This window comes from Mucilaginibacter aurantiaciroseus (genome assembly GCF_024055595.1).
Lineage (GTDB): Bacteria > Bacteroidota > Bacteroidia > Sphingobacteriales > Sphingobacteriaceae > Mucilaginibacter > Mucilaginibacter aurantiaciroseus.
The window spans coordinates 864,012-921,682 of record NZ_JAMXOF010000001.1 but is presented as its reverse complement, the minus strand read 5'-3'; the positions used below and the strand labels follow the sequence as shown (position 1 = coordinate 921,682).

Sequence of the window (57,671 nt, the reverse complement as noted above, 5' to 3'; positions counted from 1 at the left end):
CGTTGCGTGCCACCGGGAAAGCATTTTTGTTCCAGATAACCTGCTAAAGACGGGATAACCGGCACCTTATTAAATTCAATAATAGCTGATAAACCGCTACCCTCGCACATTTCTGAGAGGTGGCCCAGTAAACCAAAGCCGGTTACATCCGTCATTGCTTTTACATCATCCATCTGCCCGAATACTTCGCCCAGTTTGTTTAATGTGGTCATGCTACTTAGTGCAATAGCTGCATCTTCCGGCAACAATACGCCTCGTTTTTGAGCAGTTGACAAGATGCCAACCCCTAAAGCTTTGGTAAGATATAATTTGCAACCAGGGGTTGCAGTCGAGTTTTGCTTCAATTGCGTGATATTGACTATACCGTTTACCGACAGGCCGAATACCGGCTCGGGGCAATCAATGCTATGACCACCTGCTAATGTGATACCGGCTTCGGCGCAAACAGCGCGAGAACCTTCCAATACTTTTTGAGCAACTTCCGGCGGAAGTTTATCAATTGGCCATCCTAAAATAGCAATGGCTAAAACAGGTTTACCACCCATAGCATAAACGTCGCTGATGGCATTAGCAGAAGCAATCCGTCCGAAATCATACGCGTCATCCACAATCGGCATAAAAAAGTCGGTAGTGGAAATCAGGGCGGTGCCATTGCCGAGATCCAATACCGCGGCATCGTCCCTTTTATCATTACCAACCAATAAATTTGGATCGGCAACGGGGGCAATATTACTATGCAGTATCTTGTCTAAAATGGCAGGGCTGATCTTACAGCCACAACCCGCACCGTGGGAATATTGAGTTAGTTTAATTGTTGTTGTATCCATTATATAGCTGGCGTATTGATTGTAAAATTTAAAATATGGTTGGCTTGCGTAGCGATGTCTGCATCGGCAAGATCAAGCGATACGACTTTGGATGCGTCTCGTTTGCTTAGACCGTTGCGGTAAGTTTTATCATAATATACTAACACTATCTTCACAAAATCTTTCATGCGGCCTTCCATGATCGCTTCGATGGCAAATTTAGTTTGCTCCGGGCCAAGCCGTTTGCGGATGCGTTCGGTAGACTCCATCAGGAAATCTTTATCTAAGCAACCGTATTCGGCGGCCAACGCGTTAACGCGTTGTTGCAGGCCTACCTTAATATCGATAATTGCCGCTTCCCGCATTTGATGCCAAAACGGATTGGGGATAGAGCGTTTACCAATGGTCAGGCTTTCGTCCTCTACCCAAACCTTTTTTTGCAGGTCTAATGCTTTTAACTGGCCGGCCAGGTTATTTTCAAACTGTTCCTGGGTAGGCTGTATCATTTTATTCATACTGCCATAAGAGGAGCCCTGATGCTGTGCCAGTTCTTCGAGGTCTATTACCTGTTCACCTACCAATCTTAATTGACGTAACAATTTGGTTTTGCCCGAACCGGTCATTCCTCCCAGTATCTGCAATTGATATTGCTCCTCGAATTGCAGGTGCACCCAAATACGGTATTTTTTATAGCCGCCTTGGATAAGATAAACCTCGAAACCGTAGAGATCAAGTACCCATGCCATTGCGCCGCTGCGCATACCGCCGCGCCAGCAATGTACCCCTATCTTTTTATCGGGTGCAATGATCAAAGCTTCCTTAATAAATCCAGACCACTTTGAACCCGTTAAATCAAAACCTAAAAGGATCGCTTCCTCCCGGCCAACCTGCTTATAGGTCGTACCCACTTTTACTCTTTCTTCGTTGCTAAACAAAGGTTGATTAAATGCGCCTGGAATGTGTCCATGCTCAAATTCGGCTGGTGTGCGTACATCAATCAGCGGAACAGAAACATCCATCCGTAGAAAATCGCTTAGCGCTATTGGTTTAATCATCGGGACAAATATACAGTAGTAATTAAACTATATGGTGGCGAGGCATGTAGATAATGATACAAGCACCGATAAGTGCGATGCCCGCGCCGATCATATCCCAGCGATCAGGTTTAAACCCATCCACTTTCCAGGCCCACAGAAGTGCCAGTACAATAAATACCCCGCCGTAGGTTGCATATACACGGCCAAAATTGGCTGTCTGCCAGGTGGCAGCAATGCCGTATAAAGCTAAAATGACCGCACCTGCCAGTCCGTACCAATAGGGTTTATCTTCTTTAAGCCATTGCCAGATGAGGTATCCGCCACCGATCTCGCAGATGCCGGCCAAAATAAATAGAAGTAAAGATTTAATAACGTTCATGGTAATGGGGATAAAAACCAAATATACTTATTCCTGCTATGCTGTTAGATGAAAATCCGATATGCCTGCGGATCATTGACGACCGTTTTGGTAAATCAGCAAGCGAAGGCCATTGAACACCACAACCAATGTAGAATCTTAGTGACCTATCACCGCCGGGCCGATACCTTTTATTTTCAAGCTTCTCTCCCACTAAGGCGTTTAAAAATTTTCGCGGAAAATACCCATAACTTAATGTTGCACATCTCGCAATGCTTTAATAGCCGTTTTCTTGTTCGATGAGAGAATATCCTTTTTTTCTTTGCTCATCGGTACTTACACGGACATATAAATAGGCTGATACTATAATATGAAATATCTTATACAAAATCAGCTAATTAGATAACTTTATGTGATAAAATATCAGCTTACAATGAAGCCATTTTCTTCAAATCTTCAAGAAAAGAGTTCGAAAATTGTGTACTAAGGGTCACTTAAGGAAACATCATATCATGGATGTTTCCTTTTTTTGTGCCTATAAAAAAAGGATAGCCAGACCGTTTGGCCGAAACAAAAAAGAGTTTGAAATCATTTACGTTCAAATGCTTGAAATCTGAAAAAAAAATCCCCTGATCAAATTGAATTTTCTGATTTATAAATAATTTTCTTGCTTTAGAAACAAAAGGTTATTGTTATTCAATTTACTTAAGCAACAGTATTCGCTCACTTAAATGTTCATCGCGTTGAATGTTTACATTTATATCCTCTAAAATAAGATATAATAATTTTTCAACGTCAAAACAATGCTTTATTTGATTCAATTTATACTCATAATCACCGTTGAGTACATTTGCTTTAAATCTTGTTTTGCAACCCGTTCCATAATGATAATACGGGTATCATTTTGTTTTTACTTTGGAAAAGCTTCCGCTTAATTTTCTACTGCATACGGGCAAACCAAATATTTGGGTAAAATGAACATTTCGTTTATTTCATCTACCTTACTTGCTATTTTTTCCTTTTGTATTGATAATGTTTTGAACTTCGTAAAATAATGTCTGAGAAATTAATGCTTCATGAATGCCTTTTATTAACTATATTTCTTTAGGCTCATTTCAAATCAACGAAATATAGCTGCAATAAACCGGGTTCCGAAGAAGCTTTTAAAAACGCGATCTGGAGCATTTTAATCCTTTGGCGTTGGCCATTTTTCTTACTTGATTAATAGGATAGTCATTTTTCTCAAGTTACTGAAATGACCGTTTGATTAGCTCGGCTTCGGGTAGATGCTGAGATCTATACTTCTTACCGTCCGGTGCTGTTAGATTATTGTACCCTAAAGATGCTTTGTTCGGATATCGCCCCGTCTGTTTTATTCTACGAATTCCATTCGATGTATTTAGTGCTCTTCTTCCATTTTCTACTTCGGTTATAGCGAGATAAACAGCAAGCATCACGGAACTCTCAGGGATGTCAAAATCAATTGGTTGATCAATAGCCGTTGCGGTTGTCTTATATTTTCTCAATAAGCCTATCATTTCATAAGCATATTTAATATTGAGGCTAAACCGGTTGAATTCTACAGCCTCGCCGAGATTGTTTGACCGTAACGACAAGCCAAGCGATTACTTTGTAAAAATCAACTGTGGCAGCGCCCCCTATTTGTTTTTCGATCTCGTTTTCGCCGTTTATAAAACGTTGAAATAACGACATTTGAATATAAAACCTATTAAAAAACAATTGAAAACGTGTGCAAATTATTAACGAATGAATATTTCATATCCCAATCGTATACATTGCATATATTTTTAACAATAGTTAAACCGAGGCCGGCACCTTCTGAAGTACTCCCTTTTTGGAAGCGGTCAAAAATTGAATTGCTATTGAGCGGAACGGTTAAACCCAAATTTTGGATTGTAAGCTTATCATTCGTTAGGTAAATATTAATGCTACCCTTACTTTGATTATGCCGTATAGCATTGCTCAGCAGGTTGTTGAGTAGAATATCCATCAGGTGTTTACTAACCATAACTTCTTTACTGCCTAACTCGGCATAAATCCTTATTTCCTTAGATGCAGATAACTCCTGAAACTGCCTGATCTTATCATTTATCAGCTGGTTGAGGTCCAGATTATCGTTATCTGCTATCAAATTGTTTTCTATCTTAACCAATAACAACAACGACTGGTTTAGCCGCGATAATTTCCCGGCTGCTCCATAAATATCCTGGATTTGGTCGAAATGTTCTTTTTTTAAGGTTTCATCCTGTATCAATGTATCCAACTTGGATGTGATAACGGCAAGTGGTGTAAGCATCTCGTGTGATGCATTTTCGGTAAATTGTTTAAGATTTTGGAAATCAGTTTTTACACGGGATGACATTTCTGCAATAGCATTATCCAGATCCGCAAACTCATCAACTTTGTTGTTTGTTAATATAAATGAGCTGCTTTCTGATATATTAAATGCTTTCATATGTGCCAGCAGGCCAAAAAAGGGTTTCCACAGATCGTTGAGTATATACCTGTTAGTTAACGATAATATGGTTAGCAACGCAAGTATTAATACAAGGGTAATAGCTGTAATTATCTGTTTAAGATAAACTGTGCTTTCGCTGGATTTAATTATCCTGATTCTGTAATTATCGCCTTTAAACTTTATACCACCTTCAAACGCCCGGCCACTTTTATCGCCACTTTTGCGTGGATTTACATAGGTAGTATCAAAATACCGGGGGCTGCTGTTTAGGGCATTTGTTTTTATGAATTCTACCTGGTTCTCGTCAATATCAAACTGTTTAGGCAACAGCTGATTTTGATGCACATACGTAATCACTTCAGAAACTTCTTCACCCAGTTCTTCATCCAAACGGTTATTTATGATCTTATCGATAGCGAAGAAATAGATAACCGCACCAATTAAAAGTACCGACAAGGTGACAACGATGTTTACCTTGTTATAGTGTGCAGCCAGTTTCATCTATCCGTAAATTTATAACCAATGCCGTAAATAGATTTCAGATAATCGTTAGTGGTGACATCAAGGATCTTTTTTCGCAGGTTTTTAATGTGCGAGTAAATAAAATCAAAATTGTCATGCATATCCATTTCATCACCCCACAAATGTTCGGCAAGGGCGGTTTTGGCAATTACTTTTCCTTTATTGGCTATAAAATATAATAGCATATCATACTCTTTACGGGTTAAAATTATCTCAACATCGTTTATAAAAACCGTACGGCCAATAAGGTTTATCACTATCTCGTTAAAAATAAGGTTATTGTTGCTACTGGTAGCTTTACGGCGAAAAACCGCCACTATCCGGGCTTTTAACTCCGCCAGGTGAAAGGGTTTAACCAAGTAGTCATCTGCACCTATATTGAGGCCTTTTATACGATCATCTAACGAATTGCGCGCCGATATGATGATGACGGCCTCACCCCTCATTTCATTTTTCAAATAGTTTAACAGTTCAAATCCTTCCCCATCGGGCAGGCCAATATCAAGTAATACAAAATCGTAATTGTATGAAGCCAGCTTAGCCACTGCATCTGCAAGTGTAGCACTGCTTTCGCAAATGTTATTATCCTCGCTTAAGTAGGTTAGCATGTTCTCCCTAAGCCCTTGCTCATCTTCAACAATAAGTATTTTCACGTTTTTAAGTTACAACTATATGTGCAATGAAATGGGGTGTTTAATTGCTATTTACTCAAACAATCTGAATAAAATCTGTATTAACTCCATCAAGATGCACCTATGCCTGCGCTAATTCAGTTTTTCTTCAGATTTACAGTATATCTTTAGGGCTATCACTATTTTTAATTCCTATGGCTTTAATAGAACCAACCCGTCACGACGTACAACATCCTTCCGCATTAAAGCGATATTCGTTTCCACTACGCCTTTGGCACTGGGTAAACCTGATCGTGATCAGCGGTTCGTTAATTACTGTATTAATTAATTCGACCATTACAGATGACCGTGCCACATCAAAGTTGATGAAAGATGAAATTCAAAAAACAGGCACAACTCTAACAGATAATCAAACTCAAACTGCCGCACACGCCTTAAGCGATAGCGTATGGGGGGTACACATCTATTTTGGCTATGCACTGGCAGCGCTGCTCGCCTTTAGGCTGATATTGGAGTTTTTTCAGCTGGCCGATCAAAAGTTTATCCGCAAACTAAAAAGCGCCTACCGGCAATTTAATACCATCAAAAAAAACAGGGAGGTGGCCAGGCACGAGCTTACTGTTAAAGCCATTTACGCAATATTTTACGCGTTACTTTTAGTAATGGCTATTACCGGATTATTCCTTGCTTTCGAAGATGCCCTGTCAGCTTATAAATCCATCAGGCATTCTGTTAAAGAGGTTCATGGTTTTTGCATGTACCTTATACTGGCATTTATTTTGGTACACCTAATTGGCGTTTTATTGGCAGAACGTAAGAACGAAAAAGGCATTGTATCTGATATGATAAACGGCGGCAACACCAATAATTGATCTGTTAAATGAATTATCCGTCACAAATACATCGATCATCAAAATCACGTCTATCTGAAAAGCAATTAGAATATAACCGGATTAATGACGTGGTAGTTGAATTTATAAATACCCAATCTGAAACTAAAGATGCGGAATTTTTGTGGTTAGAAGTAATTAAAAAAGGCTATAAAATGAGTATAACCTCGTTTTATAGCCGCCTTAAAAAACTGGTTGAAGCAGGATTGATCGTAAAAGTGCATGTTGCTAACAACAAGTTTGTTTACAAACCAACCCGGTACTAATTACTTAAACTTTAAAGCCAGTGTTACAATATTAGAGTTTAAGCCTGTAGAGCGCATATAGTGCCCGGCCCTTAACTCTAACGATGTAAAGTGTGCGTTGCCAAACACTCCCTTTGGCGGAGATAGCCTAATATTGGCGCCAACAAAATTACTGTGTAAACTGGTAATTTCAATAAACTGTATGCTCCAATACAACCGTTTCTATTAAAATTTAAATGCTAAATCTGTATTTAATATGAATTTTGGAGGTAAGTAATTTATTTAATCATTTTTAACAAATTAGCTGTTATTTACCATTTATAAGCTTTGCCATAGCAAAGGCAGCCCCTGCTGCCAGCGCGCCTATAATTACTACTTTAAATGCACCGCTTATAGCAGGTTGCCCAGTTAACTTGCTTTTAAAATAGCCAAAAATAAATAGGCTTATCAATGTAACTATGCAGGAATAGTATAATGCTGTTTGAGAACTATTAACCAAAATATAGGGCGAAAGAGGAATTATACCACCTACTATATAGGATGAGCCAATAGTAATTGCGCTTTTGGTAGCGCGGTTGGCGTGGGGTTCTTCCAACCCTAATTCATAACGCATCATAAAATCAACCCACTTATCTTTATCCTTTGCCATTTCATCGGCAATTTGTTGTTGCAATATTTCTGACAGACCGAAACCGGCAAAAACCTCTTTTACCTCAGCTTTTTCTTGCTCGGGCAACCGGTCAACTTCATCATATTCCCGCTTTAATTCAGAATTATAATGATCAACTTCGGTACGGCCTGCCAAAAAGCCTCCCAAGCCCATCGCGATAGACCCGGCTACAATTTCTGCAATACCTGCCGTAACCACTATAGTCGACGAACTTATGGCGCCACTCAAACCTGCAGCAAGCGCGAAGGGTACTGTTAAACCATCGGACATACCTATTACAATATCCCTGATGGTTTCTGAACCGGTAACGTGATGTTCTTTATGCATTTCTATTATAATTTTTTGGGAAATCAGACGCTTAACAAATACTTATAAATTTAGACCTTAAATCTGATTTTATTCTGAATTAGGTTGTGGCTGCAAAATATGCAATGCAGATATTTATCAATAACTGTTGTCAGAGGGCCCTTCAGAACACAAAAGCCTCAAGTGGAAAATCTTTTGGCTTTTGGCTTTTGGCTTTTGGCTTTTGGCTTTTAAGGCAAACTCAGCTAAGTAAGTATTTAATACTTCAGGTAAATATTTAGATTACCGCTTAAAGCTGCCAAATAATTTACGGTTTTTTTTATTGGAGACTCATTTATCTTTACTTTTAAATTTATAAATAACAGCTACGATATAAATAAAACAGTTTGGCGCAAACATGATCGCTAAAATATCGTACTTCAAACTAATAATAGCTTAAGCTTAAAAAATGCAATCAAAAAAAGTATTGATATCCGGCGCAAGTATAGCCGGCCCCACATTAGCTTTTTGGCTAAATAAGTATGGCTTTGATGTAACTATTGTTGAACGGTCGGCCGAACTTCGGTTAGGCGGCCAAAATATTGATGTAAGAGATGCGGCAATTAAAGTGGCAGAAAAAATGGGCGTCGCAAATGAAATACTGGCTGCCAATACCGGAGAGTTAGGTATCCAGTTTATCGATGACAAAAATAATGTCCGCGCCTCTTTCCCGGCCAGCGGTGCAGACAGCTTTACCGGCGAGATGGAGATCATCAGAGGTGATTTGGTTAACATTTTATATAACCATACCAAAAATGATGTGCAGTACCTTTTTGGTAAATACATAACCGCGTTGAATGAAACGAGTGATGAGGTAACCGTTATTTACAGCGACGGACTACAAGCAAAATTTGACTTGGTTATCGCCGCTGATGGGGTACGCTCTAAAACAAGAGAATTGATGTTCGGTAACGAAGCCGATTTGAAATATATAGGTATATACAATGTTTACTTAACCATACCTAAAACACAAACGGATACAAATTGGGCCAGATGGTACAATGCCGCGGGATCAAGGGTAATAATGTTGCGTCCCGACAACGAGGGAACAACACGGGCTTCTTTCAGCTTTTTATCTCCGGAAAAAAATTATCAAAAGCTGTCGCGTGCAGAGCAGAAAAAATTTTTAACTAAAAAACTATCAGATGCAGGCTGGGAAGCGCCGAGGTTAAGCCGGGGCATAGCAGATAGTGATGATTTTTATTTTGACGCTGTAAGCCAGGTTATTGCACCAAGATGGTCAAAAGGCAGGTTGGCCATGATAGGCGATGCTGCTTATTGTCCTACACCCATCAGTGGGATGGGTACATCGCTTGCTATAATAGGTGCTTATATATTGGCAGGCGAGTTATCGCAAAATACAGATCATTCAAAGGCGTTTGAAGCGTTCGAAACGAAACTCAGGCCGTATGTAAAGTTAGTGCAGAATCTGCCACCCGGTGCGCCATGGATAGTCCATCCAAAATCTAAATGGGGAGTTAAGGTATTAAACACTATAGCCGGGATAATAGCAAGTAACTTTTTTCAGCGTTTTGTGAAAACATTCAAAGGAAACCAGGAAAAAAAAGATGAGTTTACCCTGCCAAATTATAGTAAAAGTTAATTAAGATTGGAAACTGTATGCTAAGGTTCACAAGAAATTAAAAAAGTCCCTATACTATTGTTTAGGGACTTTTTTAATCATGTTCTATGATTTACTGAAACATTTCCGGATAAACCGTACCATCGGTTGCAGGCAGGGTTACACCTGTTAACTTGCAGATGAATGGGGCAATATCCACCATGTTCATCACCGGTATAACTGTTCCTTTTTTAAGGCCGGGGCCGAAGGCTACAAAACCTGTTTGGATCTGTTTGTGATCCGGGTAAAAGCCGTGGGTGCCTTTCACCTTGTTAAACTTTTGGGTTAAGGTTTCGGTGCCATTACCTATGGTAGTACCATTTAAGCCGCTAAGTGCAAGCTGCACGTTAGGGTCGGCGCCAACTTTATCAAGGCCGGCTTTATTTATTACCTGGTAGTATTGTTTAATAGAATCCGGCTGTTGTGCTAAAATAGCGGTCACTTTGCTTAATGTAGCCTTATCGTTCTTATCTTTCAATTGCAGGAATGTTGAACCACCCGATGAATGGAACTGCGCTTTCCAGTTACCTGTTTTCACATCGATAATTAAACCGGCTTGCTTCAACAGTACATTTGGGTTAAAGCTGCGATATATATTCTCGAAACCGTGATCACCCAGGATGATTATTAGCGTGCTATCTGCAATTTTAGCGCGGTTAACAGCTTCTACTAAAGTTTTGATAGCCCTGTCTGCCCCTGCTACCGATGCTTTTACCATGTAGTGGTCGCGGCCGTTTTCGTGTTCATAATGGTCAGTACAGGCAAGATGAAGTGCTGTGAAGTTTGGCTTATATTTTTTAATGATATAACCTGCAATACGGGCCGCATTTTCATCTTGTATCAGCTCATCGTTGTTCGCGTTAAAGTCGTTTGCTTCCAATAAACCTGTTGCATTATCCTGTACCTCTTTCCATAAGATTAAAGGTTGGGTACCAGCAGCTGTGTATTCCCTTGCATCGCTTATGTTTTTATAGTTCCAGTATTCCGGGATCCTGTAATCTATCGGAGCGTTGACTGTAACCGGCCAGCGTACGCAAGCTGTAGTTTTACCCGCCTTGTGCATAGCATCCCAAAGGGTTGGCGATTTTATCAAACTATAATCCCAGTACCATTTACCTGTTGCTCCTTCGGCCTCAAACGGTGTATTGTAGTAAATACCGTGTTTTGCCGGGGTAACCCCCGTTATCATGGTGGTATGATTCGGGTAAGTTACCGACGGGAACACAGGGTTTAACCCTTGTGCTGCAACGCCGTTCTTCATTAATTCCCTTACAGTAGGCATAGCGTAATTAATGCTATCCAGGTAAAACTCGGGCCTAAAGCCATCTACCGTTACCAGTATCACGTATTTGGCCGCAGGGGCTTGTGCTTTGGCACTTTGTTTAAGGCCCAATATTGCGACAAGCGCTATTAGTGTACAGTATATGTTTATTTTCATATTTGTGAAATTAAAATCCGTAACGTAACCCTAACTGGAACTGATAAGGATTACCGCTTAAGTTTGATACACCGGCATTGGTATTAACGCTATATACATACTGTTGCTTAGCGGTATCAAAGCTTTTAATGTTGTAAATAGAAGTTGCACCAAGGTTATGGTTCACACCCCAGTTTCTGTTAAGTAAATTTGTTACGTTAAACAAATCCACTGATAACTCAACGTATTGTTTCTTAGCAATCGCCAGCTTCTTGATCAGCCTTAGATCAACCACACCATAGAAAGGGTTAATACCACCGTTACGCTCGGCAACTTTACCAAAACTGTTACGGATGTATTCTTTCATACCTTTTTCAACTTTAGGGTTGTTCAATACCGCATTGATACCATCTTTTAAGTACTGCGGTGTTGATGAAGCGTTAGGATCATAGATGTAAGCAAGATCATTACTTGCTACAAAGTCGCCGTTAACGTTTCCGTTAACAAATAATGAGTAACGTGTACCGCTTAAGCCCGAGAACCTAACACCAGCGCTAATACCGTAGAATGTTGGTGAGCTACCGTAAGCTACAATTTTGCTCCTGAACTGGTTACCAGAATAGCTCATGCCACCAAGGTTACGTGGATCATCTTTTACGTATTGTACCAGCGTAGCGGTGTTAGCTACGTTACCATTGTAAGAAGTATTATCTTTAGTTTGGTTCCAGGTGTACGATACCGAAATTTCCCCTTGTTTATAATACTTATAATCGGCATCAAAAACAAATGCCATTTGGTTTACTTTACCAACGCTTTCCAGTTCTAACACACGGCCAACCTGAGTGGTTTTTCTGCCTTGTGTCCAGTCAACTGTACCGTTTGTGGCGTTGATGGTACTTGCAGGCACATATACACCTCTATTGTCCTCAGCCGCAAGGCGGAAGAATGGTTGGTCTACCATGTTTTTATCAAGGTAGGTGTAGTTGTTACGGCCTAAGCTTAAATATCCGCTTGCGGTAATCCTAAAGTTTTGAGCGAAAAAGTGCGAGTACGATACGTTCGCTTTGTACACAACCGGTACTTTGGCATCTTTACCATTCATGTTAATAGTTGCCAGTTTTGCTATTGCAGGGTTGTTTAGCAGATCTAAACCCGGTGCCGTTGACGGATTGTTTCGGTACCCCGGGAAGTTTGGCGTTGGTACTAAAGCCGCGTTGGTAATATCTACACCTACAATGTGCGAACCATCAAACAACATGTTGTTGATCATAGAATACGGGTTTAACGCCGAACCTAAAATACCACCACCTAAACGGATAATGTCTTTACCATCCTGGCCTACATCCCATGTGGCCTGTACCCTTGGCTGCACCTGGAAGGTTGCCAGTTTGTTAGATGTATTTAAACCAAGCGTATTGTAAACAACCTGGTTAAAGTTTGCCTGGTCCAGGTAAGTGGTGTAATCTGCACGGATACCCGCTGTAAGGTCAAAACCCGGAAACAAGGTGGTTTGTACCTGTGCGTATAAGTTTGGCGCAAGTATGTTGAATTTTATATTCCTGTCTGATGATGTGTAGATATCTCTTGCATAACGATACGGGGTAAGATTATTGAAATTTGTTAAACCGGTAAAGTAAAAACGGCCGTTTATTTCGCTACCATAAATGGAGTTTTGGTTGGTGAAAGTTAAGCCACCACCAAAGGTGAAGTTGTATTTTCCTTTAGTCCAGTAAACGTTATCTGTTAGCTGGGCAACGTTATTATTGAAATAATCGCCTCCGTAACGCTGGCCGCCTAACTGTATAGCAGTTGTGTAGGTAGAACCATCAGCCGCAACAGACGGGATATTTTGCACAATAGCACGCGGGATATTATCTTCAGGCAACTGGCTGTTCGCAAACATTTTATTGTATTCCCAGTAATGCTGAATTTTCAACTCGTTTGTTAAATTAGGGCTCAGGATACTACGTAACGATGCCATTACGCTGTTGTTTAAACTTTTACGTGTGCTGTACACCTCGTAAATATTAATAGCGGTATTATCACCATCAGACTGGTTGTCCAGATCGTAAATAAAGTTATCACGTATGGTGAACAAGTTCTTAGAGTTTATCTGCCAGTCGATACGGGCGAAACCTGCGTGTGTATTCTTAAATTTATCAAACTGGCCAAACTGAGGCGAGCTTGCCACACCATATTTATTTCTGGCGATGGTTAAATAGTTATCTAAAGTAGCCTGGGTTACATTATAACGTTTTTCGTCATCTGCCGATTGGATGCTGGCAATGTATAACGGCCTTGAATCTGCCTGATGATCCCAAGCGATAAAAAACTGCGCTTTATCTTTTACGATAGGCCCACCTAACGAGAAACCGTATTGGTAGGTAGAAAAAGTTTGGTTACGTTTTAAACCATTTAAGCCATACTTGCTTGATAACCAGTTGGCACGTGCATATGTAAATGCACTTCCGGAAAGCACGTTGGTACCAGATTTGGTTACCGAACTTATAGTACCGCCACCTGCATTACCATAAGTAACATCATACTGGTTGGTAACCACCTGGAACTCCCTAACTGCCTCTAACGAGATAGAGTAAGCTCCTGTTGGCTGGCCACCGGAGATTGTACTCCTTGCTGCCATACCATCAATGGTATAGTTAGTTGCCGATGCCAGCTGGCCGCTTAAGCTACTACCCGCGCTCAATGGCGACAGATCTGCCAGAGAGGTAAAGTTACGGCCGTTAACCGGTAACTTCGCAATATCATTAGCGGTTACAGCAGTGGCAGAACCAATGTTCTCAATTTTATTACGGGTTGATGGTGCTTTGATCTCAACAGCGTTAAGCTCCTGTACTTTTTGCTCCATCGCAAACGAAACCTGCAGCAGGTCGCCCTGGTTTAATGAATAACCAGTTTGCTTTTGCGTAGCCAGGCCCATTGCTTCTACAGTAATACTGTAAGGCGAACCTAATGGAAGCTCTTTCAGTAAAAATGTTCCTTTTGAATTAGATGTAGCTTTAATTGTAAAGCCGGTAGATTCGTTTTTAACGGTAATGGTTGCATTTGGCAACAATGCACCACTTGCATCAGATACTTTACCGGATATACCGGCCAAATTGGTTTGTGCCATAGCCGCTGTTGCAAACAGCAAACTAAAAAGGCAAGCAAGCCATACTTTTTTGAGGAATTGTTTTTTCATGCTTAATCGTTTATGAGTTTTAATTAAGCGCAAAAGTGTAGGAGTAATATTAACGGCGGGTTTGCTCAATGTTAAACTTACATAGTTATTAGTTTAAGTTCAGGTTAAGGCCTTAACAACCATGATAACTATTTATAACGAAACCTTTTTATTGTCGCAACAATTTACTAAATATTTAGTTTAAACATCTCAAACCTTAAACATGAAAAAAGCAATTCTATTAGTATCCCTCATGGCAAATTATTCTTTGGCGGGGGCCCTTACGCCGGTTATCTGATGTCGGAAAATGTTAAAAGTACATCCACAGTAGGGCGTAAAACAGCCCGGGAAAAACATTAATTATACCATTGGCGATAATTTTGATGATCTTAAACGGATGGATTATGGTATTAATGCAATGGCTGGCTTTGCCTTTAACAGTGGCTTTCAGTTAAGTGCGGGTTATGGATTTACGAATGTTTTACCAGAACAAAACGATGTTAAAATTAAAAAACGGATATTTTATATAACTTTTGGGTATTCGTTATAGGCTAAAGCCTCAAACATATGTTTATAAACCAAAAGCCTTTCAAGTTCAGTTGAAAGGCTTTTGGTTTATAAATATTGTAATTCGCATATTAAAAATCTTAAATAATAAATTTATATATCTCATTATTAGATATATAAAAATAAATACCTACTTATGGGTATTGTGGGCACAGGTATCAAAAAATACTTTTGAGTTCAAACAAAACTATATGATGAAAGCACTACCTAAAAAAATTATCGCGGCTGCATTTCTTTTCATGATGGTATGCAGTGCATCATGCAAAAAAGCAGGAGAACTATCTGATGCTATAGACGATGCGGTTGATGACGCCATTACCGAACTGTTATCGGTAAACGCAATAACCGAAGACCTTGACAGGACCAGTAACCTCGAAAACTATGTAGACCAGGTGGTGTTAAACAATAAGTTGATGAGTACCTCGAGTATCCAGATAGATCTGCCGCAATCAATCCCCTATTCTTTCCGCCGCAAAAAATTCACCTTATCAGGTTCGGCATGGACGCCCACTACAATTAATTATAGCGGCACTATATCAAAGTCATTTTTCACCAATAAAAACTCTTCTAACACGCTAAAAATATCCATTCAGGCAAATGAGCCTGTTGTGCGCGTAAATGGCACTATTGCGACAAGCAGTTCAGGGTCGGGCACAGGAACCGGGACCGGTAGCGGTACCGGAACAGGCACTTCATCAACTTTGGTTGATAAGGACGTTTCGGGCAAGGCTTATAAAACTGCAGGTTTCTCTTTCACGCTACCGTCCGGCTACAAAAGCATGAAGATCCGCACGACTGAAAAAAATAACAATTACCGTAACCTGGCCGACCTGTTTGTTCGCAAAGGTTCGGCACCTTTTGTTGAAGGCCCTGTGCCGCCAACCTACCAACCCAAATACGCATGGACAGCCGACTATCACGAGATAGGTGTAAACCGCAATGACCGTTCGGTTACCATCATTAACCCGTCATCCGGCACGTGGTATGTGGCGCTTTACGGCTATAATTCAGATTTCGATTCGCAGGTTATCATAACCGTGACAAAATAAAATCTAACTTTATTGCAATCAAAAAGCCTTTCAGTTTGACGCTGAAAAGCTTTTTCAACTATTAGTTATTGGGAATTACAACAATAGCCCCTTCAAATCCGCAGGAGAATAATTGATAGACTTTAGTGTTTTATTATCCGCCGTGCGGAACACTAAAAATTTCTCTTCTTCCTCCTTGTAATGTGCTTCGCTTCCGTCTTTCTTCAAGTAATGTGCAATGGTTTCATTTGCTTCTTCGATGGTATTGCAGGCTTTGCTCATGTTTGAGCGGTGCACCTCATCAAACAGGGATTTAAATTTATCACCAAGGCCAAACTCCAGTATGGCACCTGCCAGTACGTATTGAATATCGCAAAGAGCATCGGCAATTTCAACCAGGTTGTTGTCGGCAATGGCTTCCTGTAGTTCCCTTACCTCTTCGGCCAAAAGGGCAACGCGCAGGTCGCAGCGGGCTTGTGATGGTATAGTTGGCTCATCAAGAACCGGGTGTTTAAACGTTTTATGAAATTCGGCAACCTGGTTTAACGGCGATGCTTCCTGCATGTTATAATAGCTTTATAAGTGTTAATGATTAAGCCAAAGCTACTAATTTTTGATGCTTTTTACAGTGGAACCTTTTTAATAATCTACTAATGAAAAACCTCTCCCAATGTTAAGTTTATATATAACGCAGCTGTTATCGCTATAAAAACGTATTTTTGCAGTGGTTTACACATTGTTCATACTTAACCTCCCCGGCGCATGGATATCAATCATAATAAAGACCTCGGTACAAAACAAAAAGCGCTTGCCATAAACCTCGACCCTGCTATTTACGGTTCCTTTGCCGAAATTGGTGCAGGCCAGGATGTAGCAGCTAACTTTTTTAAGGCCGGTGCATCATCAGGCACCATCGCCAAAACCATGTCGGCTTATGATATGACCTTTTCTGATGCCATATACGGCACGCAACAGGTAAAGCGTTATGTAACAGAGCAAAGGCTTTTAGCCATGCTAGAGAAAGAGTATGATTTATTAATAGAACGCCTTGTAGAACAGCGCGGTCATAATACCACTTTTTTCGCCTTTTCTGACACATTTTCGGCCCTCAATTACTTTAAAACGAACGACGGCCACGGCTGGATGGGCGTGCGTTTCCAGCTAGAACCAAATGGCAAATATCAGGACGTACTATTGCACGTAAAACTCTTGGATAACAATAACAACCTACAGCAGCAGGCCGTGGGTGTATTGGGCGTTAACCTCATTTATGCTTGTTTTAACTATTATAAACAACCCCTTAGCTTTTTGCTCTCGTTGATGGATGACCTGTCGAAAGACCGCATCCAGGTAGATATGATCCATTTTGAGGGTCCTGAATTTACCAAGGTAGATAACCGTTTAATGAGCCTTTATTTGGTAAAATACGGATTCTCGGATGCAGCACTATTTGGCCCGAATGGTAAGAACAGGCAACCGAGTGAAGTGCTTTATAAAAAGCATATTGTGGTGGTTCGCGGGCGTTTCAGGCCGGTTATTAACGTGCATATAGATATGCTAAAAACCGGTGTAGAGCAGTTTTTAGATGAGCCGGATGTAGACAAGGATAGTGTTGTGGTAATCACCGAGCTTACCCTGCAATCCCTAAAGGAACGCGACGCTGATGAGAATGCCGACATTGATGAGAAAGATTTTCTTGACCGGGTGGATATCCTTTGCTCGCTTGGGCAAAATGTGTTGATCTCCAACTTCCACGAATATTATAAGCTGGTAGCTTATCTATCGAAAATTACCAAGCTAAAAATGGGTGTGGTATTGGGATATCCTAACTTGGAGTACATTTTTACGGAGGAACATTACCAGAACCTGCCAGGGGGTATTTTAGAGTCGTTCGCCACGCTGTTTAGCCGTAAGGTAAAGGTGTTTATATATCCTACCCTGCGCGATGGGCAGATCTGGAACAGCGAGAAATTTACCCTGCCCCCGCACCTAATAGACCTTTACCAATACCTGATAGCGAATAATAAGATAGAGGATATTAAAAACTATAACAAAAGCAACCTTAACCTGCAAACCGATAAAGTTTTACAATTGATAAAAGAGGGTGCCGATGGCTGGGAGCAATTTGTACCCGCCGAGGTTGCCGCGATAATTAAGGAAAGATGCTTATTTGGTTATGCCTGCGAAGTTAAAAGTGATAACACCGCTACCCCAAAAGCCGAATTATAGTCATAAAAAAAAACGGATGTTTCTCACCAAACAAGCGATCATCCCTTAACAACGAATTTATTGTGCAGTAAACTTAAAGCTGTGGATGACGACCTCGAAAGGTTTATCATCTGTTGGCGCCTGGCCTTTAAACAGCCAAAGATTTAAAAGCACCGGCATAGCCACACTGCTTATAGATACCGACGGGCTCTTGAACTCTTTACTCAAAAATAGATGATCCCTTGGCTCGTCGTTCAAATGGCCGTATAGGGTTTTAAATGTAACGCTATTAGCCGTACGGATGAACCTATGGGTTGTATAAGTACCATTGGGCGATGTAAACTCTGAGCTATAGCTGGTATGCCTTGGCGGGTCGCCGGCTTTTGGGTAAACCGTATAATTTAAGTTTGGATAAGCGCTATTACCCCAACGTGCAAACTCAATGTCTATCTCATCACGCGCATCGGTACCTGAGTAATTAAACAGACCCAGTACCAGGTTTTTATCAAACTTATCTACATCGGCATCAATTTGCCATTGGTAAGTGCCCATGCCAAAACCTTCGATACTGGCAACTTCGGCGCATTCCCAACGGCCATTAGTGGCATTCTTACTTATTTTTAAGTGTAACCATCCACTGCCATCAATCCATACGTTGTTGCCGCTCCAGTAATTTGGGCCGGGGCCGGTTGATTCTGTAGGTTCTTTTACATTCCAGGTATAGCCACTCCATTTAATTGTTTGGCCCTGTGCATTTGCATTATTATACACGGCGGTTGCCAATAAGGCAACCGCTAAAACAAATATTCTTTTCATTGTCGCTGCTATTTTATCCCGTTAAATAAGGCCAACATTAGCGAGTTGGCATCTTGCGTATCATAATCGCCTGCCCATACATAACCACCTTTAAAGCCATTATTTTTTATATAACCAGCCTTTAAGGTAACTAACTGCACACCGCTGTAGTAAACACCTTTTCCAGACTTATCGGTAAACTCTTTACCAAACGCGGTTGGGTCGGCAGCTAGGATAGCTTTGTAGGTCATGTAATCATATGACCCCCAGCTTTCGTTGTTACCCGCTCCGTTTAATGCGTTGTAACGTAACCCAAATGCAGGCACACCCAAAACCAGTTTGCTTGCAGGTAAGTGGAAGTTTGTCCATTTTTCAGCCCCCTCTTTCATAAAGGCCAGGCTTGACGACTGGCCAACCTGTGCATCGGGTCCTATGTGGATGTTATCCTCAAAAGTGTGCAGGTTAACCCATGTTGCAGCAGAAAGATCGGGATACTCCCAATGCTGGTAATTGGTGGTTACTGTAACAGTAATAATAGCCTTTGCCGGTAAAGCTGCCTTAAGCTGGGTAAGGAATGGGCCTATAGCATGGATATTATCCGGCGCGTTGCCCGAATTAATATCTGTCATCATGATATCCACACCGTCCATTTGTTTAGCGGCTACATAAGCCTTAACCAGGCCAACCAATTTGGTACGTTTTGCAGCGTCGCGGATGGCGGTACCAAAATCGTTGGTTTCGTAAATTGCCCAGCCATCAATGCCTGACAGCCTGCCGCTGATGCCCATAATAACCGGTACGCCTGCAATGTGCGCCCTTGCTACAATTTCCCTTGCTTTCTGGCCCGCTTCGCCCGGTGAAGTATCCAAGTCGCCTTCAGGAGATACTAACCCAATTTTGTAAGCAACGTGGGTAACGTTGTTGAAATTTACGTTGGCAGCGGTTGCATCCTGTGTAAGGTAGGTCATCGCAATTTTGGTGTATGGCTTAAATGTATAGGTTGATGGATTAACCAATACCTTGGTACTCCTAACACTCGAATCACCGTTGTAAGATACCTTTAGTTTGATCACAAACTCTCCGCCCCTTGCAGGGGCGAATGCAAATTTTTTATCTTTTGATACTTCCTTGCCATCAACCATCCAGCTTACATCAGCTTTGCCGGCAGGTGTAATTTCGATACCGTTGAATTTAGCGGTATCGCCTTCGTTGATGATCTGCGCGCCCGAAAAATCCCTCAAGATATCGAAGATCCTTGGCTGAAGCGGGTTGCCGGCTTCCTGTTCTTTGGCGATGTCTTTTTTACACCCGGTGCTTAATGCAACCATCATCACCAGCAGGAATAATATTTTTTTATAGACCTTTTTCATTTTCTTTTATGATTTAATATGTTGTATATCTTATTTTTTTGCTGACTTTATCTCGGCGTCAATAGTATTTAATAACAAGTTTGTACCAGCATCGTCCTGTAGCAGCTGCCATATCATAACACCACCTGCCTTTTGCAAAGCCAATGTGGTTTTACTTTTAATGGTTGGCATGCCATTGTAGTAAATGGTACCACCGGCAGATACGGTTACCTCGTCCTTACTTTCTGCTCCGGGATATTTTTTGATGATGTCTGAGAAAGCCATATCCTCGGGCACACCGTTACCGAAACCATAACCATAGAATGGTAAACCAAGACTTAACTTTTCTTTGGCTATGCCGCGGGTACCGCCCCAATAGTTAAGGTCATCAACCGCCATTGAGTACGGCGAATGCTGACCGGGTTTTTCGGGTTTCCATGGCCCTGTTTTATCGTACGACATAATGTTGATAAAGTTGAACTGTGCCAGTGCCTTGTTGGTGTACTGCGTTGCATAAACTGTTGCAATAGCCGTTGTAAGCAACTTGCCCTTAGGCGTCAATAGTGCCTTTAACTCTACCACAAAGGTTTCGTAATTGGCATCCACAAAGTGTCCTTCCAGGTCAACATCAATACCGTCCAGGTTGTACTGGTCGGTTAGTGATGCTAAGCTGCCTACCAGTTTTGCGCGACTATTTTTATCGGCTATCAGCGTAGTGTAATACTCCGGCGCAAGTCCGCCACCAATTGATGCCAAAATTTTTACGTTTTTTGCATGCGCGGCAGTAACCAGTTCTTTCAACCCGCTAAGCGTGCTAAAAGTGCCGTTTGTATCGGGGTTTATAAATGCGATATTCAAATGGGTTATCTTACTAAAATCAAATCGCATAGCCCGGCCATCAACCACATTATATTCGCGCAGGTAACCCACCACCCTAAACGAGGCGGCTGCCACCGGCGTTTTATCGCCATCCGTCTTCACCTCAGATCGCGCACTTTTTTTACAGCTACACATAAATACAACCAATAAAATAACACACCAAATATTACTTTTTATTATCTTCATCATCAATCTTTTATACTATTGTTTATCCCACCAAACGCGTGCGGTCCAGTCGTCAAGCCCGCCGGTTAGTTTGGCAATGGCTTTGTTAATGTTTGTAGCGTTCTGTTCAGTTTCGGTAAGCGGGTATTCAAACCTGCGTGGCGTGGTTGTAGTGGTTGATTCACCGGTAATTGCAGGTGCTAAAACCGGGAAGCCTGTGCGGCGCCAGTTTGAGTAAGCTTCGGGGCCGTTTAATAGTAAAGCGATCCAAAGTTGTGTATCAATCGCTTTTAACTCATTGCCCGGTGCAAGGGGGTTATCTGTTCTAAAGTTTTGGATCTGGGTGTAGGTAATTACCGGTCCGCCTTTAAACAGGGCCAATTGCTTCATGGCTGCAGCCACACCATTTTCGTAATGTGTTTTAGCACTTGCACCTAAATTCAGGTTCCAGCGTTGGTTTGCTTCAGCCAATAAAAGTTCGGTTTCGGCATAGGTAATGTGGAAATATGGTGCATCATTAGTGATCATCCAATTAGCTAATTGCACTTTTTGGCCATTATTTGGCACCTGCACAATGCGGCCACCACCAAGGTCAACATTCACAGCGCCCATAAAATCATCGTAGTTATATTTACCGGGGCCAACTCCTATAATACCAACACCAGCGGTTCTTAAAGCATCGCTTACGTCGAGCCTTTCCGAAGGTTTATCCGGGTTAACCCAATAATTACGTGCTATAGGCTTTAAACGCGGGTCGTTGGCATCACTCATCGCTTTTAACAAAGTTGAACAAATACGTGGGCGGCCCTCATCCGGGTATTGGTTAATAGCAACCGAGATCCCGTTACCGCGGATATCCGAATAGCTGTTTTGCACATCGGTGTGGTGGGTTATGCAATTATCATCGGCACTAATAAATACACCTGCTGCGTAAGCTGCCTGTACTTCCGCTTTTGCTTTGTCGGGGTCAACCTTGCTCAACCTCATGGCTAAACGCAGGTGTAACGAGTTTGCGAATTTTTTCCAGGCAACTATGTTACCCTGGTAATAAATATCTGCGGCTACGTTATCTTTTGATGCATCCAATTGTGCCGATGCTTCTTTCAGTTCTTTAAAGAAATCGTTGTAAATATCCTGCTGTGTATCAAACTCGGGTCGAATAATGCCGGAAATATAGGCCTTACCGGCCTGTTTGTAAGGGATGTCGCCATAAAGGTCTGTCATACGGGCAAAAATGTACACCTTCATAATACGGCACATGGCGTTCAGGTTGCTTTTAAGCGGGTCTTTTGCAGAACGCTCGGCAGCATCAACAATGTTCAACACATCGTTAGGGTAGCCAAGTTCCCAAAGCTCGGACATGTATTGTCGGTTCTTTACATATTCGAAACCGTAGCGGTTGTAATAAGCACCGCCAATTTGCTGCACCAATGGCATGGTCATGATGATGCTGCTACGTTCGTTAATGGTTAACTCGCCAGAGAAACGCAGTTGTGTTAACACCAACTGATTAATCGGGTCAAGATTGCTCGACTTGGTGGGGTCGGTATTTAAGCTGCCAAAATCTTCGAACTTTTTACAGGATATCGATAGCGTGGTAACCGCTAAAAGCACAATGGCTATTTTGTTTATATATCTTTTCATATCTATATGATTGTCAATAGTCTATATCTCTTGTTAGAATTTCACGTTTAAGTTAAAGCCCCAGCTTTTCCTTGATGGTAACGAGCCATACTCAAGGCCCTGGCCGTTACCATTGTTGTAGTTAGAATCCGGGTCAACATTGGGTACATTTTTATGTATGATGAACGGGTTACGACTAACCAGCGCTACCGACATATTTTTGATTCCCCATTTTGATGAAACTGCACTTGGGATATTATAGCTTACCGTGATCTCTCGCATTTTGATATAGCTTGCATCGTAAATAAACGGCGTAGCTACACCATTACCATCGCTGTAATAATTGGCCCAGTATATTGATGGATCAACAGCCTTGGTGTTTTTAGCATAAATAGGTTTACCTGCTCCATCAACGCCGGTTTGTACCACACCTTGTGGTACGTAGCCCCTAACATTACCGGCTGCTGTCCATTGCTCAATGCTCATACCGGCGGTTTGGCGTGCTTCTTCAGATGCTATCCACTCGGCCCTGCCCGGTAAGGTTACCAAACTTGCGCCGCGTATAACGTTGAACAAGTTAGTCATCGAGAACAGGCTTGCACCATGTTTAATATCCACTACGAAGCTTAAACCAAAGTTTTTATAAGAGAACTGACTGCTTAAACCGCCCGTCCAGCTCCAGGTACCTTTACCAAGCACCTCTCTGTCAACCGTTTGCATTGGCGCAAGGGTAACCGGATCGAGTATGGCATTGCCCTGAACGTTTTTTTGGCCGCCGTAACCTAATATAGCCCCATATGGGGTATTTGGCCTTGCAACAACAGATGTACCTAACCAGCGTGCGTCAGAAAGCGTAAGGTATGGGATACCCTCGGCAAGAGATTCTACATTGTTGATGTTGCGCGCAAAATTCACGTTAAAGTCCCAGCTAAAATCTTTGGTTACAATAGGCCTTGCGTTTAAGGTAACCTCAATTCCCTTATTAGCAATAACACCTGCATTTACCAGGCTTTGCGTAAAACCCGAGCTTAACGGGATATTAACGATATTGATCTGGTCCCTTGATTTTGAGGTGTAATAAGTAACATCCAAACCAATCCTGTCATTAAAAAACTTCAGGTCGGTACCCACTTCAAAAGAACGTGTACGGGTCGGTTTAAGGTCGTTACCAGGCGGTTTAATGGTTGTACCGATACCACCTATAGCCTGCCCGTTAAAGTTTTGAGGGTTAAGGGCATAAACTAAATTTAGCATATATGGATCAGTGCTGCTTGCAACCTCGGCACCCGATACCCGGATCTTGCCAAATGACAGTACTGATTTAGGAATATTGAATGCATCGGTAAATACAAAACTTGCTGATGCTGACGGATAGGTGTAAGCATTTTTACCGGCCGGCAGTGTTGATACTGCATCCCGGCGAACGGTTGCATCCAAGTATAAATAACCTTTGTATCCGGCTGTGAACAAACCATATACAGACCTGGTTTCCATTGCTCTTGGCGAGAGCTGGATGATGGTTTTATCAGAGAAGCTATTAGAACTTATTGCATCTGTTGCCACCATATTTATATAGTTACCTGTGTAGCCAGGTGCCGCACTACGTGACAAACTTGTACCCAACCTTGCAGATAAGTTTAAAGATCTGGTCACTTGTTTCTGAGCGGTTAGTAATATATCAGCCTCGGTAGTTTGTACCTTTTGGTTGGTAGTTTCTAACCTGCCGGTTAACGAGCCGGGGGTTGAACGCGGGCTGAATTTCTCGTAGTCGAAATAGGTGAAATCTGTAGAGGCGCGGCCCTGCAAATTCAACCAACTGGTAAAAACGTAGTTGGCCTGCAAACCACCTATCATGCGGTTCTTTTTGGTGCGGTTACTCATCTCGTTAATTACCCAGTATGGGTCCAGCCTGTATTGGCCTCCGCCCCACTCTACGTAATTACCTTCCACATCTTTATAGCCTGTTTTAAAGTAAGCCTGGTCAACGTTATTAGCCAGTCCAATAAAGTTGTTACCAATGTTACCCGGATCATCAGCCAATGACGGGCGGTTTTTAACATTCTCGTTCATGTACATTACCCTGGCTTCTACCGTAAGGTTTTTGCCGAATTTGGAGCTACCTGTAAAGTTGAATGTGTTACGGCGCATGTTGCTGCCCGGTACAATATCGTTGTTACGAAGATCTGAGATGGACAAGCGGAAGTTTCCTTTATCGCTTGAGTTTGATAACGCGATAGTATTGGTAAAAGTTGAACCCGTACGAAAGAAATCCTGGATATTATCCTTCACCAAAGCATAAGGGCGGTATATACCGTCGAACCCAATTACCTGTAAGTTTGGATCTAAACGTGGGCCAAAGTTATTGAACAGGGTGTTTTTTGCCTGTGCGGCATCTATCACCAATTGCTCTGAACTGCCCTGCCCGTAAATGAACTGGTTTCCATCTAAAGTGGTTAGTTGTTTTTCAAAAGAAGAGGTGCTGTTAAATTCGATACCCAATTCTTTACGAGTACCTCCACGTTTAGTAGTTATTAAAATAACACCGTTACCTGCGCGGCTACCGTAAAGTGCCGAAGCAGAAGGGCCTTTCAGCACGCTTATCTTATCTACATCATCTGGATTAATGGCAGATATGGCATCGCCAAAATCCTGGCCACCCGAATATTTGCCACCGCCCACCTGGCCGTAGTTAGAGTTATCTATCGGCACACCATCTACCACATATAATGGCTGGTTATTGCCAGTAATAGTTGTGTTACCACGAATAATAACCCTTGATGAACCTGCAGGGCCACCTGCTGTGCTGTTGATAACCAAACCGGCAACTTTACCCGCAAGCGAGTTCATCACATTGGTTTCGCGGGCTTTTTTCAGGTCGTTACCGTCTACCTCGGCAAAGGCATAACCCAAAGCGCGTTGTTCGCGTTTGATACCAAGGGCAGTTACAACTACCGTTTTTAATTCGGTGCTGCTAAGGCTTAGGTTAATGGTTACAAACTTTACGTTTTCGCTGGCTATAACAGATGATGTCTCAAAACCAAGCATTCTAAAGGTTATTACATCGCCGGCGTTAGCTTCTACAGCAAATTCACCCTGGTTATTGGTAACAGCCGATTTATCGTTCCTGGTGTTCACTACAGTTACCCCCGGCAAAGGTAGCTTGTCAGAATCCAACACTTTACCTTTAAGGATAAACGCTACTGTATTAGCATTGCTTTTAAACGCCTGTATCATTACCGTTTCGCCGGCAATTTTATACCTCACGTTTATCCTGCTTGCTAAAGCTTCGATAACATCGTTCAATTGCTTGTTGGTTACCTTAAGGCTGATCCTGCGTTTAAAGTCAACATCGGCAGGGTTGTATGAGAAATGAACTTTAGTGGCATCCTCAATTTGCTTAAACACTTTATCAACAGGCTGGTCTTGCCAGTTAAAAGAGTAAAACTCTGCTTTGGGTGCCGACTGGGCGTAAGCACTGGTACAAATAACCAGGAACACTGCCCCAAGCATCCTCAGCAACATTTTCGAAAAAAAACGTTTAGCGGGTAGTTTTTTTAGCATAGTTTTAAAATTTAGGTTGCGTTTATTTTAATTATAGTTTAGTTTTTAGAATACAAGTTTTACAGTGCTGCCATCGTGGTTATAAGTGAATTTGTTTACAAAGCCAATGGCATCAAGCACATCGGTTAGTTTTTTATTATTGAACTGACCGGTGAACATTATTTTCCCGGCTTCTTTCTCATCTGCTTTAATAACTACACCATAGGTATTAGCTATTTTTGCAGCTATATCTTTAAAATCGGCATTGGTAAATACAAGCCTGCTGTTTCTCCAGTTTTGGATCTCAACTTGGTCAAAGTCCGATTTGGTGAAGCTGTTATTCCCTTCCGCCAAAACAACCTGCTGTCCTGGTATCAGGACCTGATCGGCAATTTTTGATTGGGTTTGGGTTGCCTCAACCTTAACTTTACCTGTCGATAGCATTACACTCGCGGTTCTGGCATCACCGTAGCTGGTTACCTTAAATGATGTACCTAAAGCTGTGGTGGCTGTTTTGTTGGTTAACACCACAAAAGGGCGTGTTTTGTCTTTAGTAACTTCAAAAAATGCCTCGCCGGTTAAAAGCACATGGCGGTTTTCCGTATTATAATCGTTAGCTATTTTTAGCGAGCTCGATCCGTTAAGCGATACGGTTGAACCATCTGGCAAAACCACCACTTTGCGGTTGCTGAAGTTTGTTTGGGCTACCATATGATAATTATTATTGGTTACCTGGCTGTACAACACCGCGCCTGAAATGGGTGCATTATACCGATACAAACCATAACCTATTGCCAACACCAATAACGTAGCGGCAATAGCGATGCGTGGCATCCATAAACGGCGGATGTTGGTTATCTGTATGCTTTTTGTTTTAAGCTGCTCGGCCGCTATTGATGCCTTTAATTTGGTAAGGGCATCCTGTTTTTCTTCTTTACTTATTTTGATGCTCAGCAACAGGCAGAGTTCGCGGGCATCGGCAATTTTCTTTTTTAGAAGAGGTTGTGTTAAAATGATGTTTTCCCAGTGTGTTTTATCAGCTTCGTTAAGTTCGTAACAATAGTTAATAAAGCTTTCATCCGTTAAAAAATCCTCGATATTAAAATTTATGTAGTCCATTAAGTTGGTGTTTGTATACAAGTGCAATAGATTATTCTTTTTTACCAATACTTTTTAAAATTATTTACAAAGATTTTACATATCTTCATCATCAAATTAACAATGGGATGTTAAACCACTTTAGGGATCAGGTAGATGAACATTAAAACAGAACGGGTAAAAAAGAATTGGGGGTTGCTTGTGCAAGGCGATCAGCAAGGCTTGTATGCCTGTTTTGATATTTTTTATGACGACCTGTACCGCTTTGGCGTTTGCATGTATAAAAACCCCGAACTGGTTAAAGAGAGCATAAACAATCTGTTCATTGAGCTTTGGCGGATACAGGAGAAATTATCTACCGTACAAAACGTTCAGCAGTATGTGCTTACCATATATAAGCGTATCCTATATAAAACCTATAAGCAATACAGCCGCGATACTTTCACCTCTACCCTGGAAGAAGCCGACATAGAATCAGCCATAGCCGAGCAGCCCTACGAAAACATCCTGATAGCCAGCCAACAGGACGAAATCACCAAAAAACGCCTTCAAAAAGCCCTAAACCAACTTACGCCCCGCCAAATAGAGATTGTGCAGTTAAGATATTTTGACCAGGTAAGTTTCTGCGAGATTAGTGAGCGTACCGGCCTAACCGAAAGGACTATTTACAACACTTTACATAATGCTATCAAAGTATTAAGAGAGGTTTTTTTGCTGGGGATAATTGCAAAGCTGTTTAACTAAATATACTTTTTTTGATAAAAATGTATATTAAATTAGTGGATGCTATCATAATTAAAATATTTATAGCCATGCATTATTAAAATAAAAATAAATTATCTTTAGCTCACCAAGCATTTTTACAACAATTTCTTTTAAAGACTATTAGCCGAAGATATTTTTTAGGCAAGGGCGCTATGCTTGCAGGTGGCACCTACCCCGCAATAATGGCTTTATGCCTATTGCGCCCCGCCCTGCACATGCATTTAACTTACAAGGGTATGGCAATGGCAAACATATTATCATACTAGGTGCAGGTCTGGCAGGCATGACCAGCGCTTACGAGTTAACCAAATTAGGTTACCGCTGTAGACCCTGACACCAAAATTGCATCAGCAGTAAAAGTTAAAGAATTGACCACCCATGATGCCAAGAATTATGCTTTAACCAAGTTGGTATTGGTATCGGCACAAACTAATGGTAATAATATTAAGCTGAACAGCGAAGTATTGCAGGCCACACCATACCACCCCATGCTAACCAAACAGGGTAACCAAAAAATCGGTGAAGTAACTTTAGGGCAGGATGTACTTTGCCTTTACGAGCAAACCGGCAATTACGAAAGCTTTACCGTCCTATTAAAAACTGAGCAGGCCGGGGGCGCCCAAAAAAGTTTATAACATTGTGGCTGATGGCGGCAGCAGCATTATTATGAAAGGCGTTATGGTGATGCAGAAATAACCTTAATACTTTATAAAACAAAAAAAGGGCTTATTTTAGAAGCACTTTTTTTGTTGGCGGCGGTAACACATTCCGCGATTGCTTCGTTTATCTTATATATCCACATTGCCGATTTTTAAAAATCGGCAAATGATTTTTTAATGCAATTTGGTAAACTTGCCAAATATTCTACCATTTCTATACATGACCAAACAGGCACCTTCCATCTATAATTTACACTTCGCGCTGGTTTGTTTAAGTTCGCTGTTGTTTTCTGCAAGCTTTAATATGCTGATTCCCGAGTTACCCTCCTACCTAACCAGCCTTGGCGGTGGTGAGCATAAAGGGTTGATCATCGCACTATTTACGTTAACCGCGGGCATCTCCCGCCCATTTAGCGGTAGACTTACTGATACTGTTGGCCGTGTGCCCGTAATGGCGGTTGGTTCCATAGTTTGTTTTGTTTGCGGCTTTCTTTACCCGATATTAAGCACTGTTTCTGGCTTTCTATTTCTAAGATTACTGCACGGTTTTTCAACAGGCTTTAAACCGACCGCAACAGCAGCCTACGTTGCTGATATCATCCCGCGTGAACGTTGGGGCGAGGCATTAGGCCTGCATGGCATTTGCTTTAGTACAGGGCTTGCCATAGGGCCATTTATTGGCAGTACCATACGGTTATATTTTTCACTAAACTCATTATTCTATACTTCTTCATTTTTAGCGCTGATGTCCATTATCATTCTGATGAATATGAAGGAAACGCTTAAGGTAAAACAGAAGTTTAGCCTGTCTATATTAAAGATCTCCCGTAAGGATATCATAGCTGTAGAGGTTTTACCTGCAGCGATCGTAACGTTGCTATCCTATGTGGCTTATGGCGCCATACTAACCGTTATACCCGATTGGAGCGGCCACCTGGGTATTATGAATAAAGGTTTATTCTTTATGGTGTTTACCATTGCATCACTGCTAATCCGTTTTGGGGCCGGGAGGGTATCTGATAAATACGGCCGGGTTTCTGTTATTAAAACCGGGTTGGTTTTATTAGTAATTGCCCTCGTGGTTATCGGTTACCAAAAAACGGCTTTTGGCCTATTGGCGGGTGGTGTAATTTATGGCGTGGCTACCGGCATCTTGTCCCCCGCCCTAAACGCATGGACGGTTGATATGAGCAAACCGCAGCACCGCGGCAAGGCCATGGCAACTATGTATATTTCGCTGGAAGCAGGGATCGGTTTAGGCGCTTTGATCTCGGGCTGGTTTTACCAGGATGTGATTGGCATGGTTCCTTATATTTTATATGCTACGGCAGTGTTTACTGTTTTTGCCATCATTTACATGATGTTCCGTTCGCAAATACCCGAAAAGCACCGGGAAGACGTGCTGATGGAAACAGATATCTAAACAACCTCCACAAACCCGCATTTCCGAAAGTACGGTAGCCACAGGTAGGCATCGGCTAAAAGATCGGCAGGTGGTATATTTTGGTTAATACTTAAGGCAGATATCGCATCATATAAATTAGCATGGTTTTTACACTCCTGCAACAACAGGTATTGCATTTTAGAAATCTCGTCAAGTACTATTCTGTAATTTTTCCTGCTTATGGCCATAAAGGTTTTTTGCGGCGAGGGTAATTCATATTGCTCATCACGCAGTACGGCTTCAAAAAATTCCTTCATGGGCAGGTCCAGTTCCAGCAATTGAAGGCATCCGGGGATGCGAATGTTAAGTGTGGTGAAGAACATTTGATAAACATCATCCACATTAGTATCCAATATATCATCCTCGGTTCCTCTTGCACGCATGGCAACCTGTCGGGCACGTTCTACTCTGGCTAATGTTGCGGGGATGTCGTAAGCGCTGCTATCATCCCCCTCGGGTAATTGTGGTTTAGTTTTGTCTAAAAAGTCGGGAAACTTCTCGCCCAAATCATACAAAGTATAAGATGTTGACGGGTGATACATCAGGTAAGCCTTTGCGAAACTATCGAACAGTTCCTCGCCCATAAACTTCCTGCTGATGGAATAATCGGCATACATGCAATCCAGCAACCTCATCATATAGCCCGAGCTGTATACATTTAAACGCGCATGTACCGAAGCTATTTCGTTATCAGTTACTACGTCATGTTCGCTCAACTGATAAGTCTGGTTAGCAAAACCTATCTTTTGGTTAAGAAAGCCGGGCGCCATCACTACGGTGCGCAACCAGTTTTGCAGCAATGCGGTATCCTGTTTAACCATTTGATGCCTGCAACTGAAAATCTACCGGATTTGATACCGGCAAATGTGGTGAGCGATAAACCCCTTCCTGCGGGATATTCCCCTTTAAAACTTCTTTGGCCTTAAAAAGTTCCTCCAGCAATTCGGGATACTCGGGGATCTTTGCATCCCATTCTAATAGGGTGCTTACGCCCCCGGTTAAGTTATATGCCTGGTGGAATAGTTCCCAAACTTTTGATGGCACGGGTTGATCATGGGTGTCAATCAACAGGTCGCCGCAATCTGTAGGCCCGGCCAGATGCATCTGTACAATATGTTCGTGCGGCAGGCTATCGATGTACTTGGCAGCGTCAAAGCCGTGATTATGGGCTGATACAAAAACGTTGTTCACATCAAGTAATAAACCGCAACCGGTTTCTTTAGCCAAAGCTGACAGGAACTCCCACTCGGGCATCGTTGATGCCTTAAACTGCAGGTAGGTCGATGGGTTTTCTAATATAAGCGGTCGCTTTAAGTAATCCTGAATTTTTAAAACCCGTTCGGCCACATGATCAAGGCTTTCTTCGGTCATGGGCATGGGTAACAGGTCGTGCGTATTGGTGTAGGCAACGCCTGTCCAGCACAGGTGGTCAGAGATCCATTCGGGTTCTATCTTTTCGGCTAACTCTTTCAGCTTTTGCAGGTATGTATAATTAAGCGGGTCGGTACTGCCGACAGACAGCGAAACACCGTGCATTACCACCGGCACCTGCTTGCGCACATGCATTAACACATGGCTGGCAAAGCCAAAATCATCCATAAAATTCTCGCTGATGATCTCGAACCAATCTACCCCTGCCGGGTTGTTGAGCAGGTAATTGAAATGCTTATTTCGTAAACCCACGCCAAGGCCCAAATTTGGCAGGCCCAGGCGTGGTATAGTTTTAATACTCATGGCAATTGATTTTTTTAGAGTCTCATCCCAACCCTTCTCTAAAGGAGAAGGGTTTTATAAATTTCTAATCAAAGTCCTCTCCTTTGGAGAGGATTAGGTGAGGCTTTACGGTGGCAATTATTTTTTAGGTAGATGGCGGGAAAGCCAAACGCAGGTCGCTTGGTTTTGGCTTTTCGGGAATAGGTACGCCACGTTTTTTAAATACCGCAGCATAAGCGTTCCAGGCTACATCATAAACCAGGTCGCCTTGGGCGTAAACAACAATTGCAAACGGGGTTGGTTGGTATTTAGGCTTAGGGCCAAAATCATTCAACTGCATCTGATATTCGTTTGGTGCTGATAAAGATGGGTACATCTGCGAGGCCGACATAGGCACCGCGCATCCGCCTAAACTGCCACATGCGTTATCTGATGGCGGGCTGTACGGCGATACCTTTGAGCCCTTAGCTTTCAGGAAGGCATTATTCGTAGGTTGACCACAACCGCCGCCGCCACCTGTCGATTGTACAAAGCCACAACCGCCTTCGCCCTTGCACTCGTTTGAACCTTTACAGGCGTGAAACAGTTGCACAGGCGCACAACTTGCCGGGTCTTTTACAATATCCTCATCGAGGTTTAAGCCTTGGCAGGCGTGGTATAAATGTTCGTTGCGGTTCAATGGCGGGTAATCCTTAGAGGTTACGCCCAATGAGATATCAGGAACTTTGCCGAATACCGCCCAGCAGATAGATAACCTATCTCCGGAGCCTCCCATTGATGGGTAAGGAAACGCGGTTTTAGGGTTTTGGAAATAATCATTCAATACCCTGGTTACACCCGCGATGGCACCGGTTGAGGCACGGCTAAACAGGTCGAAGTTTTTACCGTCGGCATCGTTCAGCTTTAAACGGTTAAGCGCGCCGGCAACATCGCCAGATAATGGCAATTGCGGGTAAAGTGCAGGGTTATATGCCTTGGTTTGCAGCATTTCAGGTGTCCACTTGTTGCCTTTTGCATGCCATTGGTCCCAGGTTTCAATCTTACCGCTTCTAACCAGTTCTAACACGAAGGCAAATGTTTCATAGTGATCCATTTTGCCGAAATGGCCGCGTGCTTCTGCCTTGGCCGAGTCTACTTCCACACCGGTAGCATTGAACGACGGATATTTGGCACGTAATACAGGGCACTTAGGCTGAAACATATCCTGTACAACCGTTAGCGTTAAAGGCGCTTTTAAATTGCGGCTTTTGCTCACGCGCTGTAAGATCTCGTCGATAACGCCGCCGCCTTCGCCCTGGTCGGTAATGCCGTTTATCATGTTCAGCACATCATACAGCGCTTTTTCAAGATCGCCGGTATTGATACTGGTTGGCATGTATGGGTATTCGTCCTGGCTTGTTTGCGTTGCGTCAAGCCGGCCCGGGTTAAATACTTCTTTTTGAATAGCGTACTCCAGCTTCCTGTTATCGCCTCCCTTAGTTGATACCGCCTGCGATTTTGCAAGGCCTTTTTTGTAAACTATCTCCCAAAGCGTAATGCCATCAACGTATTCTATAGAAAGGTAGTTCCATAATTGCAGGTACATGTTACCTATCGAACCAAACATGGGTAATGGCTGGCCCTCTTTCCAATTATTGTATGGCGCTTTCTCTTCGTATTTATGTTTTTTGTCTTCGCGGATGTCAGCTAAAGCGGCTTTCTCTGTTTGCTCAATGGCAAGGAACAGGTTACACTGGTCTTTATCCATCGGGCCCAATTTCACTTTAATGTGGGTACTTTTAACAGTATCCTTAAAATCAAGAATGCCGGGCAGTACAGATGAATCGGGCGAGTAGCATTTCCAGGCGTAGGTTTTCTCGTCCTGTAAAGGTTCGCATGTAAACTTAGGGTCGTAGCCCACTACTTTTGCCAGGTTAGAGATAATTTGCAGATGGAGCATTTCAGCCACAAACACACTAAACACGGCGTTAAATGCCTGCTCATTCTCGCTTTGTGGTTTTGCTGCCGCAGCCATGCCCGGCCATTTGCGGCCTTCGTAAAAATTGCTGCCTTTGCTATTGATCTCGTGCATACCCTGTAGCGAGTAAAGCGAGGTCATGTACAGCGGAATGGTGAATAGTTCGACGTTTACAGCCGACTGCACCATTGCGTGCAGGGCTTTTTCGTCGATGTCCTTGTATGATATCGGCCGGTTTGCTAACCGGTTATCATCAGTAAACAAGAGCGTTGTTTTCATGATAAGGTTTTAATTTAAGTTTATGGGTTTAAGTTAATCTATTTTTCCTTGCGAAAGTTTTTTTAATGCGGCTATACCCGGTAAGAACAAATAAAGGCTGCCATCGGTACGGATAAAAAGTTCCAGGCCCTCTACCTTTTTGTATTGCGAGTTAGCATCCAGGTAATCAAATTCTTTATAAGCTTTTATAGTTTTATCTTTCGGCCCAAACAATGGGTCGAACCCACTGCTGTTTGGACTGGCATCCGGCTGGCGAAAACTGTTATGGATGATCCAGGTTTGCATAATAAACTGAAATTGTGAGGCCAGGTTAGAACAGATGAACAAGCCCACCAGGCCACGTTGGATATCAGGAGATTCGCCTTCTTCATAATCGATGCCGTAAGCTCCCGCCCTGCGCATTATCCTTCGGTTCGAAGCATAACTTGGTGTGCCGTCCGGGTTATCCTGATTACCTGTAACCATATTATCATCCCTTGGATTGGTACGGCGGATATGCGCTGCATATGGGCAAAGCTGCCCTAACGTATCATCTTTCTTATCTCCCTGCTGGTTGGCTGTTGCAGCTATATAATTAAAGTTGGTATAATCGAAATTTTTGAGTTTGGAATCAGGCCCTTCCGGCGATACCACCAATGGGGTGCCGTCAAACCATCGTCCGCACATTTTAGCTGCAACCAGTTCGGGCTTAACACCCGGAGTTTTATTAATAAATGTATTAAATGCTTTTACATCCTGATAAAGCAAACGAAAAGCAGCAAAACTCCCGTTTAAAATTAAAGGATGCGCCAAATAAGCAGGCACCAAAGCATTCTTATCATTGGTGTATTTTTTTTGAATAACAAACTCATACGGAGGCACAATAGGCCTGTCATCAACAGTGCTTACTCCCATAAGCAAGCGTTGTTTTTCGGTATTCCACGGCACTTTACTCAGCCTCGGTTGCGAAAAGCTATCCTTGTATCCAAAATGGATATAATTTAAACCGGTTAATAAAGGATTGGAATCTTTTGAGAACGCTAATACTAACGCCGGTGCATTATCTTTTAAGGGTATCATGCCCATTAATGTATGGTAGTACCCATTACGCTCCTCGTCGCTTTTGGTATAAATGGTAATTTGTATATGCAGATCAGAACCGTCCGTTTTTGGGTCTGCAGGTAGTGTCCATCCGCCCGACCGCTTCCACCAGTTTTCGGGCGCGCTATCACATATATCACCTACTCCAAGTGCATTGTTTACATTTGCAGCTCCACCATTATACAAGCTAAAAAGCGGGAAGCTGCGATTCCTGACTTTTTCGTAATCAGCGTCACTGGTTAACAACTTCAACCCAAAACTTGTTACACCTATATTAAGGCAGTATGGTGGTTTTTGGCCCTTGGGCCAGGGTTTGGCTGATGTGATGTTCAATGGCGAGCCACTATCGGGCAGTAGTTTCCCAATAAATTCGCGTGCACCATCAATATTATCAATTGTAAAAACAAGATACCGTATATATTCAAAATTATATCCGCGCAATATCAGCCCTTGTATATCATCCAACTGCAATGGCGGCGCTTCTTTATCGGCTACATCATTCAGATAAGCACTCATCGTTATTTTGTTTATATAAATGAAATATCCCCGCTTTCGCGGGGATCAGAATGATTAATTAGCAGGTAGGCGGCGGTGTAGATGGTTCATATTGAATATCTACTGCGGTAGAAGGCCATAATGCTTCAGCATTGGGGTAGTTTTGCAATATTTTACCTACAGTAAGGCCAGGGAAAGTTGCACCAAGCACATATTTATAATTGCTGTTGGCAGGTATTTTTGCCGCTGCAGGGACAGTTGGGTCGCCAAAGTTATAACGCATTAGCAGGCAGTTAAAAGCATCGGGGTTTGCGGCGACACCACCGTTATCTTTAATATACGCTGCAGACCTTGGGTCTTCAGGATCCATTATACCAGTTTCGTCCATTGCATTTACAATAGCGTTTAAACCAAAGGCAATAACGGGGTTGGTTACAAAAGAGGCGATGTAGGGTGCAAAATCGGCGTCGTAAATAGATAGCACTACAAGCATGTCTTTACCAGGCATAGTTTGGAAACTGGTAACCGGCAATGCAGGTAGTGGTTTTTGGCCATCTGCCAAGTGATAGATCATAAAATAATGCACACCAGTAGCCGCGCGCAGATCATTGCCGGCTTTAGCTTCGGCGTTAAGGGTTGCAACGGCTTTGGCTACAGTTTCATTTGTTTTCTTTTTCAGAGGCAAAAAAAGCAAAAGCATGTGCTGCTCTTCTGCTGCCGGGATACTCTTAATAGGGTCCATTGTGATATTGGGTTTAGGTTGTTTTTATACCTACTCTATTACAGGCTTTTCGGTATCCGCCATTTGTGAGATCAGTAATCAAAATGCGTTTACACTTATCCTATCCCAAATACTGCGAAATTTTACAGCAATAGATGTTTTGTGAATGACATCGGCTTAAATTATTCCTAAAAGCGATAATACACATAACAAATGTCAATTATAATTTAGATTACTCATAGGGTTAAATCAGCTTTTTTCAACCTTTGTTTAAGTGGAAAAAAGGCAAAGCATTAATTTGTATATCATATTATAAATAATCACTTTCGGTAAACCTTAAATCTGAACTATATGACATTCAAAAAAACCTTATTACTATTATCAGCAACAGCGGTAATATTCAGCGCATGCGAAAACCAGCACGCCAAAGACGAATCAAAGGCCGAAGCACCTAAATTAACAGCGCAGCAAGTTATTGATACTGATAGCCTGAGCTATGAACGCGCTAAGCAATACGTTAAAAATTATGAAAAACATGCAGGAACTGTTGACTCAAATTACAGCGAATCGAATTTTGCCAAAACCAAAAAGAAACCAAACACCCGTTGTATTTGGTTTAGTGCAGACAGGATATTAGCCCTTGCCCAAAAAATTAAAGACGAGGGCGGCGATGGTATCCGTTTTTACCTGGCCAGTTATGATACCGTTTACGCATCTAAATTTAATGGCCGTAAACCACCAAGAGATTATTGGGGGTATAATACTTTGGTAATGGTGTCTACAAAAGACAGCGTAAACAAAGTTGACGAGCATTTCCACCGCGATTATTACACTAACGGAAAAGTAACACCAAGTAAACCTGCAACCGGTTTTATATTAGGCGGCGTGCCTGAGAACCGTGGTGAGATCTGCCCTCCACCAAAAACTTGTAATACAGTAGGCGCTACGCTTATCCCATAATACTTTAGAATGATATTTTTTAGCGTTAGTACGGTATCAGAATTTATATGCTTCCTGGTTGCGTTGCTTTGTTTGTATAAAGACAAAGACGTAGCCTGGAAGCTATTTATCCCATTTTTATTACTAACCTGTGTAGTTGAAATTATAGGGATCTATGTTCGCGAATTTGTACGTATCCCCAATTACGCTATTTACAATTTTTACATACTATTTGAATGTGTTTTTACCAGCTATTTCTTTTTTTACTTATACAAGTCATATCTGTATAAATTAAAATGGCTGTTGGTGTGGTTCGCATTATTCGTTGCAATGTATATTGCCGAATTGGTGTACAACAAATTCGGCAATTTTGTATCAGTGACAGCGTCGGTTATGTCTGTAGTGTTTGTACTGGCCAGTTTATATTTTTACTATGTAAAATTAAAAGACGAACATTTTGAGCCCTTGGTGTATTCGGCCCCATTTTGGTGGGTTAGCGGTACACTTTTCTTCTACTTTGGCAGCACGGTATGCAATAACTTTTCAAAATACCTGGCCATGTACGAGATTATTGCGTACAAATATTCTGTCAGGTACCTGATTTTTAATTTATTAAACATTATCATGTACATTTTCTGGTCATACGCTTTTATATGCAGATATCGTCAAAGGAAATCATTTCCCTTATAGGGCTTACGTCAATTATATTTTTAATTGCGCCTTTGTTCCTTATCCTGTATGTATTATCATATAACCGCAGGAAAAAGAAATACCAGGAGGAAACCGTTATGCTACAAAAAAACTTTGACACCGAACTTTTAAAAACTCAGATGGAAGTACAGGAGCAAACCCTTAAAACGGTTGCTTATGACCTGCACGACAATATTGGCCAACTTCTTAGCCTTACCACCATCACCCTAAGCTCGATAAACCTCAACGATAACAAGAACACTGCCGAGAAGATAGCCTTGGTTGAAGACCTTACCATGCGATCCATAAAAGAGGTTAAAGCGCTCTCGCGCCTGCTGCATGGCGAAGAGATCATAAGCCGGGGATTAAAGGCTGCCATTGAATTTGAGCTGGAATGGTTAAAGCGTTCCGATAAATTCCAGGTAAGCTTTACACACAACAACGTACCTTTTAATGGTGATAGCGCACAGGAAACCATATTGTTCAGACTGTTTCAGGAGATCATAAATAATATTATCCAACACGCTAAAGCAACAGTAATTAACATTAATTTACAGGGAGACGTAGAAAACTATAAAATGATTATCAGCGATAACGGTGTGGGATTTGATGTGAAAAAGATATTTGCGCGCAAAGCAGGTATGGGCCTGCACAATATTATTAAACGAAGCAATATGATAAATGGCAATGCCGCTATTATATCCACCCCGGTGAACGGGACTACCGTAACTATAAACCTACCATATAAATAACCATGCAAACCGAGAAAATAAACATTGCCATAGTTGATGACCATACCCTTTTTCGCCAGGGGCTGGCGCATTTGTTAACCGAATCTAACGAGATAAACGTTTTGTTTGATGCTGATAACGGTTCCGATATGATCAAAAAGCTTTGTGGCGAAGTACTGCCTGAAGTTATACTTATGGACATTACCATGCCGGTTATGGATGGGTACGAAACTACTAAATGGTTAAAGGAAAATCACCCGAGGATAAATGTACTGGCGTTAAGCATGTTTGAGGAGGATAAACCCATTATTAGGATGCTTAAAAGTGGTGCAGGCGGATATATGCTAAAGCAATCAAAGGCTGCCGACCTGGTGAGCGCTATTAAAGGGATAGCTTCTCAATCTTTTTATATAAACGAATTGGTTTCAGGCAAGTTACTGCGTAACATTCAGAACAATCAGCCTGTAAAAAACGCGCCGATTGGTTTAAACCCTAACGAATTAAAGTTTTTGGAACTATGCTGTTCGGATCTTACCTACAAACAAATTGCAGATATGATGCACTTAAGCCCGCACACTATTGACAATTACCGTGAGGCCCTGTTCCAGAAATTTGAGGTAAAATCAAGAACAGGACTGGTAATATCGGCCCTTAAGAACGAGCTTATAAAGATTTAATTAAGATGCTGTTACTACTGTTTCAGCTTTTTTAGCTGCCGGTGTAGTTTTCGCTTTTGCAGCTGCTATAGGCTTTCCTGTCTTAGTGGCTTCTGGTGCTTTTGGCTCCTCAGCTTTAACCAAAGTGGTGGTGTCTATTTTGATATCTTTAGCAAATTTCTTAGCCAGTTTTTTGGTTTCTTTCTCAATTTTCTTATCTAATTTTTTTGATGCTACGCCAAACTTGGCTGTTGCTTCTTTTAACTGGGCAACAAGGGTTTGATGTAAAGATTTTTGAGCGATTTTTTTTGCTTCTTTAACAAGTGGTTTAAGTTTATTTTTCATGTATTTATTTGGTAATATGTGCAAAAGTAGGTTACACCAAGGTTAATTCAATATTATCATTATGTTAAGTATTCGCAAGATACTTAACATTGCATATTATAACAAGTTTTAGTTTTTGTCCTTTTGTTCCAGATCGGTAATAAATGCGGTTATTTTCTGAAACTCGAGTTCCTTATATGCAATCACCAATTTGGCTTCACTCTTTTCTTTCTCCTGGTTTTTAAATATGAGTTCTTTATTGGCCGCGCGTAGTTAGGCAGCCATGATATTGGGCATTAGTATCTAATAAATATGATAGCAAGCATATGGGAAACCAGCCGGGAATATTTGAAAATACGATATAAAGTTATATAAATAGCCCATTATCGAATAATAATATATTTAATAACTGTTAAAGTTGTAAAATCAACTGTAACAATATGTATAATTAAACTTAAAAAAATATTATTTATTTCCTCAGCGTTAATTTATACAAAACGGCATCCGTCCCATTCAGCTTAATTTGGAGATCACCTATTATAGCTATCGCATTATCCTGTAATATTTCTTTAACATCTGTTACTTTAGATAGGTCGATGCCTAATCGTTGAGCTGATACATCAAACACTTAGGCCTGTTTATCATAATTAAACACTGCAGGATAGAAACTGCTTTCTATTTGTTTGGTAAAAAGCGCCGAAGCGCCTGTGCCTGTATTTCTTTCAAAAAGGCGGAATGATTTGCCAATTTTTACCAGTTTGATCAATTCGGGATTTTGATAGTATTTTTTTATCCGTGCTAACCATTGCCCGTTTTTAGAAAGATCATCACCCGAGATCCATGTACCAGTAACCAGGACATACCAGTGCAGGCCACTTTCAACTGCAATTTTGCCATGGTACTCATATAACCCCGTTAAATTAAACTCCTTTGCAAAACCACTACCTGCAAATAAATTTTGCTAATGTTGATGCTATTCCCGCAAATTTTTCATGATATTTTACTTTTAGTTAATGATTTGTTTGTCATTCATTAACCAAAAGTACCCGCGGCAAATACATCAATTTTAACCGATGAGTAACCAACAAGTGTAAAACGAGCGAATAACCACTTTAACCAATTGAACGGTTAATTTACTTACAAGCAATCTATCAAACCTCGCTTTAGTTAAATAAAAAAAACGTTTATCTTTATATATAACAATATATAGTTAACAGTAATTGTGTATTAATACCTTGCAATAAAAATGAAAAAAAGCTATTTTTACCCTATAAAAATCGTAAACTTTAGCACATTTTTGTTTCAATAAAACATAAGGCAGTGATAAGTAATAATAAATTGTAGGATGCGCCAACGTTTGGAACAAAAAAATATTGCGAACAAATTAAATAATTTATATTTACAGGATAATTAACAAAAATATTAAACCTAAACCTTATCACTTTCAGACTATGGAACCTTTATTGGGAGAAATTAAAATATTTGCAGGAAGCTTCGCACCTAATGGCTGGTTTACCTGCGAAGGGCAACGTTTACTTATTAACGAATATCAGGCTTTATTTAGCATACTGGACACAAATTATGGCGGGGATGGCGTCACTTACTTTCAATTACCCGATTTACGCAGTGCCTTCCCAACCCAGGTTACTAATGTAAGAGGGGGCCTTAATACTCCGTACACTTTAGGTCAAATTGGTGGTCAGCAAAACGTTATTTTAACTGCACAACAAATGCCGGTGCATACGCACACAATAAACGCGGTATCTGCCGATGGCACAGTTTTACAACCAACAAACGCATTCCCGGCTACTAGCCCCGGCGATCCAGTGAGCGGATCTGGTGTTAACGTTTATTCACAGGCAACACCAGATGTTACCATGAACCCAAATACCGTTGCAATCGCAGGTGGCAGCCAACCTGTTAATATAACGCCACCGTTTCTTGCTATGCAATATATTATTGCCTGGAGTGGTGTGTATCCGTCAAGACCGTAACGTTAAATGAATACAGATCTATTGGATTTTAGTACTTGCCGATGAAAATTGGTATCGTATCAAATTCAAAAATATGCATACCCCTGCTTTTGTACTTAAGCAGTATTAAAGCAGGGGTTATGTTATACTTTGGCAAATCAGAGCATGCAGATATTAGCGTGAACGAACTTACCGGCTTTTGCATGATGAACAATATACAGTTTTATGCAGAAAGTGAAAAAATAGAGCTGTACAACTGGCGGCAAATGAACGAACCGGATGTAATCTTCATTATCGGGTACGCTCATAAAATTTCAGTTGAAGAACTAAGCGGTGTGCCAAAAGGAATATTTAACATACACTTTGGCCAGCTGCCGCAATACAGGGGGCCATCGCCGGTTTTCTGGCAATTAAAAAATGACGAAGTGCAATTGGGCCTTGCTATACATCAGTTAACCAACAAGCTGGATAGAGGCGCGGTTGTTTGGGAAAAAACTATAAAGAACGAGGAACATCATACTTACAACTATATAAACCAAGCGTTTAGCCAGCTGCAGGTACAGGGTGTGTCGCAAATACTTACCAAACTTAACAGCAAGCAAACGCTAACTTATAAGATACAAGCCGAAACCGAAGCCCGGTATTACAAAAGGCCCCAACTGGCAGATGTGATAATAAACTGGGACACAATGGAAGCGAAAGAGATACTCGCCCTTATAAAAGCTTGCACATCGTGGAATAACGGAGCAAGCACTTTAATAAACGGGCACGAACTAAAAATATTAGATGCCGAAAACGCTTCATTAGAAGCTAATAATAAATCCGGCACTATCAACATAGCAAATAACAAGTTTAATGTGGCCTGCATAAATAAGCAGGTATTAAGCATAAACTTTTTTTATATCAACAACACTTGTATCCCGGCCCGGCATGCAGGTTTTTATGGTTTAAAAAACGGGCAAACCTTTATTAGTAAAATATAACGGCATCGCCGGAAAATATAATAACCAACCGCTTAAAATTTCATTATGAAAAAACTTTTACCCCTATTGAAAAATGTATTTGCAAAATGCTATGTATTTTTTTTAATAGCATTAATGTTAATTGCGCTGCTTGGCATAAATAATAAAAGCGTAGCACAGGTTTATTACATGACTAATGATGCCACTCCAGGATCTGCATCTGCAGTTGATGGTATAAATCGTATGGATTACAATGGGGCAAATGCCACATTACTGGCAAACTCATTTACCGTTTCACCTGGATTAATGGAGATTGATCTGCCTAACAACCGTGCATTTGTATATGAAGCATTTTCTTCGAGCCCTCCAACCGGGCTGGGGATTAAGGTTATTAATTTAACTACCGGTGCTATAACAGCAACTATACCTATTACTGAATCTACCGCGCGATGCTACTCTATTAAATACGACCCGATAAATGACTATATTTATTACGTTGTGGCAGATAGCAGCCCTACAGCTACTTCATCAAATGACGCTTTGATCAAAGTAAAGCCTGACGGAAGCGGCAAAACGGTTGTAATATCCGGTTTTAGTAAAAACCCCACTTTGCTTGCTTTGGATATTGCACATAACAAAGCTTATGTGTATAATCAATTAGCTGTCGAAAAAAACTTTCTAACCATAAACCTATCCGGAACTCCTTCTGTTTCACAAACTATAACTTTAGTAGCGCCGGCAGGAAACCCGTTCCTGGTAAACGACATTGATTATGATGCAGAAACAGACTACTTATACTACCTTTCATCAAATAACTCGGGTAGCACAAACTTGAATGATGCGATAAGCAAGATCCATCCTAACGGTACAGGCTATGCGGCTGTTGTGGCAGTTGCGCAATCACCTACCTTTATGACTTTAGATTTGGGCAATAACCGCGCATTTGTATTTGACAATGTTGCACCGGCACGTAACATATCTTCTATTGACCTTACCTCAGGTACGGCAACTGTTGTAAAATCATTATCCGGTTTACCAACAGGTGCAACCGTTACTTCTTTATGGGTACCAAACGTCCCGGTATTAAGTACAGCAACAGCATCATCAGTAGCCGCTACTACTGCTGTATTAGGTGGTAACATAACCCGCACCGATGTTGCAGTATCAGAACGCGGTATTGTTTACAGCATTACCAATACCTTACCTACAATTGGCGCATCAGGCGTTACTAAAGTTACTAACGGTACGGGTATTGGATCGTTTACTGCAACAGTTTCGGGCTTTACTGCTAATAATACCTATTATGCCAGGGCATACGCCACTAGCGGTGCCGGTACAGCTTACGGCGATGTTACATCGTTCACTACAGTTAAAGCATCACAATCAATTACATTTGCCGCCTTAGGATCCAAAACCTACGGCACTGCCAATTTTGCACCGGGCGCTACAGCCAGCAGTGGTTTAGCAGTTAGCTATACCAGCAGTAACAGTGCCGTAGCAACTATTGTTAGTGGTAATATACATATTGTTGGTGTTGGTACCACAACCATTACCGCATCGCAAGCCGGTGATGCTAACACAAACGCCGCTACAGATGCCACACAAACACTTACAGTGGGCAAAGCAACCGTTACGGTAACCGCCGCCGCCAAAACAAAAGTATACGGCAATGCCGACCCTGCATTTACCTACACAGCCACAGGCGTAGTAGGTAGCGATGCCCCTACCGGTGCATTAAGCAGGGTAACACCAAGCACGAACAGGTTTGTTGGCGATTATGCCATTAACCAAGGCGATCTATCCTACGGTAGCAACTACAATATTACCTATGTAAGCACTAACCTTACTATCACAAAACGTCCGCTTACCATAGCTCCGCTACCAGTTACAAAACAATACGGCGACGCTGATTTTGCAACGGGGGCCCCATATAACTTTAACGGTACAAGCATCGCTCCTGAAGACGCCATTAGCGGGCCTTTCGACAAAACGCCTTCTTCCGAAAATGCAGGTATTTATGCTTTAACCATAGGCTTAAAACACCCCTTAGATCCTTCAAGCGGACAAGACAGATCAGCTAATTATGATATTTCATTTGTAACCAACACTTTTACCATCACACCCAAAACTATTAATGTAAGCGCAAACATTCTATCAAAAGCCTACGGCGATGCCGACCCTGTGTTAACTTACAGCAGCAGTCCACTTGCATTTAGCGATAGTTTCACAGGTACCCTAACAAGAGCAACCGGCGAAGGAGTTGGCGCATATACTATTACGCAAGGCGCGCTTGCCTTGAGCAGTAACTATGTTTTAAACTTTAGCGTTGGTAATAAACTTACCATCGATAAAAAAACCGTTTTTGTTAATGCAATTGCCAAAACAAAAACCTATGGCGCTGCTGACCCCACATTCAACTACACAGCCGATGCTTTGGCATTTACAGATACCTTCTCGGGTAGCTTATCAAGGCCTGCCGGCGAAACTATTGGTACTTATGCCATTAACCAGGGTTCATTAGCCTTAAATAGCAACTACACTTTATATTATACAGGTGCTAATTTAACCATAGGTATAAAAGCTATAAATGTTAATGCAGTAGCGGCCAGCAAAACCTTTGGCGAAACCGACCCTGTATTAACATACAATGCCGATGCTTTAGTAAGTGGCGATGCCTTTACCGGTAGTATAACCAGGACAGCCGGCGAAATGGCAGGCTCCTACCCTATCACCCAAGGTTCGCTTGCGTTAAGCAGTAACTATACTTTAAACTATACAGGCGTAAACCTAACCATAGGTAAACGCGACATTACAGTTAACGCATTTGCCCAAAACGTACCATACGGCGATGCTGATGTTGCAATGGGTTATAGCACTACCGGCAACGCAATTGTAGCCGGCGATGCTATAATCGGTGTGTTAGGCCGTGCGCCGGGTAATGCAATTGGCACTTATGCTATTACACAAAACACATTAACCGTATCTAACAGCAACAATTATAATATTATATTTAACAGTGCCGCCTATAATATTGTGCCGAGGCCCATCACCGTATCTTCGCCTTTCACAGTTAAGTTTTATGGCGATGCCGATCCTGCCCTTACTTATAGCGTAACTTCAGGTTCGTTATTAAGCGGCGATGTACTTAGCGGTGCGTTAATACGCGATGCCGGCGAAACCCCGGGCGCCTACACCGTACATCGGGGTACTGTAGCTGTAAACAGCACTAAATACGCTATCAACTACCAACTGGGTAATTTTGAGATTGACAGGGCGCCTTTAACGGTTACTGTAAATAACTCAACCAAGCTGGCCGGCCACCCAAACCCTACGTTTACGTATGTAATAACCGGCCTTAAAAACGCCGAGACAGAGGCAACATTCCCGCAACCATTCCAGACAGGCACACTTGCTACCACCAGTTCTCCGGTTGGCACTTACCCTGTGAGTGCTTACAATCCGTCGATAGCTAATTATGATGTTACCTATGTACAAGGCACATTAACGGTTAGGGCAGCTTCTGCCAACGCCGACCTTGCATCTTTATCTGCTGCAGAGGGAACTATTACACCAACTTTTGATGCGGCAACTACAAACTATTCATTGTCGGTTGGTGCAGATGTTAGCCATGTTAACGTAACCGGTGTACTTGCTGATGCGAATGCCAAATTATTTAGAATAAGTGGCTTGAACGCCACATCAGGCCAGGCGAACACCGTATACGTTTACCCCGGCGATAACCAGATCTCAGTAATGGTTACTGCCGAAGATAACTCAACCAGTAAGGAATACATTATAAACATAAGCAAACCTTTAGATACCAACGCTAAACTTAGCGGCTTACAATTAAGCTACAATGATAACTCTGTTTCGGTATCAAACTTCGACCCCGAAGTACATGCTTACACCGTAAATTTACCTAATGAGATAACCAGCGCGCGTTTAATACCTTTTGCTGCCGGTCGGTCTGCATTTATTAAAATAAACGGCGCCCCTTACGAAGGTTATTATGGTACGGGGGTACTAACACCAGGTGATAACAACTTCAGCTTTGAAGTAATTGCACAGGACAGGACCGTATCTGAAATTTATACACTTAATGTAAAACGCGCGCTATCTACCAATAATAAACTTTCAAACGTAACCCTAAGCACAGGCTCACTGTCGCCAGTTTTTAGTACAGATGTATTAAACTACACTGCCAATGTTGCAAGCAATATTGTAAGTATAGATGTACAAGGTTTTGTTGCCGATACTACATCAAGGTATAAAGTTAACGGAAGCGTTCTTGCCGACCGTTACCAACCCTATACAGTAGCACTTACCGGCGGCCAAAATACGATCACCTTACAGGTAACCGCTAAAAACGGTGATGTTAGAGAGTACAGGGTTGTAATTAATAAAGCATTATCTACCAACGCTACCCTTGCTAACCTAACCGTTAATAGTGTTCAATTAATTCCAATATTTGCTCCAAACGTTACTGATTATAACCAGACGATACCTTTCTCCCGCACATCAGTTAATATAACCCCAACTGCCAAAACAGCAGGTACAACAATTAGTATAAATGGCACACCTGTTGTAAGCGGAAACAATATCAATATACCTATTGTAGTTGGTACAAACACTATATCTGTTGTATCTACTGCAGAGGATGGCTCAACCACCAAAACCTATACGCTAAACATTAATCGAACAGGTTCAGGTAATGCATTATTAACACGCATAATTTTAGATCCGGTTTCAACATTATCAGCTACAACAGGTTCAGCTAATGAAAATTACCAGACTTCGGTATCACCGGCCATAAGTAGTGTACGCCTTAAAGCTACGGCGCAGCAGGCAGACGGGGTGATACGTATTAATGGTACAGTGGTAACCAACGATAATTACTCCAACCCTATCCTGCTACAGGCAGGTACTACAGTTATTAATGTTGTAATAACCGCCCAGGATGGAATAACTACCAAAAGCTATTCAATAACCGTTAACCGTGCGGGTTCAAGCAATGCATCAATAACCGGACTCGCCCTTGACCCCATTTCAAAATTATCAGCTATAACAGGTTCGGCTAGTGAAAATTACCAAGCCTCGGTATCACTGGCCATAAACAGTGTGCGCCTTAAGGCTACGACACAGCAGGCAGACGCGGTGATCCGTGTTAACGGTACGGTGGTAACCAACGATAATTACTCCAACCCTATCCTGCTACAGGCAGGTACTACAGTTATTAATGTTGTAATAACCGCCCAAGATGGAGTAACTACCAAAAGCTATTCAATAACCGTTAACCGTGCGGGTTCAAACAATGCAGCAGCAACCGGATTCGCCCTTGATCCAGTTTCAAAATTATCAGCTATAACAGGTTCGGCTAGTGAAAATTACCAGGCTTCGGTATCACCGGCCATAAGCAGTGTGCGCCTTAAGGCTACGACACAGCAGGCAGACGCGGTGATCCGTGTTAACGGTACGGTGGTAACCAACGATAATTACTCCAACCCTATCCTGCTACAGGCAGGTGCTACAGTTATTAATGTTGTAATAACCGCCCAAGATGGAGTAACTACCAAAAGCTATTCAATAACCGTTAACCGTGCGGGTTCAAACAATGCAGCAGCAACCAGACTCGCCCTTGACCCCATTTCAAAATTATCAGCTATAACAGGTTCGGCTAGTGAAAATTACCAGGCTTCGGTATCACCGGCCATAAGCAGTGTGCGACTTAAGGCTACGACACAGCAGGCAGACGCGGTGATCCGTGTTAACGGTACAGTGGTAACCAACGACAATTACTCTAATCCTATCACGCTACAGGCAGGTGCTACAGTTATAAATGTTGTAATAACCGCCCAGGATGGAGTAACTACCAAAAGCTATTCAATAACCGTTAATCATGCGGGTTCAAACAATGCATTCTTAACGCGCATGGATTTAGATCCGGTTTCAATTTTGTCAGCTACAACAGGTTCGGCTAATGTAAACTATCAGGCTTCAATATCACCGGCCATAAGCAGTGTACGCCTTAAGGCTACGGCGCAGCAGGCAGATGCGGTGGTCCGCGTTAACGGGACGGTGGTAACCAATGCCAATTACTCTAACCCTATCACGCTGGACGCGGGAGTAACTGTTATCAATGTTGTAATAACCGCCCAAGATGGAATAACTACCAAAAGCTATTCAATAACCGTTAATCATGCGGGTTCAAACAATGCATTCTTAACGCGCATAGATTTAGATCCGGTTTCAGTATTGTCAGCTATAACAAGTTCGGCTAGTGAAAATTACCAGGCTTCGGTATCACCGGCCATAAGCAGTGTGCGCCTTAAGGCTACGGCACAGCAGGCAGACGCAGTGGTCCGCGTTAACGGTGCGGTGGTAACCAATGCCAATTACTCTAACCCTATCACGCTGGACGTGGGAGTAACTGTTATCAATGTTGTAATAACCGCCCAGGATGGGGTAACTACCAAAACCTATTCAGTAACCGTTAACAAGCCAATTCCTAACAATACATTAGCAGTTACAAAAGCTGGTGTAAATATGCTGGCGAACAGATCAAACAACATCGGCACCTTTGATAAAGATAACGTAGTGGTTCATCAGGGTGTATCCCCTAACGGTGATGGTTTTAATGATTTCTTAGTAGTTGAAGGCTTATCTTCACTAACAGGAAACAAAATATCGATCATGAACTCGAGCGGTACGCTGGTATTTGATATGAAAGATTACGGTAAAGATGGTAGCAGGGTATTTGATGGTCACGCTAAAAACGGAAAATTGCTTAACGCCGGCACTTACTACTACACCCTTGATTATAATGACGGTAGCAAGGACAAACATAAAACAGGCTACATCATCCTGAAATACTAAGCATAGCCTTACAATTTAACAAACGATTAGTGTGGACGCAATTACATTTGATACTACTTTAAAAAGAACAATATTTATGATGACCACAGGCCTGCTGCTGTTATGCGGTGGCAGGCTAAAGGCCCAGCAGCAGATCTACTCGTACGCGCAGTATGCTGATAACCTTACCCCAGTTAATGCTGCTTACTCTATGCTGGATAAAGCAGGATCGTTAAGCGTAATGGGCCGCAGGCAGTTTATAGGTGTCGACGGCGCACCAACCAGTTTACTGTTAAGCGGTACATTGCCTATACAATCGATAAATGGTGCAGTTGGTGTTTACGTATTAAATGATAAGGTTGCCATTGAAAATCAATTGGAAATCAATGCTTTTTTTGCGAAGAGTATCCAGCTTACCGGGAATGATTTTTTGGCCGTATCTCTAAACGCGGGGATCCGTAATTATTCGGCACTATATTCTACTGTTGCCGATAATGATGACGCATTTAAAAATGATGTAAGGGAAACCAGCCCAAACCTTGGTTTTGGCGTAATGTTTTATAGCGACAGGTACTATTTAGGTCTTTCGTTACCAGAGCTTACCATTCGTAGCCTGGGTACTGCTTCGGTACAGCAAGCTAACTATCTAAAAAACCACTTCTACTTTTCGGGCGCCTACTTGTTGGATATGGGCGAGGACATGAAGTTTAAACCGTCGGCACTGGTAGCTTATGTAAAGGATGCGGCATTATTAACCGATGTTACCGGCACTATATATTTTAAAGAGCAGTTAGGTATCGGTGCGGGTTACCGCAGCAACAAAAGGGCAACCGGTATTTTATCTGTTACCGGTGATACTTACAAAGTGGGTTACTCCTACCAGTTTGGCACATCATCAAACACCCTTGGCGGTTTTAATACTGCCATACACGAGGTTAGCTTAAGCTACCGTTTCGGCAAAACAGGTGTACGAAAGTTATTGTAATATCATTCTTTTGAATAATATCAGAGCCGCGTTAAACGCTAACACGGCTTTTTTGTGAGTTGATTGTTACACCCGCAAATTCTGTTTATACCTGCCAATATTATATTTATCAATACATTAGCATCTGCCCATTTTCGTAATTGTTAAATAGGCTCCAATTATTAATTTTACTGACATTACTTTTCTAATATTCGGATCATATATGAAACTTGCCATCGACCATAAAAGCCCTATCCCCTTACACATACAGGCCGAACGCTTAATAAGAGAATTAATAAAACAACCCGAATACAAAGCAGGCAAGCTTTTACCCAACGAGGTTGACCTGGCTAAAAAGCTGGCCATATCCCGCACCACCCTAAGGCAGGCGATAAATACGCTGGTAAACGAAGAATTACTTACCCGTAAAAAGAAAGTGGGAACCAAAGTGGCGCACCAAAAGATCAGTTCAAAATCTATGAACTGGCTTAGCTTTTCGCAGGAGATGAAAACCCGTGGCATCCCAGTAAAAAACTACGAACTTCATGTAAGCTGGGTTTACCCGGAAGAATTCATCGCTAACTTTTTCGAGATCAAAACGGATAAAAAGATCCTGAAAATGGAGCGTTTAAGAGGCAGCGACGAAGAGGCGTTTGTATACTTCATATCGTACTTTCACCCGCGCATTGGCCTAACCGGCGAAGAGGATTTTAAAATGCCCTTATACGAAATGCTGGAGACCGAGCACTCGTCAATAGCGGTACTGTCCAAAGAAGAAATAAGCGCCCGTATTGCCGATAAAACGCTGGCAGCTAAATTAGAAATAGAAACCGGCAGCCCAATCCTGTTCCGCAAGAGATTTGTGTACGACCAGGGCGAACGCCCGTTGGAATACAACGTAGGTTATTATAAAGCCGATAGCTTTGTTTACACCGTAGAGAGCCGCCGTACTTTTTAAGTTAATTTTTCCAGTTCTTTGGAAATTAACTTAAATAAAATATGTTTGTACATTATGACATATAATCCAAATTTAGCAGATGATAAAATCACCAAACCTTTAAATGAACTGAGGAATACTGATCAGTTGATCATGTCGGGCAGTACAAATAACCATACTACTCAGAACTACGATATTTATCCGTCATTCAAAATTAATGGTACGATATATAACGGTTATAATAGTTTTGCAGACCACATTATAAATACGGGCGGTAATTTTATCCTTGATGGCTACGGCGGAGTACAATGGGCAATTGTGAAGGCTTTACTTAGCAATGTATTTAAAGTTAAAGGTATAGATGCTAACTGGATTTCAATTGAAACCTATCTTAAACCCGAGCAGGAAATTGACAGGCTTATTGCCCCATATCTTGGCGGTGATGACCCGCTGTTTGGCAAAGTTTATCCGGGTGACATTTCTGATTTTTACGATACAACAAGCATAGATACATTAAAACCCGCAGCCAATAAATTGAACATCCTTTACAGCTGCGGTGCGGCATTGGTAAACTGGGATAGCCCGGTTGTGTATTTTGATGTGCCGAAAAATGAGATCCAGTTCCGTTCGCGGGCGGGAAATGTTTGTAACCTTGGTGCAGGCACTCCTATCGAACCGAAGGCACAATATAAACGTTTTTACTTTATAGACTGGGTGGTTTTAAACAAACACAAACAAGCCCTGCTCTCCCGTATTAATGCCTTTGTTGATGAACAGCGCCCCAATGACATTACCTGGATAAAGGGTGATGCTTTACGTGCCGCCTTAACAGATATGTCTACCAAGGTATTCCGTGCAAGGCCATGGTTCGAGCCGGGGATTTGGGGCGGGCAATGGATAAAAAATAACATCGATGGGTTAAATAAAGATATAGTTAACTACGCATGGTCGTTTGAGTTGATCGCGCCCGAGAATGGCGTGATGCTGGAGAATGCTGGCAGGCGTTTGGAGGTATCTATAGACAGCCTTTTATACAACAACAACCGCGCCGTATTGGGTAAAGCAGCAAAAAGGTTTGGCTGCAAATTCCCTATCCGTTTCGATTTTTTAGATACGATGGATGGCGATAACCTTTCGGTACAATGCCACCCAACTGTGGCCTATACAAAGGCCAATTTTGGTGAGGATTTTACACAGGATGAAACCTATTATATTTTAGAAGCAGAACCGGGTGCCGAGGTTTATTTAGGCTTCCAGGAAAACATCGATAAAGATAGTTTTAAAACCATTTTAGAGGAGAGTTTTAAAAATAGCGAACCCATTGATGTAGAAAAATACGTGCAGGTATTCCCGACTAAAAAGCACGACCTGTTCCTGATACCAAACGGAACGGTGCATTGCTCTGGCAAAAACAATATGGTGCTCGAAATTAGCGCAACGCCATACATCTTCACCTTTAAAATGTACGATTGGGTACGCACCGACCTTACAAGCAAACCACGGACATTGAATATAGACCGTGCTTTTGACAATCTGAATTTTGACCGTAAAGGTGACGTGGTTACCAAAACATTGATATCTAAACAATCCGTGGTAAAAAAAGGCACCGATTGGCAATTGCTTAACTTAAGCACACACCCTGATCATTTTTATAACCTAGACCGTTTTGAATTTGATACGCGTGTGGTAGATGTAACCAACGACCATTGTCTTGTGCTTAGTTTGGTAGAAGGCGATTGTATCACCGTAAAAACGGGTGACCTTGAGCAAGTGATCCATTACGCCGAAACATTCATCATCCCGGCGAATGCCAATATTTACAGCATGTATAATAATGGACAAAAACGTGCAAAAGTTGTGAAGGCATATGTTAAAGATGAGTGCTGTTAAACCAATTATAACCAAACCTAAATGTGTAATATAAACTTAGAATTTAAACCTAAAAAATTGTCTTTATTTTTAGTGGCGATAACCCTTGTAGCCACTATGGGTGGTTTTCTGTTTGGGTTTGATATTGCCGTGATATCGGGTGTACTGCCATTCGTAAAAGATCAGTTCACGCTATCTCCTGTTGCCGAGGGTTGGTTTGTTTCGTCGGCCCTGGTGGGTTGTATCATTGGGGTATCATTCTCCGGTGAACTCAGCGACCGCCTTGGCCGTAAAAAGATGCTGATGCTGTCGGCTGTTCTTTTTTTTATCTCAGCAGCTGGTACAGCACTATCATCGGGCTTTACTTCCCTCGTCTTAACCCGCATGTTGGGTGGCACCGGTATTGGTGTAGCATCTATAGTTGCGCCGCTCTACATTTCAGAAATTGCACCAGCAAAAGTACGCGGGCGTTTAGTTACATTTTACCAGTTGGCTATCACTGCAGGTATCCTTGTCGCTTACCTTACCAATTCGCAATTGCTTAGTTTTTCGCTATCGCATAAAAGTGGGTTATCAAACAGTTTATTCAACCTGGTTTTAGTTAAAGAAGTATGGCGAAGCATGCTTGGCCTGGGCATTATTCCCTCGCTCCTGTTTTTTATAGGTTTGGCATTTGTGCCCGAAAGCCCGCGCTGGTTATTGCAAAAAGGAAAAATCACGGAAGGTGTTGCCATCCTTACCAAAATTGAGGACGCCGATACCGCAACAAAAGAAGCGGACATTATCAAAAATAGAACCACCAAAGATGTGGGGACTTATAAGGAGCTCTTTACCCCGGCTTTGAGGAAACCTTTATTAATTGGTATCCTGCTACCCCTGTTCTCACAATTCAGCGGGATTAACGCGGTTATTTACTACGGCCCGCGCATTTTAAGCGATGCAGGTATCAACATCAGCAATGCACTGTTAGGGCAAATCGTTTTCGGGTTAGCGAACTTCCTGTTCACCATTATCGCTATCTGGAAGGTTGATAAAATGGGACGAAGGCCTTTGTACATTGCAGGTTCGCTTGGTGCAACGGTTTCCTTATTCTTTACCGGCTGGTGCTTTTTTCACGGGAGCACAAATAGCATCGCTTTAGTAATCAGTATTATACTTTTCCTGGCTTGTTTTGCTTTCTCTATCGGCCCGTTAAAGTTTGTGATAGCCGCAGAGATCTTCCCCACCCGGATCCGTGGCCGCGCGTTAGCCATCAGCATTATGGTGATGTGGATAGCAGATACTATTGTTGGACAGCTAACCCCTATCCTTTTAGGTTCTATCGGCCCTGCTTATACCTTTTGGTTCTTCTCGGCGTGCTGCCTGCTATCCTTTTGGACAGTTTACAAAATGGTACCCGAAACCAAAGGAAAATCATTGGAAGAAGTGCAGGATATTTGGGTGGGACATTAATCTACCACAGTCTTACTTACCGGCTGTAAAGGTCTAGGTAGCTCCCGGCGCGGTTTTAAAACTGTAAAACGTGCCTTTGTCCTGCACTTTACCTTCATTACCGACCGGCTGATATCTAGTTCGCGTTGATAGCCTGTTGCTATACTATCTTTAACCGCGAATTTAATATACAGGTCTCCAAACGCCTGATAACCACCTGTTTCATTTTCGTCGCTGGTCCAAAGGCTGATCTCGTTAAACTGGATACGTTCCTGCGTTACGCCGCCAAAAAACATCCCGCCCATACGTCAGTTACCGAAAAGGTAAGCATCTGTCATCCAGTATTTAGCGGGCATGTTATCCCAAAGTTTTAATTCTTGGGCACTGGCGCAGGAAAATATTATCGCGAAAAGCAGTGTGGAAGCGGTGCGTAAAAGGTTATTCATAAGTACCTTTAAATAGATCTGTCTAAATGCACATATCCGCCGTCAACGTAAGTGATTTGCCCTGTTGTATGGCTTGATACGGGCGACAACAGGAATACAACCGTATTGGCTATTTCCTCAACCGTCGTCATACGTTTCTCTAAGGGGATATTTTGTGTTATAGAAGCCAATTTTTCTTTAGGATTTTCGAGCGTTTGCAACCAGCGCTCGTACAACGGGGTGTAGCATTCGGACACCACCACAGCATTTACACGGATGTTGTGTGGTAACAATTCAACCGCCCACTCCCTTGTAAGCGCGTTACGCCCACCGTTAGCCGCGGCATAGGCAGATGTGCCACCCTGCCCGGTATCGGCCACTTTTGAACTAATATTTACAATGCTGCCCTGCGATTTGATTAGTTCCGGCAATGCATAATGCACCACCATGTAATAATGCACCAGGTTTTTATGCAGCGATTGCATGAACTTTTCGTAGTTGCCATTCTGCAAACCTACACCATCATTTTCGCCGGCGTTATTTACAACACCATCAATACAGCCGAATTGATTTATTACTTTTTCTACTGCTGTGCGGCATTCATCGGGGTTTGATAGCTCGGCTTGTATAGCGAATGCTTTGCCACCGGCAGCTTCAATCTCCTGTACTGTTTTAATATTTTCCGCCTCGGTGCGACTTAAAATCACCGGGATAGCACTTTCTTTCGCCAATAAAACGGCAATGCCTTTGCCTATACCGCGTGCGCCGCCGGTTACAATAATTACTTTGCTTTTTATTTGTAGATCCATAATGGTTGAGCCGGCTGGTACCGGTATAATTGGTGATAATTTACCTGTAAATACCAATTGGTAGTATGCTGATATGCAAATTAAGCCTTTGTTAGATGCTTGAAATTTTATCCTTTTGCAAATTATTAAGCAATATTGTAAATTAATAAAACAATTTTGAAATTTTAAGACTTTTAAATTGAATTATTGTACATTCATCTTACCAATTAATGACTTCATGAAACCTCAATTGCTAAAAGTATCTACCGGATGGTGTACTCCTTCATTGCCCGGCGGGATATTATGCCCAATGTGAATAACCGCTGGCATTACCATCCCGAGGTTGAATTGGTTTACTTTTAAAAAGGTAACGGCACACAGTTCATAGGCGATTGCATCACCCAATTCAATACCGGCGATGTGGTGTTGGTTGGCATAAACCTGCCCCACTACCGGCAGTTCGACGAAAGTTATTTTGATAAAGAGGCAGGCATTAGTGCCGATGTAAGCGTGATCCATTTTAACGAGAACTTTTGGGGCGATGCCTTCCTGCAACTACCCAAAACCCAGGAGATTAAAAACGTGCTCAAACAATCAAAACGCGGCATCCAGATAACGGGCGAGAACCTAAAACAAATAGGCCACCAAATTGAGCAAATAATTTATGCCGAAGGTGCGCGGAAGATCATCCTTTTAATGGAAGTATTGATGGCCCTAGGCGACAGCGCGGAGGATAACATGTTGGCCTCGATGGGCTTCCAGCACAACTTCCAGGAAGCAGAAAAAGACCGGATTAACGCCATCTATAATTATTCCATAGCCATTTTTTAGAAAAAGACCTCGCTGGAGGAAATAGCAGCGGTGGCCAACATCAGCCCCAACTCATTTTGCAAATTCTTTAAATCGCGCAGCAGAAAAACCTATTCGAGGTTCATTAACGAAATTAGAGTGGGTAATGCCTGTAAGCTGTTGATCAATAACCAGCAGAACGTAAAAGAGATCTGTTACGATAGCGGCTTTTACAACTTCGCCAGTTTCCATAAGTACTTTAAGGAGATAACCGGCAAAAGCCCGTTAACTTACCAAAAGACCTACATTAAGCAGTAATTATTTCTACTGAATAGTACTTTGCGCCCAGTTTTTTAACAGGGTGATGGCATCGTAAAATGCCCCTGCTTCCCCCCTAAAATCACCGGAACCTGATGCCTTGCCATTGCGTACATCATATCATTCGTAAAAGCCATCGTTTTTTATAACCCTGTCTATCATCGGTGTTAATTTGGTGTAAACCTCCTGAGGCATGTTATTGATAACAAGGGCATGGATAGTGCGCCCGCCAAACCATGTCCAATCGCCGCCGTTTTAATAGGAATAAGCCGCCATATTGGTGAATACTTTTGTTGGGTAAACAGGATAAACCGTCATGCCTATTGTAGCAAATTTCGCGTTAGCAGCCATTGCCAAAAGCTGTTTGTTAATTGCTTTTATTTCGGTTTTGCTATGTAACCCGGCCAATATAACACAGGTGGTACCTCCTGAATACAATATCTTACGCTCATTAAAAT

The 57,671-nt window shown here is 42.0% G+C and carries 46 protein-coding genes (1 of these 46 only partly in view); 20 read left to right on the top strand and 26 right to left on the bottom strand.

From position 1 onward, the window contains the following. From selD to NAF17_RS04225, 5 genes are all read right to left on the bottom strand, one after another. On the bottom strand, nucleotides 1-827 hold the 5' portion of the coding sequence (gene selD / locus NAF17_RS04245) for a selenide, water dikinase SelD (RefSeq protein ID WP_252756735.1). Its footprint begins 214 nt before the window's first position; the window shows 827 of its 1,041 coding nt (coding positions 1-827); it begins with the start codon at nucleotides 825-827; its stop codon lies off the left edge, out of view. Continuing rightward, nucleotides 827-1,861 (bottom strand): tRNA 2-selenouridine(34) synthase MnmH, encoded by a 1,035-nt coding sequence (gene mnmH, locus NAF17_RS04240; protein ID WP_252756734.1) that lies wholly within the window; start codon nucleotides 1,859-1,861, stop codon nucleotides 827-829. The genes selD and mnmH overlap by 1 nt, the downstream gene beginning before the upstream one ends. A gap of 22 nt (nucleotides 1,862-1,883) precedes the next feature. Further along, nucleotides 1,884-2,222, bottom strand: a complete 339-nt coding sequence (locus NAF17_RS04235) for a YnfA family protein (RefSeq protein WP_256474416.1) — start codon at nucleotides 2,220-2,222, stop codon at nucleotides 1,884-1,886. Between the two features lie 1,708 nt (nucleotides 2,223-3,930). Continuing rightward, complete coding sequence (locus tag NAF17_RS04230) at nucleotides 3,931-5,181, bottom strand: sensor histidine kinase (RefSeq protein WP_252756732.1); 1,251 nt, start codon at nucleotides 5,179-5,181, stop codon at nucleotides 3,931-3,933. Continuing rightward, nucleotides 5,178-5,855 carry a response regulator transcription factor gene (locus NAF17_RS04225; RefSeq protein ID WP_252756731.1) on the bottom strand — a complete coding sequence of 226 codons (678 nt, stop codon included), beginning with the start codon at nucleotides 5,853-5,855 and terminating at the stop codon, nucleotides 5,178-5,180. Before NAF17_RS04225 ends, NAF17_RS04230 begins: the two co-directional genes overlap by 4 nt. Before the next feature lie 173 nt (nucleotides 5,856-6,028). Here NAF17_RS04225 and NAF17_RS04220 point away from each other — a divergent pair, with 173 nt between their 5' ends. Then, on the top strand, nucleotides 6,029-6,706 hold the full coding sequence (locus NAF17_RS04220; protein WP_252756730.1) for a cytochrome b/b6 domain-containing protein: 678 nt from the start codon (nucleotides 6,029-6,031) through the stop codon (nucleotides 6,704-6,706). An 8-nt stretch (nucleotides 6,707-6,714) separates the two neighbouring features. After that, entirely contained in the window at nucleotides 6,715-6,990 is a 276-nt protein-coding gene (locus tag NAF17_RS04215; protein ID WP_252756729.1) for a hypothetical protein, read from the top strand. Nucleotides 6,991-7,276: 286 nt separating this feature from the next. On the opposite strand, the gene NAF17_RS04210 is transcribed toward NAF17_RS04215, so the two are convergent. Continuing rightward, complete coding sequence (locus NAF17_RS04210; protein ID WP_252756728.1) at nucleotides 7,277-7,966, bottom strand: VIT1/CCC1 transporter family protein; 690 nt, start codon at nucleotides 7,964-7,966, stop codon at nucleotides 7,277-7,279. Between the two features lie 427 nt (nucleotides 7,967-8,393). Between NAF17_RS04210 and NAF17_RS04205 the strand changes: the two genes are divergently transcribed. Continuing rightward, nucleotides 8,394-9,587, top strand: coding sequence for an FAD-dependent monooxygenase (locus NAF17_RS04205; RefSeq protein ID WP_252756727.1), 1,194 nt, complete (start codon nucleotides 8,394-8,396; stop codon nucleotides 9,585-9,587). 91 nt (nucleotides 9,588-9,678) lie between these two features. On the opposite strand, the gene NAF17_RS04200 is transcribed toward NAF17_RS04205, so the two are convergent. Together NAF17_RS04200 and NAF17_RS04195 are read right to left on the bottom strand one after the other, a co-directional pair. Beyond that, the gene (locus NAF17_RS04200; protein WP_252756726.1) at nucleotides 9,679-11,043 is read right to left on the bottom strand and encodes an alkaline phosphatase family protein; all 1,365 of its coding nucleotides are present in this window, start codon (nucleotides 11,041-11,043) and stop codon (nucleotides 9,679-9,681) included. Nucleotides 11,044-11,053: 10 nt separating this feature from the next. Further along, the gene (locus NAF17_RS04195) at nucleotides 11,054-14,221 is read right to left on the bottom strand and encodes a TonB-dependent receptor (protein ID WP_252756725.1); all 3,168 of its coding nucleotides are present in this window, start codon (nucleotides 14,219-14,221) and stop codon (nucleotides 11,054-11,056) included. A 737-nt stretch (nucleotides 14,222-14,958) separates the two neighbouring features. Here NAF17_RS04195 and NAF17_RS04190 point away from each other — a divergent pair. Next, on the top strand, nucleotides 14,959-15,816 hold the full coding sequence (locus NAF17_RS04190) for a hypothetical protein (protein WP_252756724.1): 858 nt from the start codon (nucleotides 14,959-14,961) through the stop codon (nucleotides 15,814-15,816). Between the two features lie 75 nt (nucleotides 15,817-15,891). Here the strand turns inward: NAF17_RS04190 and NAF17_RS04185 are convergent, their stop codons facing one another. Then, on the bottom strand, nucleotides 15,892-16,359 hold the full coding sequence (locus tag NAF17_RS04185; RefSeq protein WP_252756723.1) for a pyrophosphohydrolase domain-containing protein: 468 nt from the start codon (nucleotides 16,357-16,359) through the stop codon (nucleotides 15,892-15,894). Nucleotides 16,360-16,557: 198 nt separating this feature from the next. On the opposite strand from NAF17_RS04185, the gene NAF17_RS04180 reads away from it, so the two are divergent. After that, nucleotides 16,558-18,024 carry a TonB-dependent receptor gene (locus NAF17_RS04180; RefSeq protein ID WP_252756722.1) on the top strand — a complete coding sequence of 489 codons (1,467 nt, stop codon included), beginning with the start codon at nucleotides 16,558-16,560 and terminating at the stop codon, nucleotides 18,022-18,024. Nucleotides 18,025-18,081: 57 nt separating this feature from the next. On the opposite strand, the gene NAF17_RS04175 is transcribed toward NAF17_RS04180, so the two are convergent. From NAF17_RS04175 to NAF17_RS04150, 6 genes are all read right to left on the bottom strand, one after another. Further along, entirely contained in the window at nucleotides 18,082-18,819 is a 738-nt protein-coding gene (locus NAF17_RS04175; protein ID WP_252756721.1) for a glycoside hydrolase family 16 protein, read from the bottom strand. Between the two features lie 8 nt (nucleotides 18,820-18,827). Continuing rightward, nucleotides 18,828-20,168, bottom strand: a complete 1,341-nt coding sequence (locus NAF17_RS04170) for a glycoside hydrolase family 18 protein (RefSeq protein ID WP_252756720.1) — start codon at nucleotides 20,166-20,168, stop codon at nucleotides 18,828-18,830. Between the two features lie 30 nt (nucleotides 20,169-20,198). Further along, nucleotides 20,199-21,161 (bottom strand): glycosyl hydrolase family 18 protein, encoded by a 963-nt coding sequence (locus tag NAF17_RS04165; RefSeq protein ID WP_252756719.1) that lies wholly within the window; start codon nucleotides 21,159-21,161, stop codon nucleotides 20,199-20,201. 66 nt (nucleotides 21,162-21,227) lie between these two features. Beyond that, entirely contained in the window at nucleotides 21,228-22,835 is a 1,608-nt protein-coding gene (locus NAF17_RS04160) for a SusD/RagB family nutrient-binding outer membrane lipoprotein (RefSeq protein ID WP_252756718.1), read from the bottom strand. Between the two features lie 33 nt (nucleotides 22,836-22,868). Next, complete coding sequence (locus NAF17_RS04155) at nucleotides 22,869-26,375, bottom strand: SusC/RagA family TonB-linked outer membrane protein (RefSeq protein WP_252756717.1); 3,507 nt, start codon at nucleotides 26,373-26,375, stop codon at nucleotides 22,869-22,871. A 45-nt stretch (nucleotides 26,376-26,420) separates the two neighbouring features. Next, the gene (locus tag NAF17_RS04150; RefSeq protein ID WP_252756716.1) at nucleotides 26,421-27,473 is read right to left on the bottom strand and encodes a FecR family protein; all 1,053 of its coding nucleotides are present in this window, start codon (nucleotides 27,471-27,473) and stop codon (nucleotides 26,421-26,423) included. A gap of 135 nt (nucleotides 27,474-27,608) precedes the next feature. Between NAF17_RS04150 and NAF17_RS04145 the strand changes: the two genes are divergently transcribed. From NAF17_RS04145 to NAF17_RS04135, 3 genes are all read left to right on the top strand, one after another. Continuing rightward, nucleotides 27,609-28,196: an RNA polymerase sigma factor gene (locus tag NAF17_RS04145; RefSeq protein WP_252756715.1), complete on the top strand. Its 588-nt coding sequence runs from the start codon at nucleotides 27,609-27,611 to the stop codon at nucleotides 28,194-28,196. 389 nt (nucleotides 28,197-28,585) lie between these two features. Then, nucleotides 28,586-28,852, top strand: a complete 267-nt coding sequence (locus NAF17_RS04140; RefSeq protein ID WP_252756714.1) for a hypothetical protein — start codon at nucleotides 28,586-28,588, stop codon at nucleotides 28,850-28,852. A gap of 244 nt (nucleotides 28,853-29,096) precedes the next feature. Continuing rightward, the gene (locus NAF17_RS04135) at nucleotides 29,097-30,299 is read left to right on the top strand and encodes an MFS transporter (RefSeq protein ID WP_252756713.1); all 1,203 of its coding nucleotides are present in this window, start codon (nucleotides 29,097-29,099) and stop codon (nucleotides 30,297-30,299) included. On the opposite strand, the gene NAF17_RS04130 is transcribed toward NAF17_RS04135, so the two are convergent. The 5 genes from NAF17_RS04130 to NAF17_RS04110 form a co-directional block, all read right to left on the bottom strand. Next, nucleotides 30,296-31,141: an HvfC/BufC N-terminal domain-containing protein gene (locus NAF17_RS04130; protein ID WP_252756712.1), complete on the bottom strand. Its 846-nt coding sequence runs from the start codon at nucleotides 31,139-31,141 to the stop codon at nucleotides 30,296-30,298. The genes NAF17_RS04135 and NAF17_RS04130 overlap by 4 nt on opposite strands. Then, nucleotides 31,134-32,054, bottom strand: a complete 921-nt coding sequence (gene bufB, locus NAF17_RS04125; protein WP_252756711.1) for an MNIO family bufferin maturase — start codon at nucleotides 32,052-32,054, stop codon at nucleotides 31,134-31,136. Before bufB ends, NAF17_RS04130 begins: the two co-directional genes overlap by 8 nt. A gap of 124 nt (nucleotides 32,055-32,178) precedes the next feature. Beyond that, on the bottom strand, nucleotides 32,179-34,269 hold the full coding sequence (locus tag NAF17_RS04120; protein ID WP_252756710.1) for a ferritin-like domain-containing protein: 2,091 nt from the start codon (nucleotides 34,267-34,269) through the stop codon (nucleotides 32,179-32,181). Nucleotides 34,270-34,302: 33 nt separating this feature from the next. Next, nucleotides 34,303-35,865, bottom strand: coding sequence for a Dyp-type peroxidase (locus NAF17_RS04115; protein WP_252756709.1), 1,563 nt, complete (start codon nucleotides 35,863-35,865; stop codon nucleotides 34,303-34,305). A gap of 58 nt (nucleotides 35,866-35,923) precedes the next feature. Further along, nucleotides 35,924-36,586, bottom strand: coding sequence for a hypothetical protein (locus NAF17_RS04110; RefSeq protein WP_252756708.1), 663 nt, complete (start codon nucleotides 36,584-36,586; stop codon nucleotides 35,924-35,926). 330 nt (nucleotides 36,587-36,916) lie between these two features. On the opposite strand from NAF17_RS04110, the gene NAF17_RS04105 reads away from it, so the two are divergent. From NAF17_RS04105 to NAF17_RS04095, 3 genes are all read left to right on the top strand, one after another. Then, a complete protein-coding gene (locus tag NAF17_RS04105) occupies nucleotides 36,917-37,525 on the top strand; it encodes a hypothetical protein (RefSeq protein WP_252756707.1) in 609 nt (202 codons plus the stop codon). 632 nt (nucleotides 37,526-38,157) lie between these two features. Next, nucleotides 38,158-38,946, top strand: coding sequence for a sensor histidine kinase (locus tag NAF17_RS04100; protein WP_252756706.1), 789 nt, complete (start codon nucleotides 38,158-38,160; stop codon nucleotides 38,944-38,946). Between the two features lie 2 nt (nucleotides 38,947-38,948). Then, nucleotides 38,949-39,602: a response regulator transcription factor gene (locus tag NAF17_RS04095; protein WP_252756705.1), complete on the top strand. Its 654-nt coding sequence runs from the start codon at nucleotides 38,949-38,951 to the stop codon at nucleotides 39,600-39,602. Here the strand turns inward: NAF17_RS04095 and NAF17_RS04090 are convergent, their stop codons facing one another. Both NAF17_RS04090 and NAF17_RS04085 read right to left on the bottom strand, forming a co-directional pair. Continuing rightward, the gene (locus tag NAF17_RS04090; protein WP_252756704.1) at nucleotides 39,603-39,926 is read right to left on the bottom strand and encodes a hypothetical protein; all 324 of its coding nucleotides are present in this window, start codon (nucleotides 39,924-39,926) and stop codon (nucleotides 39,603-39,605) included. 607 nt (nucleotides 39,927-40,533) lie between these two features. Continuing rightward, complete coding sequence (locus tag NAF17_RS04085; RefSeq protein ID WP_252756703.1) at nucleotides 40,534-40,671, bottom strand: hypothetical protein; 138 nt, start codon at nucleotides 40,669-40,671, stop codon at nucleotides 40,534-40,536. 685 nt (nucleotides 40,672-41,356) lie between these two features. Here NAF17_RS04085 and NAF17_RS04080 point away from each other — a divergent pair. From NAF17_RS04080 to NAF17_RS04050, 7 genes are all read left to right on the top strand, one after another. Further along, nucleotides 41,357-41,899, top strand: a complete 543-nt coding sequence (locus NAF17_RS04080; protein WP_252756702.1) for a phage tail protein — start codon at nucleotides 41,357-41,359, stop codon at nucleotides 41,897-41,899. Nucleotides 41,900-42,018: 119 nt separating this feature from the next. Continuing rightward, nucleotides 42,019-42,861 (top strand): formyltransferase family protein, encoded by an 843-nt coding sequence (locus tag NAF17_RS04075; RefSeq protein WP_252756701.1) that lies wholly within the window; start codon nucleotides 42,019-42,021, stop codon nucleotides 42,859-42,861. Between the two features lie 45 nt (nucleotides 42,862-42,906). Then, complete coding sequence (locus NAF17_RS04070) at nucleotides 42,907-49,713, top strand: cadherin-like beta sandwich domain-containing protein (RefSeq protein ID WP_252756700.1); 6,807 nt, start codon at nucleotides 42,907-42,909, stop codon at nucleotides 49,711-49,713. A gap of 31 nt (nucleotides 49,714-49,744) precedes the next feature. Then, nucleotides 49,745-50,677, top strand: a complete 933-nt coding sequence (locus tag NAF17_RS04065) for a PorP/SprF family type IX secretion system membrane protein (RefSeq protein ID WP_252756699.1) — start codon at nucleotides 49,745-49,747, stop codon at nucleotides 50,675-50,677. 202 nt (nucleotides 50,678-50,879) lie between these two features. After that, nucleotides 50,880-51,614 (top strand): GntR family transcriptional regulator, encoded by a 735-nt coding sequence (locus NAF17_RS04060; RefSeq protein ID WP_252756698.1) that lies wholly within the window; start codon nucleotides 50,880-50,882, stop codon nucleotides 51,612-51,614. Nucleotides 51,615-51,668: 54 nt separating this feature from the next. Then, nucleotides 51,669-53,483, top strand: a complete 1,815-nt coding sequence (locus NAF17_RS04055; RefSeq protein ID WP_252756697.1) for a class I mannose-6-phosphate isomerase — start codon at nucleotides 51,669-51,671, stop codon at nucleotides 53,481-53,483. Nucleotides 53,484-53,540: 57 nt separating this feature from the next. Next, complete coding sequence (locus NAF17_RS04050) at nucleotides 53,541-54,914, top strand: sugar porter family MFS transporter (RefSeq protein WP_252756696.1); 1,374 nt, start codon at nucleotides 53,541-53,543, stop codon at nucleotides 54,912-54,914. On the opposite strand, the gene NAF17_RS04045 is transcribed toward NAF17_RS04050, so the two are convergent. Genes NAF17_RS04045 through NAF17_RS04035 form a run of 3 tightly spaced genes read right to left on the bottom strand, consistent with a single transcriptional unit; the run spans nucleotide 54,911 to nucleotide 56,127 of the window. Beyond that, nucleotides 54,911-55,198, bottom strand: coding sequence for a glycoside hydrolase N-terminal domain-containing protein (locus NAF17_RS04045; RefSeq protein ID WP_252756695.1), 288 nt, complete (start codon nucleotides 55,196-55,198; stop codon nucleotides 54,911-54,913). The genes NAF17_RS04050 and NAF17_RS04045 overlap by 4 nt on opposite strands. 3 nt (nucleotides 55,199-55,201) lie before the next feature. Continuing rightward, nucleotides 55,202-55,339, bottom strand: coding sequence for a hypothetical protein (locus tag NAF17_RS04040; RefSeq protein WP_252756694.1), 138 nt, complete (start codon nucleotides 55,337-55,339; stop codon nucleotides 55,202-55,204). 8 nt (nucleotides 55,340-55,347) lie between these two features. Further along, the gene (locus NAF17_RS04035; RefSeq protein WP_252756693.1) at nucleotides 55,348-56,127 is read right to left on the bottom strand and encodes an L-fucose dehydrogenase; all 780 of its coding nucleotides are present in this window, start codon (nucleotides 56,125-56,127) and stop codon (nucleotides 55,348-55,350) included. A 402-nt stretch (nucleotides 56,128-56,529) separates the two neighbouring features. Between NAF17_RS04035 and NAF17_RS18255 the strand changes: the two genes are divergently transcribed. Then, nucleotides 56,530-56,937, top strand: coding sequence for a cupin domain-containing protein (locus tag NAF17_RS18255; protein WP_370340546.1), 408 nt, complete (start codon nucleotides 56,530-56,532; stop codon nucleotides 56,935-56,937). Between the two features lie 30 nt (nucleotides 56,938-56,967). After that, on the top strand, nucleotides 56,968-57,213 hold the full coding sequence (locus NAF17_RS18250) for a helix-turn-helix domain-containing protein (RefSeq protein ID WP_370340544.1): 246 nt from the start codon (nucleotides 56,968-56,970) through the stop codon (nucleotides 57,211-57,213). A 255-nt stretch (nucleotides 57,214-57,468) separates the two neighbouring features. Here the strand turns inward: NAF17_RS18250 and NAF17_RS04025 are convergent, their stop codons facing one another. Beyond that, a complete protein-coding gene (locus NAF17_RS04025; protein ID WP_252756692.1) occupies nucleotides 57,469-57,621 on the bottom strand; it encodes a hypothetical protein in 153 nt (50 codons plus the stop codon). Between the last annotated feature and the right edge of the window lie 50 nt (nucleotides 57,622-57,671).

Bases quoted from the DNA above. Each gene is read 5' to 3' on its own strand.
- mnmH (WP_252756734.1), bottom strand. From the start codon at position 1,861: ATGATTAAACCAATAGCGCTAAGCGATTTTCTACGGATGGATGTTTCT.
- NAF17_RS04235 (WP_256474416.1), bottom strand. From the start codon at position 2,222: ATGAACGTTATTAAATCTTTACTTCTATTTATTTTGGCCGGCATCTGC.
- NAF17_RS04230 (WP_252756732.1), bottom strand. From the start codon at position 5,181: ATGAAACTGGCTGCACACTATAACAAGGTAAACATCGTTGTCACCTTG.
- NAF17_RS04220 (WP_252756730.1), top strand. From the start codon at position 6,029: ATGGCTTTAATAGAACCAACCCGTCACGACGTACAACATCCTTCCGCA.
- NAF17_RS04215 (WP_252756729.1), top strand. From the start codon at position 6,715: ATGAATTATCCGTCACAAATACATCGATCATCAAAATCACGTCTATCT.
- NAF17_RS04210 (WP_252756728.1), bottom strand. From the start codon at position 7,966: ATGCATAAAGAACATCACGTTACCGGTTCAGAAACCATCAGGGATATT.
- NAF17_RS04205 (WP_252756727.1), top strand. From the start codon at position 8,394: ATGCAATCAAAAAAAGTATTGATATCCGGCGCAAGTATAGCCGGCCCC.
- NAF17_RS04200 (WP_252756726.1), bottom strand. From the start codon at position 11,043: ATGAAAATAAACATATACTGTACACTAATAGCGCTTGTCGCAATATTG.
- NAF17_RS04195 (WP_252756725.1), bottom strand. From the start codon at position 14,221: ATGAAAAAACAATTCCTCAAAAAAGTATGGCTTGCTTGCCTTTTTAGT.
- NAF17_RS04190 (WP_252756724.1), top strand. From the start codon at position 14,959: ATGATGAAAGCACTACCTAAAAAAATTATCGCGGCTGCATTTCTTTTC.
- NAF17_RS04185 (WP_252756723.1), bottom strand. From the start codon at position 16,359: ATGCAGGAAGCATCGCCGTTAAACCAGGTTGCCGAATTTCATAAAACG.
- NAF17_RS04180 (WP_252756722.1), top strand. From the start codon at position 16,558: ATGGATATCAATCATAATAAAGACCTCGGTACAAAACAAAAAGCGCTT.
- NAF17_RS04175 (WP_252756721.1), bottom strand. From the start codon at position 18,819: ATGAAAAGAATATTTGTTTTAGCGGTTGCCTTATTGGCAACCGCCGTG.
- NAF17_RS04170 (WP_252756720.1), bottom strand. From the start codon at position 20,168: ATGAAAAAGGTCTATAAAAAAATATTATTCCTGCTGGTGATGATGGTT.
- NAF17_RS04165 (WP_252756719.1), bottom strand. From the start codon at position 21,161: ATGTGTAGCTGTAAAAAAAGTGCGCGATCTGAGGTGAAGACGGATGGC.
- NAF17_RS04160 (WP_252756718.1), bottom strand. From the start codon at position 22,835: ATGAAAAGATATATAAACAAAATAGCCATTGTGCTTTTAGCGGTTACC.
- NAF17_RS04155 (WP_252756717.1), bottom strand. From the start codon at position 26,375: ATGCTAAAAAAACTACCCGCTAAACGTTTTTTTTCGAAAATGTTGCTG.
- NAF17_RS04150 (WP_252756716.1), bottom strand. From the start codon at position 27,473: ATGGACTACATAAATTTTAATATCGAGGATTTTTTAACGGATGAAAGC.
- NAF17_RS04145 (WP_252756715.1), top strand. From the start codon at position 27,609: ATGAACATTAAAACAGAACGGGTAAAAAAGAATTGGGGGTTGCTTGTG.
- NAF17_RS04135 (WP_252756713.1), top strand. From the start codon at position 29,097: ATGACCAAACAGGCACCTTCCATCTATAATTTACACTTCGCGCTGGTT.
- NAF17_RS04130 (WP_252756712.1), bottom strand. From the start codon at position 31,141: ATGGTTAAACAGGATACCGCATTGCTGCAAAACTGGTTGCGCACCGTA.
- bufB (WP_252756711.1), bottom strand. From the start codon at position 32,054: ATGAGTATTAAAACTATACCACGCCTGGGCCTGCCAAATTTGGGCCTT.
- NAF17_RS04120 (WP_252756710.1), bottom strand. From the start codon at position 34,269: ATGAAAACAACGCTCTTGTTTACTGATGATAACCGGTTAGCAAACCGG.
- NAF17_RS04115 (WP_252756709.1), bottom strand. From the start codon at position 35,865: ATGAGTGCTTATCTGAATGATGTAGCCGATAAAGAAGCGCCGCCATTG.
- NAF17_RS04110 (WP_252756708.1), bottom strand. From the start codon at position 36,586: ATGGACCCTATTAAGAGTATCCCGGCAGCAGAAGAGCAGCACATGCTT.
- NAF17_RS04105 (WP_252756707.1), top strand. From the start codon at position 36,917: ATGACATTCAAAAAAACCTTATTACTATTATCAGCAACAGCGGTAATA.
- NAF17_RS04100 (WP_252756706.1), top strand. From the start codon at position 38,158: ATGCAGATATCGTCAAAGGAAATCATTTCCCTTATAGGGCTTACGTCA.
- NAF17_RS04095 (WP_252756705.1), top strand. From the start codon at position 38,949: ATGCAAACCGAGAAAATAAACATTGCCATAGTTGATGACCATACCCTT.
- NAF17_RS04090 (WP_252756704.1), bottom strand. From the start codon at position 39,926: ATGAAAAATAAACTTAAACCACTTGTTAAAGAAGCAAAAAAAATCGCT.
- NAF17_RS04080 (WP_252756702.1), top strand. From the start codon at position 41,357: ATGGAACCTTTATTGGGAGAAATTAAAATATTTGCAGGAAGCTTCGCA.
- NAF17_RS04075 (WP_252756701.1), top strand. From the start codon at position 42,019: ATGTTATACTTTGGCAAATCAGAGCATGCAGATATTAGCGTGAACGAA.
- NAF17_RS04070 (WP_252756700.1), top strand. From the start codon at position 42,907: ATGAAAAAACTTTTACCCCTATTGAAAAATGTATTTGCAAAATGCTAT.
- NAF17_RS04060 (WP_252756698.1), top strand. From the start codon at position 50,880: ATGAAACTTGCCATCGACCATAAAAGCCCTATCCCCTTACACATACAG.
- NAF17_RS04055 (WP_252756697.1), top strand. From the start codon at position 51,669: ATGACATATAATCCAAATTTAGCAGATGATAAAATCACCAAACCTTTA.
- NAF17_RS04045 (WP_252756695.1), bottom strand. From the start codon at position 55,198: ATGGGCGGGATGTTTTTTGGCGGCGTAACGCAGGAACGTATCCAGTTT.
- NAF17_RS04040 (WP_252756694.1), bottom strand. From the start codon at position 55,339: ATGAATAACCTTTTACGCACCGCTTCCACACTGCTTTTCGCGATAATA.
- NAF17_RS04035 (WP_252756693.1), bottom strand. From the start codon at position 56,127: ATGGATCTACAAATAAAAAGCAAAGTAATTATTGTAACCGGCGGCGCA.